The sequence below is a fragment of the Prosthecobacter vanneervenii genome (assembly GCF_014203095.1).
Taxonomy (GTDB): Bacteria; Verrucomicrobiota; Verrucomicrobiia; order Verrucomicrobiales; family Verrucomicrobiaceae; genus Prosthecobacter; species Prosthecobacter vanneervenii.
In genome coordinates this window covers 1-56,902 of sequence record NZ_JACHIG010000013.1, presented here as the reverse complement: position 1 = coordinate 56,902, position 56,902 = coordinate 1, and the positions used below count along the sequence as shown (strand labels likewise).

51 protein-coding genes (1 of these 51 cut by a window edge) are annotated in these 56,902 nt (G+C 61.3%); 13 read left to right on the top strand and 38 right to left on the bottom strand.

The window, feature by feature from the left end:
- Positions 1–214 carry the 3' portion of a type II toxin-antitoxin system RelE family toxin gene (locus HNQ65_RS22900; protein WP_184343454.1) on the top strand. It extends 44 nt beyond the left edge of the window, so 214 of the gene's 258 nt are visible here — the last part of the coding sequence; its start codon lies beyond the left edge, outside the window; its stop codon occupies positions 212–214.
- Between the two features lie 6 nt (positions 215–220).
- On the opposite strand, the gene HNQ65_RS22895 is transcribed toward HNQ65_RS22900, so the two are convergent.
- The 5 genes from HNQ65_RS22895 to HNQ65_RS22875 all read right to left on the bottom strand — a co-directional run bounded on the left by HNQ65_RS22895 (position 221) and on the right by HNQ65_RS22875 (position 4,159).
- Positions 221–1,492, bottom strand: coding sequence for a deoxyguanosinetriphosphate triphosphohydrolase family protein (locus HNQ65_RS22895; RefSeq protein WP_184343452.1), 1,272 nt, complete (start codon positions 1,490–1,492; stop codon positions 221–223).
- A gap of 54 nt (positions 1,493–1,546) precedes the next feature.
- A complete protein-coding gene (locus HNQ65_RS22890; protein WP_184343450.1) occupies positions 1,547–1,741 on the bottom strand; it encodes a hypothetical protein in 195 nt (64 codons plus the stop codon).
- A 42-nt stretch (positions 1,742–1,783) separates the two neighbouring features.
- Entirely contained in the window at positions 1,784–2,152 is a 369-nt protein-coding gene (locus HNQ65_RS22885; protein ID WP_184343448.1) for a CoA-binding protein, read from the bottom strand.
- A 325-nt stretch (positions 2,153–2,477) separates the two neighbouring features.
- Positions 2,478–2,828, bottom strand: coding sequence for a hypothetical protein (locus tag HNQ65_RS22880; protein ID WP_184343446.1), 351 nt, complete (start codon positions 2,826–2,828; stop codon positions 2,478–2,480).
- A 5-nt stretch (positions 2,829–2,833) separates the two neighbouring features.
- The gene (locus HNQ65_RS22875) at positions 2,834–4,159 is read right to left on the bottom strand and encodes a c-type cytochrome domain-containing protein (RefSeq protein ID WP_184343445.1); all 1,326 of its coding nucleotides are present in this window, start codon (positions 4,157–4,159) and stop codon (positions 2,834–2,836) included.
- Positions 4,160–4,241: 82 nt separating this feature from the next.
- Here HNQ65_RS22875 and HNQ65_RS22870 point away from each other — a divergent pair, with 82 nt between their 5' ends.
- The 5 genes from HNQ65_RS22870 (at position 4,242) to HNQ65_RS22850 (ending at position 8,964) form a co-directional block, all read left to right on the top strand.
- Entirely contained in the window at positions 4,242–5,018 is a 777-nt protein-coding gene (locus HNQ65_RS22870; RefSeq protein ID WP_184343443.1) for a creatininase family protein, read from the top strand.
- Positions 5,015–5,935, top strand: a complete 921-nt coding sequence (locus HNQ65_RS22865) for an ABC transporter permease (RefSeq protein ID WP_184343441.1) — start codon at positions 5,015–5,017, stop codon at positions 5,933–5,935. The genes HNQ65_RS22870 and HNQ65_RS22865 overlap by 4 nt, the downstream gene beginning before the upstream one ends.
- Positions 5,932–6,801 carry an ABC transporter permease gene (locus tag HNQ65_RS22860; RefSeq protein ID WP_184343439.1) on the top strand — a complete coding sequence of 290 codons (870 nt, stop codon included), beginning with the start codon at positions 5,932–5,934 and terminating at the stop codon, positions 6,799–6,801. Before HNQ65_RS22865 ends, HNQ65_RS22860 begins: the two co-directional genes overlap by 4 nt.
- A 75-nt stretch (positions 6,802–6,876) precedes the next feature.
- Positions 6,877–7,224 (top strand): hypothetical protein, encoded by a 348-nt coding sequence (locus tag HNQ65_RS22855; RefSeq protein ID WP_184343437.1) that lies wholly within the window; start codon positions 6,877–6,879, stop codon positions 7,222–7,224.
- 111 nt (positions 7,225–7,335) lie between these two features.
- On the top strand, positions 7,336–8,964 hold the full coding sequence (locus HNQ65_RS22850; RefSeq protein ID WP_184343435.1) for a peptide ABC transporter substrate-binding protein: 1,629 nt from the start codon (positions 7,336–7,338) through the stop codon (positions 8,962–8,964).
- A 368-nt stretch (positions 8,965–9,332) separates the two neighbouring features.
- Here the strand turns inward: HNQ65_RS22850 and HNQ65_RS22845 are convergent, their stop codons facing one another.
- From HNQ65_RS22845 to HNQ65_RS22735, 23 genes are all read right to left on the bottom strand, one after another.
- On the bottom strand, positions 9,333–11,165 hold the full coding sequence (locus HNQ65_RS22845) for a heparinase II/III domain-containing protein (RefSeq protein ID WP_184343433.1): 1,833 nt from the start codon (positions 11,163–11,165) through the stop codon (positions 9,333–9,335).
- Entirely contained in the window at positions 11,165–13,297 is a 2,133-nt protein-coding gene (locus HNQ65_RS22840) for a bi-domain-containing oxidoreductase (RefSeq protein ID WP_184343432.1), read from the bottom strand. The genes HNQ65_RS22845 and HNQ65_RS22840 overlap by 1 nt, the downstream gene beginning before the upstream one ends.
- A gap of 397 nt (positions 13,298–13,694) precedes the next feature.
- Positions 13,695–14,459 carry a WecB/TagA/CpsF family glycosyltransferase gene (locus tag HNQ65_RS22835; protein WP_184343430.1) on the bottom strand — a complete coding sequence of 255 codons (765 nt, stop codon included), beginning with the start codon at positions 14,457–14,459 and terminating at the stop codon, positions 13,695–13,697.
- A gap of 264 nt (positions 14,460–14,723) precedes the next feature.
- Positions 14,724–16,088 (bottom strand): phenylacetate--CoA ligase family protein, encoded by a 1,365-nt coding sequence (locus HNQ65_RS22830; protein WP_184343428.1) that lies wholly within the window; start codon positions 16,086–16,088, stop codon positions 14,724–14,726.
- 596 nt (positions 16,089–16,684) lie between these two features.
- Positions 16,685–17,443 (bottom strand): nickel pincer cofactor biosynthesis protein LarB, encoded by a 759-nt coding sequence (gene larB / locus HNQ65_RS22825; RefSeq protein ID WP_184343426.1) that lies wholly within the window; start codon positions 17,441–17,443, stop codon positions 16,685–16,687.
- Positions 17,440–18,240 (bottom strand): ATP-dependent sacrificial sulfur transferase LarE, encoded by an 801-nt coding sequence (larE, locus tag HNQ65_RS22820; RefSeq protein WP_184343424.1) that lies wholly within the window; start codon positions 18,238–18,240, stop codon positions 17,440–17,442. The genes larB and larE overlap by 4 nt, the downstream gene beginning before the upstream one ends.
- Positions 18,237–18,923 (bottom strand): exosortase-associated EpsI family protein, encoded by a 687-nt coding sequence (locus HNQ65_RS22815; RefSeq protein WP_281382142.1) that lies wholly within the window; start codon positions 18,921–18,923, stop codon positions 18,237–18,239. The genes larE and HNQ65_RS22815 overlap by 4 nt, the downstream gene beginning before the upstream one ends.
- Before the next feature lie 23 nt (positions 18,924–18,946).
- The gene (locus HNQ65_RS22810) at positions 18,947–19,912 is read right to left on the bottom strand and encodes an exosortase/archaeosortase family protein (RefSeq protein WP_184343420.1); all 966 of its coding nucleotides are present in this window, start codon (positions 19,910–19,912) and stop codon (positions 18,947–18,949) included.
- Positions 19,909–21,015, bottom strand: coding sequence for a glycosyltransferase family 4 protein (locus tag HNQ65_RS22805; RefSeq protein ID WP_184343418.1), 1,107 nt, complete (start codon positions 21,013–21,015; stop codon positions 19,909–19,911). The genes HNQ65_RS22810 and HNQ65_RS22805 overlap by 4 nt, the downstream gene beginning before the upstream one ends.
- On the bottom strand, positions 21,012–21,803 hold the full coding sequence (locus HNQ65_RS22800) for an FkbM family methyltransferase (RefSeq protein ID WP_184343416.1): 792 nt from the start codon (positions 21,801–21,803) through the stop codon (positions 21,012–21,014). Before HNQ65_RS22800 ends, HNQ65_RS22805 begins: the two co-directional genes overlap by 4 nt.
- A gap of 11 nt (positions 21,804–21,814) precedes the next feature.
- On the bottom strand, positions 21,815–23,020 hold the full coding sequence (locus HNQ65_RS22795) for a glycosyltransferase family 4 protein (protein ID WP_184343414.1): 1,206 nt from the start codon (positions 23,018–23,020) through the stop codon (positions 21,815–21,817).
- Positions 23,017–24,132, bottom strand: a complete 1,116-nt coding sequence (locus tag HNQ65_RS22790; RefSeq protein ID WP_184343412.1) for a glycosyltransferase family 4 protein — start codon at positions 24,130–24,132, stop codon at positions 23,017–23,019. The genes HNQ65_RS22795 and HNQ65_RS22790 overlap by 4 nt, the downstream gene beginning before the upstream one ends.
- Positions 24,129–24,833, bottom strand: a complete 705-nt coding sequence (locus tag HNQ65_RS22785) for a class I SAM-dependent methyltransferase (protein ID WP_184343410.1) — start codon at positions 24,831–24,833, stop codon at positions 24,129–24,131. Before HNQ65_RS22785 ends, HNQ65_RS22790 begins: the two co-directional genes overlap by 4 nt.
- 25 nt (positions 24,834–24,858) lie before the next feature.
- Entirely contained in the window at positions 24,859–25,902 is a 1,044-nt protein-coding gene (locus HNQ65_RS22780) for an acyltransferase family protein (protein ID WP_221306261.1), read from the bottom strand.
- Between the two features lie 616 nt (positions 25,903–26,518).
- On the bottom strand, positions 26,519–27,577 hold the full coding sequence (locus HNQ65_RS22775) for a glycosyltransferase family 4 protein (protein ID WP_184343406.1): 1,059 nt from the start codon (positions 27,575–27,577) through the stop codon (positions 26,519–26,521).
- A gap of 219 nt (positions 27,578–27,796) precedes the next feature.
- Positions 27,797–29,158, bottom strand: coding sequence for a flippase (locus HNQ65_RS22770; protein ID WP_184343404.1), 1,362 nt, complete (start codon positions 29,156–29,158; stop codon positions 27,797–27,799).
- 316 nt (positions 29,159–29,474) lie between these two features.
- Complete coding sequence (locus tag HNQ65_RS22765; protein ID WP_184343402.1) at positions 29,475–30,995, bottom strand: hypothetical protein; 1,521 nt, start codon at positions 30,993–30,995, stop codon at positions 29,475–29,477.
- Between the two features lie 1,133 nt (positions 30,996–32,128).
- A complete protein-coding gene (locus HNQ65_RS22760) occupies positions 32,129–32,632 on the bottom strand; it encodes a D-sedoheptulose 7-phosphate isomerase (RefSeq protein ID WP_408004807.1) in 504 nt (167 codons plus the stop codon).
- A gap of 71 nt (positions 32,633–32,703) precedes the next feature.
- Positions 32,704–33,702 carry a bifunctional heptose 7-phosphate kinase/heptose 1-phosphate adenyltransferase gene (locus HNQ65_RS22755; protein ID WP_184343398.1) on the bottom strand — a complete coding sequence of 333 codons (999 nt, stop codon included), beginning with the start codon at positions 33,700–33,702 and terminating at the stop codon, positions 32,704–32,706.
- A complete protein-coding gene (locus HNQ65_RS22750; RefSeq protein WP_184343396.1) occupies positions 33,702–34,769 on the bottom strand; it encodes a 3-deoxy-7-phosphoheptulonate synthase in 1,068 nt (355 codons plus the stop codon). Before HNQ65_RS22750 ends, HNQ65_RS22755 begins: the two co-directional genes overlap by 1 nt.
- 380 nt (positions 34,770–35,149) lie before the next feature.
- The gene (gene tsf, locus HNQ65_RS22745) at positions 35,150–35,746 is read right to left on the bottom strand and encodes a translation elongation factor Ts (RefSeq protein ID WP_184343394.1); all 597 of its coding nucleotides are present in this window, start codon (positions 35,744–35,746) and stop codon (positions 35,150–35,152) included.
- A gap of 21 nt (positions 35,747–35,767) precedes the next feature.
- Positions 35,768–36,460 carry a 30S ribosomal protein S2 gene (rpsB, locus tag HNQ65_RS22740; protein ID WP_184343392.1) on the bottom strand — a complete coding sequence of 231 codons (693 nt, stop codon included), beginning with the start codon at positions 36,458–36,460 and terminating at the stop codon, positions 35,768–35,770.
- Between the two features lie 185 nt (positions 36,461–36,645).
- Positions 36,646–37,512, bottom strand: a complete 867-nt coding sequence (locus tag HNQ65_RS22735) for an RluA family pseudouridine synthase (RefSeq protein WP_184343389.1) — start codon at positions 37,510–37,512, stop codon at positions 36,646–36,648.
- Positions 37,513–37,591: 79 nt separating this feature from the next.
- Here HNQ65_RS22735 and HNQ65_RS22730 point away from each other — a divergent pair, with 79 nt between their 5' ends.
- The gene (locus tag HNQ65_RS22730) at positions 37,592–38,167 is read left to right on the top strand and encodes a c-type cytochrome domain-containing protein (protein ID WP_184343387.1); all 576 of its coding nucleotides are present in this window, start codon (positions 37,592–37,594) and stop codon (positions 38,165–38,167) included.
- On the opposite strand, the gene HNQ65_RS22725 is transcribed toward HNQ65_RS22730, so the two are convergent.
- Positions 38,168–38,605: a YkgJ family cysteine cluster protein gene (locus tag HNQ65_RS22725; RefSeq protein WP_184343385.1), complete on the bottom strand. Its 438-nt coding sequence runs from the start codon at positions 38,603–38,605 to the stop codon at positions 38,168–38,170.
- 174 nt (positions 38,606–38,779) lie between these two features.
- Between HNQ65_RS22725 and HNQ65_RS22720 the strand changes: the two genes are divergently transcribed.
- The 3 genes from HNQ65_RS22720 to HNQ65_RS22710 are packed head-to-tail and all read left to right on the top strand — an operon-like array spanning position 38,780 to position 42,371.
- Complete coding sequence (locus HNQ65_RS22720; RefSeq protein ID WP_184343383.1) at positions 38,780–41,362, top strand: protein kinase domain-containing protein; 2,583 nt, start codon at positions 38,780–38,782, stop codon at positions 41,360–41,362.
- The gene (locus HNQ65_RS22715) at positions 41,359–41,784 is read left to right on the top strand and encodes a SufE family protein (RefSeq protein WP_184343381.1); all 426 of its coding nucleotides are present in this window, start codon (positions 41,359–41,361) and stop codon (positions 41,782–41,784) included. The genes HNQ65_RS22720 and HNQ65_RS22715 overlap by 4 nt, the downstream gene beginning before the upstream one ends.
- A 2-nt stretch (positions 41,785–41,786) precedes the next feature.
- Positions 41,787–42,371, top strand: coding sequence for a GNAT family N-acetyltransferase (locus tag HNQ65_RS22710; protein ID WP_184343379.1), 585 nt, complete (start codon positions 41,787–41,789; stop codon positions 42,369–42,371).
- Positions 42,372–42,640: 269 nt separating this feature from the next.
- Here the strand turns inward: HNQ65_RS22710 and HNQ65_RS22705 are convergent, their stop codons facing one another.
- From HNQ65_RS22705 to purM, 7 genes are all read right to left on the bottom strand, one after another.
- Complete coding sequence (locus HNQ65_RS22705) at positions 42,641–44,947, bottom strand: alpha/beta hydrolase family protein (RefSeq protein WP_184343377.1); 2,307 nt, start codon at positions 44,945–44,947, stop codon at positions 42,641–42,643.
- A 149-nt stretch (positions 44,948–45,096) separates the two neighbouring features.
- The gene (locus tag HNQ65_RS22700) at positions 45,097–46,044 is read right to left on the bottom strand and encodes an ROK family protein (protein WP_184343376.1); all 948 of its coding nucleotides are present in this window, start codon (positions 46,042–46,044) and stop codon (positions 45,097–45,099) included.
- Positions 46,041–46,964, bottom strand: coding sequence for a methylenetetrahydrofolate reductase [NAD(P)H] (gene metF, locus HNQ65_RS22695; RefSeq protein WP_184343374.1), 924 nt, complete (start codon positions 46,962–46,964; stop codon positions 46,041–46,043). The genes HNQ65_RS22700 and metF overlap by 4 nt, the downstream gene beginning before the upstream one ends.
- 23 nt (positions 46,965–46,987) lie before the next feature.
- Positions 46,988–48,280 (bottom strand): diaminopimelate decarboxylase, encoded by a 1,293-nt coding sequence (gene lysA, locus HNQ65_RS22690; RefSeq protein WP_184343372.1) that lies wholly within the window; start codon positions 48,278–48,280, stop codon positions 46,988–46,990.
- Between the two features lie 52 nt (positions 48,281–48,332).
- On the bottom strand, positions 48,333–49,598 hold the full coding sequence (locus HNQ65_RS22685; RefSeq protein ID WP_184343370.1) for a hypothetical protein: 1,266 nt from the start codon (positions 49,596–49,598) through the stop codon (positions 48,333–48,335).
- 144 nt (positions 49,599–49,742) lie between these two features.
- Positions 49,743–50,423, bottom strand: a complete 681-nt coding sequence (locus HNQ65_RS22680; protein ID WP_184343367.1) for an SGNH/GDSL hydrolase family protein — start codon at positions 50,421–50,423, stop codon at positions 49,743–49,745.
- Between the two features lie 32 nt (positions 50,424–50,455).
- Positions 50,456–51,457: a phosphoribosylformylglycinamidine cyclo-ligase gene (purM, locus tag HNQ65_RS22675; RefSeq protein WP_184343365.1), complete on the bottom strand. Its 1,002-nt coding sequence runs from the start codon at positions 51,455–51,457 to the stop codon at positions 50,456–50,458.
- 168 nt (positions 51,458–51,625) lie between these two features.
- Here purM and HNQ65_RS22670 point away from each other — a divergent pair, with 168 nt between their 5' ends.
- The gene (locus HNQ65_RS22670) at positions 51,626–53,002 is read left to right on the top strand and encodes a DUF1501 domain-containing protein (RefSeq protein ID WP_184343363.1); all 1,377 of its coding nucleotides are present in this window, start codon (positions 51,626–51,628) and stop codon (positions 53,000–53,002) included.
- 50 nt (positions 53,003–53,052) lie between these two features.
- Complete coding sequence (locus tag HNQ65_RS22665) at positions 53,053–53,757, top strand: 3-keto-disaccharide hydrolase (RefSeq protein WP_184343361.1); 705 nt, start codon at positions 53,053–53,055, stop codon at positions 53,755–53,757.
- A gap of 1 nt (position 53,758) precedes the next feature.
- On the opposite strand, the gene HNQ65_RS22660 is transcribed toward HNQ65_RS22665, so the two are convergent.
- On the bottom strand, positions 53,759–55,099 hold the full coding sequence (locus HNQ65_RS22660) for a hypothetical protein (RefSeq protein ID WP_184343359.1): 1,341 nt from the start codon (positions 55,097–55,099) through the stop codon (positions 53,759–53,761).
- 110 nt (positions 55,100–55,209) lie between these two features.
- On the opposite strand from HNQ65_RS22660, the gene HNQ65_RS22655 reads away from it, so the two are divergent.
- Positions 55,210–56,190, top strand: a complete 981-nt coding sequence (locus tag HNQ65_RS22655) for a hypothetical protein (RefSeq protein WP_184343357.1) — start codon at positions 55,210–55,212, stop codon at positions 56,188–56,190.
- A gap of 19 nt (positions 56,191–56,209) precedes the next feature.
- Here the strand turns inward: HNQ65_RS22655 and HNQ65_RS22650 are convergent, their stop codons facing one another.
- Positions 56,210–56,806: a hypothetical protein gene (locus tag HNQ65_RS22650; protein ID WP_184343355.1), complete on the bottom strand. Its 597-nt coding sequence runs from the start codon at positions 56,804–56,806 to the stop codon at positions 56,210–56,212.
- Positions 56,807–56,902 lie beyond the last annotated feature (96 nt).

Genomic DNA, 56,902 nt, shown 5'->3' with positions numbered 1-56,902 from the left:
CTATCTCGGCCTGTCTGCGACTATCAAGCAGCGCATTGAGACCAGAATCCGTGACCTGGGCAGCAGGTTGGAGAGCTACCCGCACATGCGCCTTCAAGGACGAAACGAGTTCAAACTCCGTGTCGGTGACTACCGCATCATCTACGAGTTCGATATTCCAAGAAATGAGATCTACCTGATCGCAATGGGCCACCGCCGCGAAGTCTATAAGTGACCAGGCTCACACGAAATCCGTGATCGACCCAAAGTCCGCGTCAAACAGCCTCCGGTACGTCCGGAACGCAAAATGGTCCGTCATGTTCGCGATCCAGTCGCACACCAGCCGCGCACGCGCCGGTGCATCCGCCGCAGTCTGAATCTCCTTCTCGATCGCTGCCGGCATCAGGTGCAGACCACGCGGCTGCACCGTGTCGATGTAGCGCTCCTTCATCACTCCAAACAGCCTCGTCAGAATAAAGTCCGCCTTGTGGTCCAGCTGCTGCAGCTGCGGGCTCAGGAAGACCAGCTCCAGCGCGATCTTCTTATGCAGGTCCGCCCTCCGGCGCTGCACCGGATCGATCTCCAGCGCATACTGGTGCCGCTTTGTGCTCTGGCTCAGAAAATTCGCCGCAGGCACCAGCTTCGTCGCCCGGATGCATTCGCCGATCAGCCGGTTCAGCCGCCCCTCCACGCGCCCCTCACGCACCGCTTTGCACAGAAACTCCACATCCGCCTGATCCGTCTCCGAGAGCTCCTGCTCCCCCGCCCAGCGCTCCAGCCGCTGCACATTGATGAATCCCGCATGAATCCCGTCCGCGATGTCATTCAGCGAGTAGGCCGTGTCATCTGCCCAGTCCATTACCTGGCACTCGATGCTTCGGAATTCGTTGCGCACCTTCCCCGGCGTCAGCTCCACCGGAAAGGCCTGCCCGCCTAGCGTAAAGTCCAGCCACCGCTCCTGCTCGTCATACAGGTAGTGGTTCTTCGCCTTCGCATCCTCCACAAACAGCGTCTTGTACTTCAGCACGCCATCCAGCAGCGCACGCGTCGGATTCATCCCGCTGCGCCCTTCGCTGAAAAGCGTCTGTGTCAGGATTCGCAGAGTCTGTGCATTCCCCTCAAAGCCGCCATACGGCGCCATCAGCTTGTGCAGCGTCCGCTCTCCGGCATGGCCAAACGGCGGATGCCCCAGGTCATGGCTCAGGCACGCGCTCTCCACCAGGTCGGAGTCAATGTAGCAGCCATCATCCAGAAACTCGCTCTGCTGCGTCAGCCACCCGCAGATGCTCCGCCCGATCTGTGCCACCTCGATGCTGTGCGTCAGTCGCGTCCTGTAAAAGTCATACTCACCGGACAGAAACACCTGCGTCTTGTTCTGCAGCCGACGGAAGGCGCTGCTGTGGATGATTCGGTCGCGATCGATCTGAAAGGCGCTCCGGTATTCCCCGGCATGCACCGGGCGTGAATCCAGGGTTTCGAGATCAAAGGTGGTGTAAAAACGGTTCGCTGGCATGCAGGTGGGTGCCGCGATGCTAGCAGGTCGTCGCAGGTGGGCAAGGCCGCTGCTTCAGCTCTTCCGGCGAAAGGCAAACTGCTCGGCGGAGAGTTGGTGGTCGCCACCATCTTCTCTCTCCCGGCGCTTGCCCCCGACAAAAGCAGGCTTGAACGGCAGGTGCTGCATCTTCTCGATCTCGTCCTCGCTCACACCCTTGGCCCGCAGTCGGCTGCGTTCCAGGATTCGATATTTATGGATCTCTAACATGGCATCTTTACGTGACTCAGACTGGCAGGTGCCTTGCAGCGTTCAAAACTGCCCCGTGTTCAGCAGCACCAGCGTGCACGCCTCCTCGCAGGCAATTCCGGCTTTTTGCAATGCATCTTCCAGTATCGCATTTTCCGCGCCAGGATTGAAAATCACTCGTTTCGGCTTCATCGCGATGATCTTTTCCTGCAGCCCCGACGAGATCGCCGCCCCCACATACATCGTCACCGTGTCCACCGGCCCCGTGACCAGCCCCGCATCCGTCACCACCGGTACACCCTCGATCTCCGCCAGCTTCGGATGCACCGGCACCACCTCATGCCCATGCTTCCTCAGCAGCAGCAGCGCACGATGACTGTACCGTTCAGGATTATCGCTCGCTCCAATAATGACAACTCTCTCTTGGCTCATAAGGTGATTGGTTTTTGACGGTTCAGATCCTCGCTGTCTCTGACACGACGAATAGACACACATTAATTACGATCATCCTGATACACCGAGATGCACGAATGGCTTCAGGCAAAAGGCGCTGATTCGCTCGCATCGCTACAAACAAGCATTTCAGCACCAAAGGTGCGACCTATCGAAGCCCAGGGCAAAGCGAGCCTAAGCGAGCGCCGCCCTGGGTTATCTGCGATCAAATCCGGAAAGCAAACCCAGCGCTCTCTCCACCTCACCGCATCCACCAGCAGCGTCTGCACGCCATCCCGCCGCAGCCCCCCCCTCTCCCACCCTCTCACTTCTGGTCCTCATCATCCAGATGAAACAGATGCAGCGCCCGATGCGCCGCCGGTGCCAGCATGATCCCCATCACCGAAATAAAAACCAGCCCGCTGAACAGCGCATAAAACGAAGCAAACAGCTTCGCCCCATCATTCGGCAGATCCCCCATCGGCCCCATCCCTCCCAAGATCATCGAGGCATTCAGCAGGCTGTCGATCCAGCTGAACCTCGCGATGTAGTGATACCCCAGAATCCCAATCCCCAGCGCCCCTCCGCACACGCCCATCCCCAGAAGGACATACTTGATCACCCGTCGTACAAAAACAAATCGACTGGCAAGAGGCTCGGTGCGCGACTCAAACATGGCTCCTACCATCCCGGCGAAGCCACAAATTGCAACACCGGCTCCGCCTTCTCCATCTCGTTGATCCTCACCCGCCCGTCATGGCAGCCAGAGATGATCCTCACGCCTTTCTCCGCACGCCGCACCAGCAGCACATTCACCCGATCCTCATGCCTCGAGACCTTGCCCTTCACCTTCCGCGCCTTCACATCCACGGAAAGAATGGCTCCATCACCGGCCGCAGTCACCAGGTTGTCACCTTCTGCAAATCCCATCGCCAGCACCTCATTCCGTCCGCCCGGTCTCAGCGTTCCATCTTTCTTCAAATCCCCATTGCCATCCCAGCGACGGATCTCCCCCTGCACATCCCCGCTCAGCGTGTCCTGGCTGTCGGCTGAAAAAACCACGCTCAGCACCGCGCTCTCATGCCCCGTGTAGGTCGCCTCGATCTGCCCGCTGCCTGCGTCAATCCGCTTCGCCGTGCGGTCCCGGCTCGCCGTCGCGATGTGTTTTCCATCCGCTGAAAACGCCATCCCCATGATCCAGTCCGCATGCGGCTCGATCTGCCATTTCAGCTTGCCGGATGGCAGCTCAAAGCAGCGCACCTGATTGTCCGCACCGCCGCACGCCAGCAGCTTCCCGTCCGGGCTCGCCACCATCGCCAGCACACAGTCACGCGCGCTCACCAGCCGTTTGCGCTCCTTCGGCTGCGCCGGATTCACCAGCCACACCTCGCCAGAGCGTCCGGGCACACCTCCGGCCACAGCCATCTGTCCCACCGCAGGCCAGGCCAGCGCCAGCACCCGTTCTGGCATGCCTCCCAGCCTTGCCTTCAGCTTCCCCGTTCCCGCCTCCCACACCAGCACTTCATGATACCCGCTCGTGCCTAGCTCATCCCCCGCAGGGTTCAGCGCTAGCGCGGTCACCGGCAGCGGCTGCGGATATTTCTCCGGTGTCTTCGCCTGCTGCTCCGGCACCACACTCCTCAGTGCAGCCTTCACGTCCGCCACATCCACCTTCGCACCACTCGCGATCCAGTCCCGGATCAGCTTCACCTCCTTCTCCGGCAGCGCATCCGCCTTCTTGGGCATGCGGTCGTCCTCATCATGCGTCGCGATCAGCCGGTACAGCTCGCTCTCCTCAGGCTTGCCCGCCTTCACCGGCGCAGCCTCACTATCGCCCGCCTTCAGCATCCGCTCCACCGTATCAAGCCGGTAGCCGCCCTTCGCCTTGTCCGCCCGGTGGCACTCCACGCATTGGTCGATCAAAAGAGGCGCGACCTGCCGCGAGAATGAAATCTCAGCAGCACCGGCGGACGCTATTAGGACGAGGAAAAAGCAGGCACGAAACATGGGGGTGGTAAGAAACGCCCCCTTCTGCCCGACTTTGTCGGACGTTGCATCTCCCGCCCGCCTCTTTTACTTCCCCCACACCATGAGCCCACGTCCCTGGATTATCGCTGAAACCAACTGGAAGCAGATCAAGACCACCCGCTACGAGGCCGCCGTGCTTCCCTGGGGCGCCACCGAGGCTCACAACTGGCACCTCCCCTACGGCACCGACTCCCTCCAAAACGACGCCATTGCCGCCGAGGCCGGACGCATCGCCTGGGAGGCCGGGGCCAAAGTCGGCATCCTCCCCAACATGCCCTTTGGTGTGCAGACCGGCCAGCTCGACATCCCCTTCTGCATCAACATGAACCCCACCACCCAGATGATGGTCCTCGAAGACGTCATCAGCAGTCTCGAAGGCGTGGGCATCATGAAATTCGTCATCCTCAACGGCCACGGCGGAAACGACTTCCGCCAGATGCTCCGCGAACTCCAGGCCCGCCACCCCAAGATGTTCCTCTCCACCGTCTCCTGGTTCAATGCGGTCAAAGGAGACGACATCTTCACCATCGTCGGAGATCACGCCGACGAGCGCGAGACCAGCCTCATGATGCACTTCCACCCTCACCTCGTTCTGCCAAAGTCCGAGTGGGGCCCCGGCACCGACAACCGCTGGAAGCTCAAGGCCATCAACGAAAAGTGGGCCTGGGCCCAGCGCGCCTGGACCAAGGCCACCAACGACACAGGCTCAGGCGATCCCCAGCACAGCACCGCCGAAAAAGGCAAACGCTACTACGAGGCCCTCGCCGCCAAAATCGCCTCCTACCTCGTCGAACTCTCCGCCGCAGACATCAGCTCCCTCTACGAGCAGCCCCAATGATCCGCTTCATCGTCAGCCGCTTCGTGCAGGGCATCATCGTGATCTTCGCGGTGATCACCATCACCTTCGCACTTTCCCAGATGGTGCCCGGCGGCGCGATTCGTACCGAGCGCAACATCACCGCCGAGGCACGCAAGGCCCAGGAGGAATACTACGGCCTCAACAAACCTTGGTATGTCCAGCTCGCTTTGCAGTTCAAACACTACGCCACACTCGATCTCCCGGAGTCCTATCACTACAAAGGCCGTGGGGTGGATGAGATCATCGCCTCCGGCTTCCCGGTCTCCGCAGCCGTCGGCGGCGCCGCACTGCTCATCGCCCTGGCAGTCGGCGTACCTCTCGGTGCACTCGCGGCGCTGCGGCCCAACACCATCGAAGACCGCACCAGCACCCTCGCCGCCACACTCGGCATCTGCACGCCCAGCATGGTGCTCGGCCCGCTCATCGCCATGCTCTTCGGCCTCCAGCTTCGTTGGTTCAATGCCTCCGGCTGGTTCGACTCCTCAGACTGGGTCCTTCCCGCGCTCACCCTCGGCATCATCTACAGCGCCTACATCGCCCGCCTCACTCGCGGCAGCCTGCGCGAAACCCTCGCTCAGGAATTCGTCCGCACCGCACGCGCCAAAGGTGCCAGCGAGTCCTCCGTGGTCTTCTTCCACGCCATGAAGCTCGCCAGTCTGCCCGTGCTCAATTTCCTCGGCCCCGCTGCCGCTGGTCTGCTCACCGGCTCCTTCATCGTTGAAACTGTCTTCCAGCTCCCCGGCCTCGGCCAGTTCTTCATCGCCGCAGCCACAAACGGCGACCACCAGCTCACCATCGCCATCTCCGTCTTCTACGCCGCCCTCATCGTCACGTTCAATTTCATCGTGGACATCCTCCAGGCCATGCTCAACCCCCGCATTCGCCTCCAGGCATGAGCATCACCGCACACCAGAGCATCTCACCCATGCGCGCCGCCTGGCGCAGGCTCATGCGCCAGCGCCTCAATGCCTGGGCCCTCGGCTTCCTCGCCGCGCTCATCGTCCTCTGCGTCGTCGGCCCCTGGCTCTCCCCCTACGATCAGGCTCAGCAAAACCTCGCTCTCAAGGCCACCTCTCCCACCGCCTCCCACTGGCTCGGCACCGATCCCCTCGGGCGCGACATGCTCACTCGCATCCTCCACGGCGGCCGCGTCTCGCTTGAGGTCGGCCTCCTCGCCACCGCCGTCGCCGCCGTCATCGGCGTCTTCTACGGCATGATCTCCGGCCTCGCCGGTGGCCGCACAGACTCGGCCATGATGCGCATCGTGGATATCCTCTACGCCTTCCCCTTCATCAATTTCGTCATCCTCCTCATGGTCATCGTCGGCCGCGAGTTCTGGCTCATCTTCGTCGCTATTGGTGCCGTCGAGTGGCTCACCATGGCCCGCGTCGTTCGCGGCCAGGTATTGGCATTAAAGAATCTCGAATTCGTCACTGCCGCACGCGCCAGCGGTGCAGGCTTCTGGCACATCGTGTGGAAGCACCTCCTGCCTAATGTCTCCGGTCAGGTCATCATCTACGCCAGCCTCACCGTCCCCGGCGTCATGCTCCTGGAGGCCGCGCTCAGCTTCCTCGGTCTCGGCATCCAGCCGCCGGACGCCAGTTGGGGCGTCCTCATCCGCGAAGGCTCCGGCTCCATGGAGGCCTACCCCTGGCTCCTCCTCTACCCCGGCCTCTTCTTCTCCACCACCCTCCTCGCCCTCAATCTCCTCGGCGACGGCCTCCGCGATGCCTTCGATCCCAAATCGATGTCACAGCATTAAAAAAATATTTTCACGCTTCATGAATACCCATGAAGCAGTCTCGTCTGAGATGATGGAAACCAATTCCATCCTCTCATGAAAACAATCGTTTCAGTCCTCGCTGCAGCCGCAGTTCTTGGCTTTGCAGCCCCCTCCACTGCCAAGGCCGACTTCCCAGGCCAGACCCGCATCGTGGGCTACACCGCATACGGCAGCCCCATCGTCTCGGTCTTCCAGGTGGTCGGTTATGACCACTGTGGCCGCCCCATCTATCAATGGGTCACTCAGGGGGCCCAGTATGGCTGCAACACCCCTCGCCCCGTGTACGTCCAGCCAGGCATCAATCTCAGCTTCGGCATCGGTGGCGGTAGTTGCAGCCCTGGCTATCGCAGCTACAACCCCGGCTACGGTTACGGCCATCACCATCACGGTTTTCACAGGTAGTAGCGTGAAGACCTGAGGCATGGCCTCCTGCTCGGCCCCGTCAGTGCACTGACGGGGCCGTTTTGTTGATGCCTCGTTGCACGATGCTCCCGCCTCGTGTCATGTTTCCACATGCGCTGGCTTTACCGTGCCCTCACTCTCCTCGCCTTCATCGGCGGCATCGCGTGGTTCCACCACGTCCGCACCCACCGCCCCACTCGGGTCGAGCTCGCCAACCGCGCCGGCATCCTCCTCCTCGGCAATGGCTCCGAGCCCGCCGCCCTCGATCCCCAGATCGTCAGCGGCCAGCCCGAGCACATGATTTTCCATGCGCTCTTCGAGGGCCTCATCGCTCCCGCCGCTGACCATCCCGACTCCGACGCCCCCGGCGCAGCCGCTTCCTGGACCTCCGAAAACTTCACCGTCTGGACCTTCAAGCTCCAGCCTCACGGAAAATGGAGCGACGGCACACCGCTCACCGCCGCCGATTTCTGCTACGCCTACCAGCGCATCCTCACCGCCCAGCTCGGAGCCGACTACGCCGGCATGCTCTACCCCATGCTCAATGCCGAGGAGTACCACACCGGCAAAATCAAAGACTTCTCCCAGGTCGGTGTCAAAGCCCTCGATCCCCTAACCCTGCAGATCACCCTCAAAGGCCCCACGCCTTATCTGCCCAGCATGCTCAAGCACTACTCTTGGTTCCCCGTGCCACGACATGTCATCGAAAAATTCGGCAAAATCTCCGACCGCAACACCCGCTGGACGCGCCCCGCCAACATGGTCACCAACGGCCCCTTCAAGCTCAAAAGTTGGGACGTCAATCAGGCCGTCTCCGTCGAGCGCAACCCCCACTACTGGGACGCCGCCACCGTCAAGCTCAACGGCATCGTCTTCCTCCCCATCTCCAGCGACACCACCGAGGAGCGCGCCTTCAATGACGGCCAGCTCCACGTCACGCTCACCATGCCTCTCTCCAAGATCCCCATCTATCGCGAGAGCAAATCACCCTTCTATCACAATGACCCGCTCCTCAGCGTGTACATGTACCGCTGCAACACCACCAAAAAACCCTTCGACAATCCCCTCGTCCGAAAAGCCCTCGCTCTCGCCATCGACCGCGAAAGCATCACTCGCAATATCCTCCGCGCAGGTCAGCAGCCCGCCACCGGCCTCACCCCGCCCGGCTGCAATCCCGACTACCGCGTCCCCAGCATCATGCGCTTCGATCCCGCCGAGGCACGCCGCCTCCTCGCCCAGGCAGGATTCCCCGATGGCAAAGGCTTCCCGCCCTTCGACATCCTTATCAATACCAGCGAGGCACACCGCTCCCTCGCCGAAGCCGTCCAGGCCATGTGGAAAGAGCACCTCCACATCCCCGCCGGTGTCCTCAATCAGGACTGGGGCGTTTACATCGAGTCCCAGCGCAAGCTCGACTACACCATCGCCCGCTTCGGCTGGGTCGGCGACTACCTCGACCCCTCCACCTTCCTCTCCATCTGGCAGACCGGCGATGGCAACAACAACACCGGCTGGAGCAGCCCCCGCTACGACGAGCTCATCCACCAGAGCTTCCTCGAAGGCAACGTCACCAAGCGCCTCCAGCTCCTCAACGAAGCCGAGACCATCCTCCTCAACGAAGCCCCCATGCTTCCCATCTACTGGTACACCCACTCCTACCTCATGCGCCCCGAAGTCAAAGGCCTCAAACCCTCCCTCCTCGAGCACCGCTGTTACAAAGCCATCGAGCTGAAGCCATAGGCCGCAGGCACAAAAAAAGGCGCGGGATATCATCCCGCGCCTCTCATCATCTTGCTATTGTCTTCGTCAGCCCTCGTTCGAGCTACCTCATCTTATAGCAATTAAAATAAAGATGTAACCGTCTCATCTTGGGCGGCAAACACTGCCCTCCCTCTCCCCGCCCCTGACACACACCAAGAAATAAACATCTCTTCGGGGAACCGGAGCGCAGCGGAGATGGACGGAGTCAAAGGACTGGGGTGAGGGGGCTCATGGCCATCCGAAACGTGAAAACACCACCTCGCTCACATCATTCGTCATTCACCCCTCGTCATTATTTCGTCATTCGGATTTACTCATTCGTCATTCCCACCATTTCCCCTCCCCCCTCACCCGCACTTCCGCCACACCGTCGTCATCGTCCCACGGAAAGTCACCCTCAGCGCCTGCGTCATCACCCGCTCACGAAAATGCGGCGATGCCTCGCACTCCACCACCTCGCAGCTCTCGATCCCATCTCCATTAAAGGTCACCCCCGCCGGAATCGCCTCCGCATGCCGGCACACAAAGCCCCTCGGCCGCTCCTGCTCCACACGCCATCCAGGCCCCAGTTGCCACGTGATCACATAGCTTTGCTCCGCCCCCACCTCATCGCAGATCTCCACCAGATCATGCGTCGCATGCACCGCACGCCTCACGCTTTCGCCTTCGCTTTCCAGGCTCATCACGCAGATTTCCTCATGCACCGCCAGCCCCGGCTTCTCATGATGATCCGCCCACAAAAACGCCCCCATCCGTCGCGGCGTCGCACGGCCTGACACCGGCACCGGTCCATTGTGCGCCTCCCACGCGGCCAGCTTCGCTCTCAGCGCCGCATTCCCGTAGTAGGCCCCCGTTCCCGGATCAATCACCAGCGCATGCTGCTCATACCACAGAGACACATGTAGCGCATCCAGATGCCCGTGCGACGCCATGCTGCCCAGGCCCAGCGCAGACGCATCGGCCCGCACCGTCCATCTTGCATCACGCCACAGCGCCTGCCCGCTCTCGTCATACGTCAGCCACTGGCCCCGCATCGCCGCCTTGATCCCCCTCGGTGGTTCCCCCAGCCAGAAGCGCAACGTCGCGCCCTCCGCCCGGTTCAGAAACCATCCGCGAAACTCCGCCGCCGCATTCATCCGCCTCAGCGTCAGCGGCAGCACCTGCGCATCATCCGAGTCTCCAAAGTCCCAGCTCTCCGGCGCTTCCACCGCATCCACAAAATACTGCGCCGCACGCGTCAGCCGCTCCATCACCTCCGGCTTGTATCCACCCGCCGCCAGTCCCGCATGCCAGCACATCTCCCACGCAAAAAGGTGGTAATGCAGCGCCTGCTCCAGATTGCCGCCATCCGTGGCGAACTGCCTCAAAATCTCCCCCTCCAGCAGCTCCTTCACCTCTTTCGCCGCACACGTCATCTTCTCCAGCCCCGGCCACCGCGCTGTCGCCATCACCAGCGCGCTCAGCTCGCCTATGAGATGATTGTTCGCCGATGACCCAAACGAGCGCCGCTTCCAGATCCACCACGCATGCGCAGGCACGATTCGCGCCGTCAGCGCATCTTGCCGCTGCACCAGTTCCCCGTCGCAGCACCCGCGCACGATCGCGTCAAACCAGCAGTAATTCATGAGCCTCAGCGCGGCCTCCAGCGGGCTCGTCCAGTTGATGCCTCGTCCCGGCGTGTTGCGCTCGCACCAGTCCTCCAGCCAGATCTGCGCCGTGCGGATCGCCTGCTCATCCCCGTTCAGCGCACTGTGCATCGCCAGTCGCGTCACCTCGTTCCAGCGGTTGATCTCCCAGATCGCCCTCGCATCCGCATCATGCTCCAGATGCCGGTGGTCCAGCTTGCGCGCGGGGATCTCCGGATCCACCACCACGCCCAGCGTGGCATCCCGGTGCCAGCACGGTGGCGCACCCACAGCCACGCTCTTCCAGCCAAACAGCTGCCACTCCCCGCTGATCAGCTTCTCCGCATCCGCCGCCAGCTGCTTGCCCAGCTCCGGCGGCACGCGTTCGCGCCACGGCAGCCTCGGCACCTCCAGGCAGCGCGCGTCCCACTTCTGGCCCGCCACCCGCCTCAGCTTCCCGGCCTCATTCCATCGGCCCAGCCGCTCCTTCACACGATGCACCACCTCCCCCGCGCTCATCGCGCGCAGCCGTTGCAGGTACCAGACAAGTGTCATCACAGTTCGATGCTCCTACCTTCGCGGATCGACTCCAGCACGGCAAACGTCAGCTTCATGCTTTGCCGCGCCTCCTCATACGGCAGCGGATGCACCGCCACGCCTTTCAGATACGCCAGCCACGCCGCCATTTCCTCCGCATGTCCCTTCGAGGCGTACTTCCTCACCGTCGTCTTCCGCTGTTTGAAAACCGAGAGCTTCATGAAGTTCTCACACTCCACCACCAGCCCGCTCGCAAACACCCGGAAAGTCTCTTTCGGATAGCTCACATCACCCTCCGCCGAGTACACCACCTGCGCCGCAGACCCGTCTGCATATTCGATCTGCGCCGTCACCGAGTCCGGCACCTTCGGCCGGCCCACCGTCTGCGCCGTCACCTTCACCGGCCGTCCCAGCACATGGCAGGCAAAGTCAAAGAAGTGGCACGCCTCCCCCAGCACACGTCCGCCGCTCTCCGCCACATTCGCATACCAGTGGTCCGGTGCCAGCACGCCCGCATTCACATGAAAGGCCAGCGTCTTCGGTCCTGACACCTTGCTCAGCACCTCCATCATCACCACCGTCGCAGGGGCAAAGCGTCGGTTGAATCCCACCATCACGCTCCCCTTCGACTCCACCACCGCAGCATCGATTTGTCCCAGCTCCTCCTGCGTCAGGCACAGCGGTTTTTCCACAAACACCTGCCTGCCCGCCTTCAGCGCCTTCAGCACCATCGCTGCGTGCAGATGATGCCGCGTCCCGATCATCACCGCCGCATCAGCAGTTCCGCCCTCCAGCACCTTCGCCGCATCCGTCTCCGCATGCGCAAAGCCAAACTTCTCCTTCACATGCCTTGCCGAGAGCCCCGTCGCATTCACGATCGTCCCCAGTGCCATCGGCCCCTTCACATGCGGCAGCAGCATCGTCCGTGCAAAGTTCCCCGCCCCGATCACATCCAGCCTCTCCACTCCGCTTTGCAGCCGCTCATTGGCACACTTCGGAAACTCAGCTTCATCCGGCCTGCACGCACGGGCGATTGAACCTCCGCCACCATACTCAATCACCACGCCCAGCTCGCTCTCCAGTTGGTCATACACACCCAGCACATCCTCAAACCCCACCCGCCTCGTCGTCACCGGCCTCAGATCCAGCTGTCCCGTGCGCATCAGCTCCAGGCACGCCTCAAAGTTCCGGTTCTCCGTCCACCGCACATGCCCGATCGGGTAGTCCTGCCCGCCCCACTCATACTGCAGGTCATATCGTCCCGGCCCATAGCTGCGCGAATACCGCACCTGAATGTCCTTCAGGTACGCCGTCTTCCACGAAAGCTCCGCGTCATAGATCCCCACGATCACCATCACGCCCCGGTCACGCAGGCACGCAATCGCGCTGTCCGCAGCGTCTCGTCCTTTCCCGCCCACGCACAGCAGCACCGCGTCCACGCCATGCCCGCACGTCCACGCGCGCACCTCATCCTCCAGCTTCGACTGCGCCGGATTCACCACCCGCTCCGCCCCCATATTCAGGGCAGTCTCCAGCCGCCCGGCCACAAAATCCGCGCTCATCACCCGCGCACCGGAGGCTTTGAGCAGGCTCGTCGCCAGCAGCCCCACCAGCCCCTGCCCCATCACCAGCACACGCTCACCCAGCCGTGCTCCACTTTGTCGCACCGCCTCCATCGAGATCGACGCCAGCGTCGTATACGCCCCCTGCCAGTCCTCCACCCCTTCCGGAATCGGAACCGCCAGCAGATCCGGCACCGCGATCATCTCCGCATGAAACGCACACTCCGCCCCGCCGCACGCCACCCGGTCCCCCACACGGAAGCGCGTGTTCAGCTCATCCACCGCCACCACCACGCCTGCGGCGGAATATCCCAGCGGCGTCGGCGACTCCAGCCGGTTGCGCACCTTCTCCATCGCCGCCTTCCAGCCCAGCGTCTTCGCCGTGTCGATCACCTTCTTCACCTGATCCGGCCGCGCCTTCGCCTTTTGCAGCAGCGACATCCGCGCCTGCTCCACCTTCATCCTCTCCGTCCCCGGAGAAATGACCGAGCACGTCGTCCTCACCAGAATTCCTCCCGGCGGTGCCACCGGCGCAGGTACCTCCTGCTGCTCCAGCCGTCCATCCTGATATTGGGCGAGTTGTTTCATTTTCGATCAATCGTTAAGCCACCCTAGCAAACTCACTTTCACACTCTCCGCAGCATTTATTCATCCACCCACAACCGCGCCCCCCATCCCCATTCATCAAAATTCGTGGATATTCGCGTTGAAAACATCCGCCACAGCGCCATCCCCGCCGCTGATCTCATCTTCCCCATCCAGTCACAGCGCCAAACTCGACCAGATGGCGTAGCCATCCCAGCCTGTAGCGAGGGGTTGAGCGAGGCGACACCCCTCGAACGCCAAGCATTCACGCTCATAAAGGCACTCGCATCGCGTAGCGATGCCAGCACTTACGTCCACTCCACTCTCCATCCTCACATTCACATCCCGCACAGCCAAACAAACATACGCCTCTTCCCCCCCACCAGCCGCTTCGCCCCCTTCACGAATGCGCCCGCCTCCATCTCTCGCCGAGAAACGCCAGCACAAACCGTGTGTTGTAAATCAGGTAACGTCCAAGCAGCCGCTTCGGCTCTTGAGACAGGCGGTACACCCAGGTTAGCCCACAGCGCTGCATCCATTTCGGCGCATAGCTCCGCAAGCCCGCCACCAGCGCAAACGCATCGCCCACCGCCAGAAAAACCCCGCGCTTAAACCGATGTCGGTTTTGCGCGATCCACGTCTCCTGCTTCACCCCTCCGAGAGCGATCCAGACAAAGTCAGCATCCGCCGCATTGATCTCGTCGATCAGCCGCGTCTCCGTCTCGTCATCCCAGCGCCCAAACGGCGGCGAAACCGCTCCCGCGATGCACACCTGCGGATTCAGCTCACGCGCTCGTTCCTCCAGCCTCTTCAGGCATTCTTTCGTGCCGCCAAAGAAATAGTGCTTCAGTCCCGCAGGAGCATGCCGCAGCACATGCTGCATAAAGTAGGGCCCGTACACACGCTCCTTGATGTCATGTCCATCCAGCTTCAAGCCCCACACCAGCGGCATTCCGTCTGGCAGCACCACATCAAAGCTTTTCAGCACTGCGGCAAAGTCAGCATTCGCCGCCGCCTCAGCCAGTAGGTGCGTGTTGGCCGCCGCCACCGCAGCCACGCCTCCGCATCGAGCCAGCGCCACCACATGGTTCAGCGCCTGTTCATAGTCGGTCACATCCAGCCGCGTTCCCAGCACAGTGCCATACATAGGTATAAAAGGATTCATCTTCTTTGATCTCAGCCCGCTGCCAGCTTGCTCACCAGCCACCTGCTCCTGCTAAATTTGTTTTTTCTCCACTTCATCCACCCTGCTCAGCGAGAGCATGAACACACATCTCCGGATGGCGTAGCCATCCCAGCCTGTAGCGAGGGGTTGAGCGTAGCGACACCCCTCGAACGCCAAGCATCCACGCTCACAAAGGCACTCGCATCGCGTAGCGATGCCAGCACTCACGTACCTGCCACTTCCTGCACGCACACGCTCCCTCATTCATCCTCCCATCAGCGTCACCAGCCACCTATGCTTCCCCGCCGGGGTCTTCTCCACCTCCTTCACCTCCCGCATCTCCAGCACAAAATCATCCCCCAGCTTCCGCATCAGCCCCGCATGCATCGCCCCCTCGGATTCTCGCTGCCACCGCGGCCCTGGCTGATACCGGCACTCCACCACGCCCGCGCGTTCCTGAAAAAACTGCACCGCCAGCAGCCCGTCAAAAATCCGGTCATGCATGTTGATCGCCGTCAGCGAAATCCGCCTTCCCGTCCCGCTCACCAGAAACTCATAATCCCGCCCCACCACCTCCGTCACCACCTCGTTCGTTACCTTCGCATAATCCCCCGTCCGATACCGCACCAGCGGCATCACGCGATTATGAAACGACGTCCCAATAATCTCCCGGTTCCCCTCCGCATCCGCTTCGCCAAACTCCACAAACCCATAAGTCGGCGAGAATTGCAGCTCGTTCGACTCCCGCCCCTGCGCCGCCAGCACGACGCGCTCGCTGTGCCCGTACCAGTGAAACACCCGCGCGCCAAAAAAGCCCTCCAGATAGCTCTGCGCTTCCGCACTCAGCTTCTCCGACCCACACAGCAGCGAAGTCAGCTCAAACCCAAGCCTCTGCCCCGTCTGCTCCAGCCCCCGAGCCAGCATCAGCGCCGCGCTGGGGTACGCATGCAGATGCTGCGGGCGGAATCGATTCAGCGCCTCCACATACTCAGGCAGCCGCTCCAGCGTCAGATGATACGACGATAAAATCAGCCAGTTCCGCGTCGCATCGTAATAGCTGATGTCCCCCGCCGACCGGCTCGAGGTCACCCCGCCTCGGATCACCGCCACCCGGTCCCCTGAGCGATACCCGCGTCTGGACCACTGCGCCTCCAGGTAGGCCTGCTCCTTCGGCCGGCTCACCCCCTTCTCCAGATAAAACCCCACCGGCACCCCGCTCGATCCACCCGTGGTGATATACAGCCTCCGCCCGGCATCACTCTCAGGATTCACCATCCGCTCCCGGTTCAAAAGGATGTCCTGCTTCGTCAGCAGCGGATAGTCCGCCAGTTGCTCCAGCGCCTCAAACTTCGCCGGATCCACTCCACACGCAGCAAACCGCTCCGCATAAAACGGCGCCTTCCCCGCAGCCATCAGCGACTCCCTCAAAGCCGCGATCTGATACCGCCTGATCGCCTCCGCATCCCACCCCTCCACCTCCCGCGCCTCACGCTGAAACCTCGCATACTCCGCACCATATCTCAGCGAAGCCGGAATCGCCCGATACACCCGCCCCACCAGCGACTTAATCACCTGCGGCGCTGCCTCATACATTTTGAGCAGCGGATAAAGCGCGTCTTCCAAGGACATGATCGTTAAGGACTACTTTTCAACAAGGATCAGACTCGCAAAACTTTGGCTCCGAAAGAGAAGGATTGTCTCGTAACCGCAAGTGTCGAGATTCATCCAATCAAGTGACGGTCAGCGATCCGCCGCAGCCTGCCGGCAACCAGGCAAGACAACCTCGCTCCGGGCTCCTGAAGGGAGCAAAGAAATTAGCCGGTGGTGAAGCGAAACCGCGAAGCGGTGCAGCGGAAACCACCGGACTCCGAAACAAACACAGTTCTCTTCAGGGGCGCATGCCGGAGGTATGCGAGAGATTTTCAGCCGCCCAGCAAGTTTCAGAAGGCCAGCGCATTCACACTTCTCATCGGGATAGGGTTCTCTTTCGCACAATCGCCCCGCATCCAGACCAGCCCCAAAGGGGCTGCGTAATTGAGCCCAGGGTCAGCCGAGCCTCAGCGAGGCAGACCCTGGGTATGTGCACACGAGACCCGGAAAAGCAAACCCACGACTTTCTTCACGCACCGAGTCCACCAGCAGCTTGTCCTTCGTAGCTTTAGCGAAGAATGGACGTCTGCCTCGCGCTCCGCCGCGCATTGGCTCCGCTGTCAGCCCGCGCCCCGCTACGCCTTCACCATCACATTCAGCATCCGTATCGCCGCCATCGCCGCGCCAAACCCATTGTCAATATTCACCACGCTCAACCCGCTCGCGCACGAGTTCAGCATGCCCAGCAGTGCCGCCACCCCCTGCAAATTCGCACCATAACCCACACTCGTCGGCACGGCGATCACCGGTGCCGCCACCAGCCCGCCCAGCACGCTCGGCAGCGCCCCCTCCATCCCCGCCACCGCGATCACGAGGCTCGCTGCCCGCACATCATCCAGCCTCGCCAGCAGCCGGTGCAGCCCCGCCACGCCCACATCCGTGATTCGTCTCACACTCACTCCCGCAAACTCCAGCGTCTGCGCCGCCTCCTCCGCCACCGGCACATCCGAAGTCCCTGCACACACCACCGCCACTGTCAGCGCTTTAAAATCACCGCTCATTCGTCCGATGCGGTACAGCCGCGACACACCATCATAGCTGCCCGTCGGAAACCGCTGCATCAGCATCTCGCCCGCCTCTGCATTCACTCGCGTCGCCAGCGCGCATCCATGCGCCGCCACCAGCGCGGCAAGCGCATCCGAGGTCTGCTCCAGCGTCTTTCCTTCCGCATACACGGCCTCGGGAAACCCCTGCCGTATCATCCGGTGCGTATCCGCCAGCACCTGCCCCGCCTCGGCAAAAGGCAGCACCCGCAGCCGCTCCAGCGCCTGCTCCGCGCTCAGCGTCCCCGCAGCCACCTGGCCCAGCAGCTCTCCCAGCTTCCCTTCGTTCATGCCGTCCGTCCTTTCAGCACTTCGTTCATGCTGCCAGACCTCAGCCCCGCCAGATCCAGCGTCACATACGTGTACCCCGTCGCACGCAGCGCATTCGTGATATCCTCCCTCTGTTGCAAAGCACGCATCAGATCTCCCTCCGGCACCTCCAGCCGTGCCACATCACCATGATGCCTCACCCGCAGCTCTCGAAACCCAAGGTCAAACAGCGCCGCCTCCGCCCGCTCGATCTGCGATAGCAGCCTCGGCGTCACACTCGTGCCATACGGTACGCGGGAGGCCAGACACGCTGCCGCTGGCTTGTCCCAGTTCGGCAGCCCCAGCGCCTTCGCCGCTTCTCTCACATCCTTCTTGCTGAAGCCCAGATCATGCAGCGGGCTCAGGATTTTCAGCTCCCGCGCCGCCGCTCTCCCCGGCCGCACATCCAGCGTGTCCTCCGCATTCATCCCGTCCAGCACATGCATGATGTCATGCTGCTCCGCATACTTCCGCAGCGCACGGTACACATGATCCTTGCAGAAGTAGCAGCGGCTCGGCGCATTCGCCTGATACGCCGGATCCTCCACCTCCAGCGTCGGCAGCATTTCCAGCCTCGCACCCATCGACTTCGCCAGCGCCACCGCCTCATCCTTCTCGCTCTGCGGCAGGCTGGGCGATACCGCCAGCAGCGCCACCACATTCTTTCTCCCCAGCGCATCCAGGCAGGCCTTCAGCACCAGCGTGCTGTCCACCCCTCCCGAGTAGGCCACAGCCACACGCCCCAGTGGGCGCAGATGATCGAGCAGCTTTTGAATCATGGTGCGTTCATCAAATCCTTCTGAATCCTCGGCGCAAGGCTGCGGATCAGCGAAAGAATCATTTTCACCGTCTCCTCGTCATCGCGCTTTCTCTCACCGCTCTGCTGTGGCGACAGGTTGTCCGTCACCCTCGCCATCACAGACGGGTACGCCCAGCGGTGGTTCACATTCCGCAGCACGCTGTCCTTCAGGCTGATCAGCTGCCTCTCCAGATTGCTCGGCGTGCTGATGTCATCCCCCACAAACCAGTACATATAGTGCGCCCTCAGCGGCAGCTTCGTCCGGTCGGGCATCAAAACTTCACGCTGAATGCTCAGGTCTTTCACCTTCAAGACCGCCCCCGAGTTCATCTTCACCTCACGCACCACCGCGCTGGTGATCGTCCACCCCTGCCCGTCCAGACACACTTCAGGCCGGTGAATGCTCCGCGTGTCATTCCCCGCGATCACCAGCGAGGCATGCGCCAGATCTGCGCCCCCTTGCCCCCTCCCTGGCGTGTGGTACGCCCGCTTCACGATGATCGTGTCAGCCGGCAGCAGTTCTCGCTCCCTCTCGCTCGCCTCCTCTTTGTCACCCACAAATTCCCCCGCCACCATCGGCAGCTCAGCCAGCACCCCGGCCGCGCCCTCTCCTTTCGGCTGCGGCGAAAACTGACACAGCAGGACCGTCATCCCGCACAGCATTAAAACGATGACCGCTCTCGTTGTCATATCACCTGCGCCGACACCTGACGTGAAACCGTTCGCGACCGCCCGCCTCTCATCCCGTCACAGCAGCGGTTCAGCAGCCATGAAACCGCCTGCAGCAGCATCAGCGCCACCAGAAACACCACGATGCCTGTCAGCTCATGAAACGTGGACACCTCCTTCTCCGCATCTCCGATCGCCCACTGCTGCCCAAACATCATCGCCGCAAAAATCAGCACCAAAATGCGCACCATGTTCGCCACGATCGCGATGGGCAGGATCGTGCTGAAAAGCACCGCCCGCCTCCACATCACCCGCTGTCGGAAATAGCTGAAAAGCACCCCCACCACCAGCAGCGCAAACAGCGACCTCATCCCCGAGCACGGCGCGGCGATCCCCACGCTGAAAAGCTGCCCTGCTTTCCTCCCCAGCTCCACATTCGGCATCGACTGCAGCGCCGTCCCCGCCACCAGCGACTCCACACCCACGCCGTTCAGTACAAAGCCCGTGGTCTTCACCATCATGAGCCTCATCTGGTAGCCCAGGCTCTCCTCCAGAAACGGCAGCGGCCACATGAAACCCAGCACCAGCCACGCAAACAACCTTCTCCTCGCTCGCTCCTTCCCCTCCAGCCACACCGCCGCTCCCGCCACCAACGTCATGATCCCCGCATAGCCGCAGTAAAACACATTCGCCCTGAACCCCGCAAAGTACAGAAACAGCCCAAACAAAATCAATCCCATCCCCCAGGCGCTGCTCTTCTCAGGCAGCCGCGCCGTTTCCTCCCGCCGCTGCCACAGCAGATAGCCCGCGATAAACGGCACCAGCGCCCCATGCTGCCACGTCGCATTCCGCCACTGCATCATGAGTTCTTGAAAAATCGTGCGCCGGAAAGGCCCGTACCCCGCCGCATACGGCTGCACCACCATCAGCAGCACCAGCCCGGCGGCCACGAGGCACCACGATATGACACCACGGCGCTTCATGCTCGTTTCAGTTGTTGGCGGTAAACTCCCATCACCGTCTCAAAGTGCCGCTTCCACGTCCACTCGTCCACGCGTTTGCGTCCCAGCTCACGGCGCTTCGCATGCTCCTCGTCATTTTCCAGCATCATCAAAAGCTGCCGTGCCGCCGACTCAGGCTGCCCTTCATCATAATACAGCGCCGCATCACCACCCGCCTCCGGGTTCGCCGTCAGCCGGTTCGTCACCACCGTGCACCCGGCCGCCATCGCCTCCGGAATCACAAACGTCAGCCCCTCCAGCGTCGAAGAAAAAATCAGCACTCGCGCCGCCTGATACGCCGCCACCAGATCCTCTCCAAAAATCGGCCCCAGCTCCACAAACCCATCCTCCCCAGTCACCGCCACGATCTCCCGCCTCAGCCCCTCCGGCAGTCGTTCCCCTGCTCGCACAAAGCAACAATGCCGCTGCTCAAACGCCCCGCGCATCCGCTCAAACATCCCCGGCAGAGACTCCAGGTTCTTACGCTTCACCGCGCTCCCCACCGACAAAATCACCCCCGGCATTCCCGCCAGCCTCCGCCTCACCGCATTGTCCTCCGCCACCTTCTTCTGAAAAGCCGCCGCATCCACTCCCGGCACCGCCACCGTCACCCTCTCCTGCTCGATCCCCAGCATCGTCCCCAGCTTCCTCCGCGTCTCTTCCGAAATCGAGATCACATGATCCGCCAGCCGCAGGTTCTGCACCGTGCGTCGAAACCTCTCCACCTGTGCCGCACTCAGCGCCCCCGGATCCTCCAGCGGCACCAGGTCAAACACCGTCACCACCTTCCGCGCACTTCGCGGCAGATGCCTCAGCAGATGCGCATAGCTATGATCCAGCACATGGCACAGCGGCGCGCGCACTCGTTTCGCCCGCAAAGGATACGCCACATACTTTTCAAACATCCGCTGCATCCTCGTTCCTTCCGCCGACTTCATCGGCGCTGCTCCTTTCAGCACACAACCGATCCTCACATCATCAGGCGGCGCTTCACACACCACCCTCTCCAGCTCGCGCCAGTATCGGTCCATGCTCGCCCATCCTTCCAGCGGCGATGCCGGCAGCCACATCACGTCAGCACTCATGTTTCCGGCTTCTCCCATGCTTCCACAATATGCAGATCTCCCTGCCGACTCTCCACGCATCGGAAGCCCGCCCCCTCCAGCGCCCTTCTCCCGCGCTCGATCATCTCCATCCCGATCAGCGGCGGATGCCACTCCAAAATGATCAGCCTCATCCCGCGCCACGCCTCTCCTTCACCCAAAATCACCTGCTGCTCCGCCCCCTCCACATCCATCACCAGCACATCAAACGGCCCCCGCTTCGCACACAGATCCTCCAGCGTGCAGCTCGCCACCATCTCCATCTTCCCGGCCTTCTCACCCTCCGCACGCGTGCTCGTCAGCAGTCCATGCGACACATCCAGCGCCACCGGATTCCCATCTCCGATCGCCGCATGCATCACCGAAAATCGCCCTCCGTTCCGCTCGCGGTTCCTCTCCAGAAACGGCACCAGCTCCGCATTCGCCTCCAGCACCACATGCCCCTCCGGCGCCGCCAGCCTGCGATTGATCGTCATCGACACAATCCCGAGACACCCGCCCAGCTCGCACACCCGGTCCTCCGCTCGGATCAGCTTCTGGCAAAATTCCCTCTCCGGCGCTTCGTAATCATCAAACCAATACGTCGCCAGCGAGCTCCAGCTCCGTCCTTCCAGCGGCACCTCAAACACCATACCACCCAGATGAAACCGTCGGCGGAAGATCAAAAACGCCAGCCCCAGCAGCGGATTCGCCCGCAGCGTCAGGCACAGCCCCAGCGCAGGCGGCAGCGCATCGCGCACAGCCCGTCGTAGCTTTTCAAAAAAAGACATAGCCTCCATCTTCAGCTCACGAGCCTCCTCTTCTTCAGGTTCTTCAGCAGAAAATCACTCCACGTCCGCCCCAGCGCCTCATGCGTGTAGTTCGCCAGCGTCCGCTGCCGCTGCGCCTCCGCCAGCCTCTCTCTGCCCTCATCATCACGCACCCACCGCGCCATCACATCCGCCAGCGCCTTCGCATCCGAATGCGCAAACACCGCCTCCTCCATCCCGATCACCTCCGGGATCGCCCCGCTCGCAGAGCCCAGCGTCGCCACACGCGCCGCCATCGCCTCGATCAGCACATGCCCAAACTGCTCCTCCCACACGCTCGGTCCCTCGTGCACCGGTTTGCTCGCCAGTACAAACAGGTCCAGGCTACGCATAAACTCCGCCACCTCACGGTGCGGCCTCGGCGCCAGCACATCCAGCCACCGCTTCTCCGCCCGCATCGCCTTCAGCTCATCATCCATCAGCCCGTGCCCCAGCAGCGCCAGCCGCACGTCACGCTCCGGCATCAGCGCACGCACCTCCTCCACCGCAGCCAGCAGCTCGCGGATTCCCTTTTCGGCATTCAGCCTTCCGCAAAACCCGACCAGAAATCCCTCTTTCGCTACACCCAGCTTCACCCGCAGTTCAGCCTTCTCAGCCGCAGTCGCCGGGCGAAAATCCGCACTCTCCACCCCCAGCTGCGCCGCCACCAGATTCATCTCCGCCTTCGCCCCATGCTTCAGCAGGATCGCACGGCACGCCTGGTTGCCCGAGATTGAAAAATCATGCGTGCATGCAGCCAGCCGGTAGATCACCGACAGCACACCGCCCTTCAGCCCGCACCGCTCGACGTTCTCCCACGTAAACTCACCAAACATCGCCCACGGCTGCATCATCCGCGTCATCGCCCACACCTGCCACCGGATCAGCCCCCACGGCTCGCTGTCCACCAGCACCACATCATACGCCTTCTCGCGCATCACCCGGCTCAGCCCTTCATGCACATACCGGGTGATGCCCGCGCGCCTCGGCCACACCGGCAGCCGCACCAGTTCATACCGCGGTTCATGATCCTCCTTCTCAAACACCGCCAGCGGCAGCCCAAAAAGCTTCGTCTCATTCAGCTCCCACGTCACACACGTCACTTCAAAATCATCCGCCAGCGGATTCAGCTTCCTCCGGTTAAAGGCGGTCGCATACATGTGCCCCACCATCAGCAGCCTCGGTTTTCCCGCACTCATGCCGCCGCCTCCTTCAGCATCTCATCCAGCCGCACCGCATACGTCTCGCTGTCGATCGCATGCTTCATCATCGCCTTCTGCGGCTTCCAGCTCCCATCTAAAAACTCCGCCAGCACATTCGCCGCTCCCTTTGCATCAAACGGGATCTGCCTTCCGTTCCCCCCTTCTTCCAGGATCATCTCCGCCCCATGATGCGGCGTCAGAAAAAGCGGTAGCCCGCATGCCGCCGCCTCCACCTCCACCAGCGCAAACGCCTCCGAATAGGAAGGAAACAGAAACGCATCCGCAGCCGCAAAGTAGCGCTCCACATCCGTCACCATCCCCGTGTAGCTGATCCACTCGCACTCTTCTCCCAGCTCCTTCTTCAGCGCCGCCAGCCGCGCAGGCGTTCCGCCCACCACCAGCAGCCGCGCTTCCGGGTGCTTCACACGCAGCTCCTTCATCGCTTCCACCGCCAGAAAAAATCCCTTCCGCCGGTAGTGCCCCGTGCTCGCAAAGACAAACACCCGCTGCGCCTCTTCATACCCCAGCCGCCTGCGCGTCTCACCTCGAAACGCATCCCTCACTCCCGCATGAAACCGCCTCGGATCATAGCTGTTTGGCAGCAGGCGCACATTCAGCGCAGCGTTCTCCTCGCGCAGATCATTCGCCACCGCCTCAGATACCGCCATCACCACCCGCGCCGTCGTCCGGCGGAAAAAGCGCCGCGCCACCCACAGCCCCAGCGCATTCACCGCACGTTCATACACATCGCGCATCGACTCCATCCCCAGCACCCGCTGCCGTCTCTCCCAGTCAAACGGGGAGAACTGCACCAGACACGCATCGCAGTTAGGCTCATACGGCGAGATGCTCATCACCACATCCGCCACCCGACCCAGTTGCCGGTGCCGCCTCTGCGCCCACCAGCCAAACACATGCAGCCCCAGCGCCGGCACATTCCCCACACGCGGCAGCTTCACCACTCGATCCACTGGCAGCCCTTCATCACATTCCCAGCACCACACCTCGATGCTCCATCCTCGCTGCACCAAAAACGGCAGCGCCAGCACCACCCCGCGCATCGACGGGCTGGAGACGCTCACATTCGGATCAATGATCAGCAGCTTCAATGCGTCCGCTCCTTGCGGAAAAGAGTCAGGATTCCAAACGGCGTTCCGGCCTTGCGCTCCGCCGCACTCAGGTGCGTCTCCACATCCGCCCACGCCACGGGCATAAACACACCGCGCATCGGCATCTTCCACGCCGCCAGCAGGCGGTCCGTTGTGCCTCGCACCAGAAAGTAGTCCGTATGCAGCGCCGTCATTCCATACGGCGCAAACAGCGCCGCCATCTCTTCCGCCGTGTAGCCTTCACGGCAGTGGTCATCATTCGGAAACGGCTCCGGCGGATGCGGCACCGTGATCACCGCATGCCCTCCCGGCTTCAATATCCGGCACAGCTCCGCCGCCGCCTTCTCATGCTCAGCGATGTGCTCGATCACCTGCGTGCTCATCACCAGGTCCACCGACTCATCCTCCAGCGGCACCTCCAGAAGCGAGCCCCGGATCAGCCTCGCCCTCGGCTCATCACCCAGGTTCTCCTCCAGCCTCGCAAAATTCTGCGCATCATACTCCAGCGCGATCACCTTCTGCGCAAAGCCCGCCTTCAGCGCCAGCCGCAGAAACTCTCCAGACCCCGCCCCTCCGTCAAACAACGTTCCTCCCGTCGGCACCTTCAAAAAAGCATCCCTCACCCTCGGCCACTCCACGCGATATCGCAGCGTGTTCGCAGTCAGAAGATAGCGTCGTAAAAATCGGCGTAGCAGTTTCATCGAATATGAGAAGCTCAGTTTAAATTCATACATGCACCATCACCGGCTCGGCCCCACCACCGCCCAGCCTTCGTCGCCAGCGCTGCACTGGCCCGTCCACAAGCCATAGCATCACGGCAGACACCACCAGCGTCCCCACCAGCGCCATCCCCGTGTCCATCAGCTTGTGCAGCGCCGTCGCATCCGCCGGCCTCAAATGATAAACCACGCTCCGGAACCACCAGTGAAACAGATACACCGGATACGCCAGATCCCCGATCCAGCGATCCAGCTTCGAGGACTTCACCCTCACGCTTCGCAGCACCAGCGGCAGAAACGCCACCCCGATCCCCATCATCAGCAGCGCCTGAGCACACCTCACTTCAGGTGGCGCGGCATCCGTCACATGCAGGCTGCTGAGCAGCGGCCTCACACTCGGCACGGCCACCAGCACCGCCACTACAAAAACTGGCCCCCACTGCAGCATACCAGCCCATGGCATCGGCGGCCTCATCCGCCACAGCATCCCCGCCAGGAAAAACCCCGCATGCGGCAGCACCGTGGCCGCGCTCAACGCCGTGCCTGTATGAAACATCCACGCACCAAGGGCCATCATCACACCCACCAGCCCCCACGCCGCCACACGAGGCAGCCTCCCAGCCAGCAGCGCCAGAAACGGTGCCAGCAGGTAAAACTGCATCTCCACATCCAGCGACCACTGCTGCGGCAGCACCAGCCCTGCGCTCGCACTTCCTGCGATCAATCCCTGCGCCGCCCACCACAGGAGTCCGCTGCTTGCCGGGGACGTCACCCCCAGCATCGCATCAATGAAAGCCTGCCCGCAGATCGCAATGATGAGCAGCGGCGCGATCCTCAGCCACCGGCTCACCACAAAGCCCGCATAGCGCCTCACCCCATCACCACCCTGCTGCTCCCACAGCCCCGCAATCCAGTACCCGCTCAGCGCAAAAAACGACGCCACCGCAGGTGCCCCAATCGCCAGCGCACTGAAGTGGCTGACAAAAACCACCATCGCCAGCAGCAGCCGCGTCACCCCAGGTCCAAGACCAGCTCTCAAGAAGGTCACCATGAATGCCAACTGTTTAACGCGATCTTCGCTCTCACCCTATACCACGATGCGTTGATAACTGTTCGATTCTCTTCCCGCCCAAGCACTCCTTGTTTCACCAACCCCAAAGGGGTTGCGTAATTGAGCCCAGGGTCAGCCAGCTTGTCCTCCGAAGCTCGTAGAGCGAAGGAGGAAGCCTCAGCGAGGCGACCCTGGGTCTGCAAGCCACCGACTGGGAAGCAAATCCAAGACCTTGTTCTCCCACCTCGTTCACCAGCAGCGTCTGCCTTGCGCTCCGCCGCACATCGCCCCCCGCTTTCAGAACGCGCTCCAATACGACTCCGCTCCCCCAAGTCTTCCGCAGCAAACTCTCCCTCTGAGACAGCCCCGTTTTCACAGATGGTGGTATTAGACTTGGCTTCACTCTTCTCAGCCCCAAAGGGGCGGCCTATCGCAGCCCAGGGCAAAGCGAGCCTCAGCGAGCGACGCCCTAGGTTCTCAACCAGCTGACAGGGAAGCAAACCCAAGACTTTCTCCGCTCGCCGCGCACTCCAGCAGCGACCTCAACGCACCGCCGCTGCCATAGCACCACTCCGCATGCCAACAATACAACGAGACTCTCAAAAACATCCCCCCATCATGCCATCAAAGCCGCGCACGCCACCGGATGTCCCAGCGCCGCATGAAAATGACTCACAAACTTCTCCGCCACCGCCTCGGCCCGGTGGCGCTCCAGATGCCCGCACAGCGCCGCATCTTCACAATCCGGCAGCGGCGCCTCCAGCAGCGGCCCCAGCACGCGCGCCAGATCCTCCGCATTTCCGTTTTCAAAATAGCTCGCGAAAGGCCCTCCCGCATCCTTCAGCCCGCCACCGGCAGACGCCACCACTCGGCACCCCGACGCCAGCCCTTCCAGCGCCACGATGCCAAACGGCTCCTGCCACGTGGACGGCACCACCAGGATCCTCGCGCGCCGCATCTCTTCAGCGATCTCCTCCGAGTTCCTCCCTCCCAGAAACGTCACCTTTTCCGCCAGCCCCAGGCTCGCAGCTTCCTGCCGCCACTCCGGCAGCAGGCTGGCTCCATCTTGCACTTCATCCCCCACCACACGCAGGTGCACCGCTCGCCCCTGCGCACTCAGGATGGCCAGCGCACGCAGCAGCACATCCAGCCCCTTCGCACGCACCAGCCTTCCCACAAACAGCACCTGATTCGGCCTCGCCTCCTCTTCTCCGGGCAGATGAAACACCGCCTCATCATACGGATTCCCGATCACGATCCCATGCCCGCCCCAGCTCTTTCGGATCACCTCGCTGCACGCCACCGGATGACTGCACGCCGCGATCCATCGCTGCATATTCCGGGAGAGCGACACCTGCGGCGTATCCGCAAAATGCGTCTGATGGCTGATGATGCACGGCCGCCTGAAAAGCATGAAGGGCCAGATCATCTTCAGGCTCACCTCCATTTGGAATACCACGTCACACCAGCGTGCCGCACTCAGCAGATCCGCCGTCGTCGGCATCCGGATCGTCGGGCAGTCAGCCTCGGGCGCATCGCTCCCATCTGCAGCCGTCCGCGTCAGCAGCCTCACCTCATGCCCCTGCCGCTGCCACGCATTCGCCAGCAGCCTCACGATCACCGGCACCCCGCCCTTCAGCGGAAAAAACAACCGCGATGTCATCGCAATCTTCATTCAATCACTCGCAGTCACACAGCACCCACTTCATCACTCGCAGCTCGCGGGCCAAAGGCCCGCAGGACTCAGCCCAGGGCGCAGCGTAGCAAGCCCTGGGTTTGCACATGTCATCCACATTCCTCCAAAAGGTCGCGCTCTGAAGGAGCGCAGGAAATTCCCCGCAGGCCCCATGACACCACGATTCATTGAAAAACGTCTGTTCACTCCATCGCCCCCTCAAATCTTCCCCGTTCCCCCAAACGCCCCCGCATCCCCGCGCCTCGGCAGCGGCATCAGCAGCGCGCCCAGCGCCACCAGCCCCACACCCCGCGTCGCAGGCACCAGCACCGGCACAATGGCATACGCACTCACCGCCGCCATCACGCTCGCCAGAGCCGCACCCGCAGCCCCCATTCTTGGGATCAGCACCAGGTTCAGCACCACATCCAGCACCAGCGCCACCACCAAAATCATGAGCAGCCACCGCAGCCTACGCTCAATCGTCAGCCGGCACTGCGTCACCGCCCCCAGCATCGCTGGCACCAGCAGAAACGCATGCACCGCCAGCACCGCCGCCGCAGGCTGGTACGCCGCACCAAACACAATCGCGATGATCCAGGTACTCATCCCGGAAATCCCCAGCGCCAGGCACCAGCCCGCACACACCGTCAGCCGCGTGCACGCCGCGCTCTGCCGCGCATACACAGCGGCATCCTCATGAAACGACCTCACCAGCACCGGGCTGAAAACCGTCACCATCATCCCGCTTAAAAACATCAGGCTCTCCGTAATCGAAGACGCCGCCGTGAAAAATCCCACCTCCCCCTCGCCCTTCAGCGCACGCAGCATGATCACATCAATGCGCGACATGAAAGTCACCAGACACGCCGCCACCAGCGCCGGCAGAGACTCCGCCAGCACCGCCCACCCGCTCCGCCAGTCAGCCTTCCACTTCCTCACGCTCCCGCCCTTCTTCAAATAGGCCCGCACAGACACCAGCGTCACGGTCGAAAAAGATAGCACATCCGCCCACGCAATCCGGATCACACTCCATCCCGAGAGGCTGCACAGCACCTGCCACAGCCGGTACACCAGCGTGCCCGCCGTGTTCGCCAGCGCCACCTCGCGTGTGTCCAGCTTAGCCTGAAACCACAGCGCCACAGGCGCAGGAAACATCAGGCACATCCTCAGCCCGATCACCGCCGCCGCCATCCGCAGAGGCAGGGGTCCTTGATCCACCCACATCAGGTAGCACACCAGCAGCAGCCAGCTCGCCGTTCCCGTCACCGCCAGCACACACGCCGTGCCTCCCAGAATGCCCGCTTCATTCTCCGGGTGGCTTTTCAGATGCCGGATAAAAACCGTCCCATCCACGCCCATCGACGCCACGCCAAACAACACCGCCAGCGCTTGCGCCTCCGCCAGCAGCCCAGTTTGAGTCGGCCCCAGTTGCCGCGCCACCAGCCCCGTCGCAGCCACGCCCAGCAGAATCACAAACACCTTCTGCGCCCCCAGCCACCCCAGGTTCGCCACCAGCCTCCGCAGCAGCGATCCCCCTCCCGCCTTCGCGGACTCAGTTACTGTGGCTGAAGCATCCATATCTACCAAAACTTCACTCAAAACAAAACATCATCTCGGCATCACATCACACCGCTCATCAGCTTGCCCCCAGCAGATGGCGTAGCCATCCCAGCCTGTAGCGAGGAGTTGAGCGCAGCGACACCCCTCGAATGCAAACCTCTCTGAACATATGAAGCCCCTCCCATCGCGTAACGATGCCAGCACTTGTCCCCCTGTCACACTCATCGCCATGCCCAAAAACAGACGCATCTCCCAAGCTGTCTCATATCACAACCACGCCCCCAATCCGCATTCGAGCTTCATCATTATTTCGTCATTCGGACTTACTCATTCGTCATTTAAACGGCCTTCTCCACCCAGGCTCCACCGCATCTGGCATCCCCCAGGGCATCACACGCGGTGCCACCTGTGCAGGCATCGCAGGCGCCTGAGTCGCCGCCGTCCCATGCCGCGCCAGGATCGCCACCGCATGCCCGGCCAGCGTCGCAAAGATCAGATTGATCGGCACCGTGTGGATGTTGCTGCCCCCCATCATTGTCAGCAGCAGATTGATCGTGAGGTTCGCCAAAATAAAGGCCAGCGTGCTCCGGTCCCGCTCATCCTTCACCTGGAAGACCATCGCATGCGTCTTCCTCACCGCCACCACCATCACCACGATGCATGCCAGCAGCCCCACCACGCCGTGGTTCATCAGCACGCTGTTGATCATGTCATGCGCATAGTCATCGTCATCAAAGGTCACCTCCTGCACATACCCCTGCTTCGTTCCAAACAAGCTGTAGCTCTCCGGCTTCATCAGGCGCGTCCAGCCCTTCAGACGGTCGGCAAACGTGCTCACTCGCACCACCTGCGCCGCCCACCCATGATCACCCGTGATTCGCCTCAGCACCGCATCCACCGGCTCCAGGCTGTTCAGCAGCACATTCGACAGCGAGATCAGCAGCACCGCACCGCAGACCGTCACCATATAAAAAGCCCGCGTGCTCGACCGGTGGGTGAAAAGCCTCCACACCACCAGCACGATCAGCGGCTGCAGCAGGCTCGTGCGCTGCGTGGACACCACCAGCCCGATAAAATAAATCCCGCTCCCGATCAGCCACCCCACCTTTCGCGTCCCCGGCTGAAACACCCGCCACAGCCCGTACGTCAGCAGCAGCGTCACCGCACCATACGCGGAAGCCGACCCCGCCAGTCCAAACACACGCGCGTTCTCCATGAAGAACTGCGCCGAAAACACCGGGGAAAGGTTCGTCCGCGCATACACATAGTCCATGTCGGCAAAACCATAAAAATACTGGTGCACCGCCACGAACACCCACGGAATCCCCAGCAGGTAGTGCAGGCGGCTGATCGCCAGACTCTCTCCCGGTTTCGGATACTGATACCCGATCACCCCCGCCAGCGCCAGATACAGCCCCCCGTTCACCGCCAGCTGCGCACGTCCGCTCAGCGGTCCTTCCGTCAGCATCAGCAGCCCTGAGATGAACAGGCTCAGCAGCCACACCATGATCACCGACTTGTGCGGTGCTCGTCCGTTGAGAAAAATCTTGTTCAGCGTCCCCGCAATGATCGCGCACACCACCGCCATGTTGATCGCCAGCACCTCGATCACTGTCTGCATGCTCGCCGTGCCGTACACCACCGCCAGCTTCTTGTAGAAGTCACCGTAAAAACACAAAACGCCCAGGATGAACAGCCCCGCCTTCGGCCTCACAAAGCTCGCCACCACCAGCCCGATCCCCATCCACTTCGCCGCAATCGCCAGCGGCCCCGTATACCCCATCATCACATCCACGATGGCATAAATCGCCGCCGCAAACGCAACCAAAATAGTAATGATAGGATTCGATCTCATGTCACAAAAGGCTTTTCTCCAGCATTAAGCCAGGCTGGCTCTGCACTCACAAACATGGGTAATGAGCACCCCAATCGATAGGCAACAGTTCCATCCGTCTTTGCCACCAACCTCTCATGCCATGTCGAGATGAAAACGCCCCTGAAGGCGGATTCACGAGCCGACGGAGGGGGATCATCTTGATCCCCCCACCTGCAGCGTGTTCGCAGATCTGCGAGAGCGCTGGGCAACGCATGAGCGTGTGAGATCGGGGTGATCACTTTAACTAACTTTCCTTCCGTCTTTGCCACCAACCTCTCATACCACAACCCATTGAAAACAGGTCTGTTCTCTTTTCGTCACTCAGCCCCTCTTTACGCCAACCCCAAAGGGGTTGCGTAATTGAGCCCAGGGTCAGCCGAGCCTCAGCGAGGCGACCCTGGTTCTGCAAGCCACCGGCTGGGAAGCAAACCCAAGACTTTCTACATCACACCGCGTTCACCAGCAGCGTCTGCCTTGCGCTCCGCCGCACATCGGCCCCCGCTTTCAGAACGCGCTTCAATACGACTCCGCCCCCCAAGTCTTCCGCAGCAAACTCTCCCTCTGAGACAGACCCGTTTTCAACAGATGGTGGTATCATACCATATCGAGATGAAACCGGACCTGAAGGCGGATCCACGAGCCGACGGAGGGGGATCATCTTGATCCCCCCACCCGCAGCGTGTTCGCGGATCTGCGAGAACGCCGGGCGATGCATGAGCGTGTAAGATTAGAATGCACTCTCCTCCAGAGCACTGGCGCGCGACATGAAGTGTCAGCATCCATAGATGGAGCCCGTTTTCAGCCGTGCCTGATATCACTTCACACCAGCCCCAAAGGGGCTGTGGACTCAGCCCAGGGCGAGCCGAGCCTTGGCGAGGCAGCCCTGGGTTAGATCACAGCCACTACGGAAAGCAAACCCAGCGCTCTCTTCATCACACCGCATCCTCCAGCAGCGTCCATCCGCCATGCCGCCACAGTCACCACGCGCACATGGACACACAAGACGCCTCCCAAAAAACGAGGCCCCTGAGACGCCTTGGTAACCACCGCTGCCTTTTGCCAGACTCATTTTCACAACCGCGCACGGTATCGCCCAAGGCTCCCCCAAAAACTCACTCCGCAGACACCTGCTCCACCACATCGCACAGCAGGTGCCCGATCAGCAGATGGCACTCCTGCACCCGCGCCGTGACACCCGACGGTGCCTTGAAACTCAGCGCCGCTTCAGCCGCACAGTCCGCGCCCTTCTCACCCGTGAAGGCGATCGTCACGCACCCGCGCTTGTTTGCCGCCTGCAGTCCCAGCAGCACATTCTTGCTCGTCCCGGAGGTGGAGATCCCGATCACCACATCCCCCGGCTGCGCCAGCGCTTCAATCTGCCGCGCAAACACCGTCTCATAGCCAAAGTCATTGCTGTGTGCCGTCAGCACCGAGGTGTCCGTCGTAAGCGCCAGCCCCGCCAGCGCCGGACGGTTGACGCGATATCGCACCACCAGCTCGGCAGCCAGGTGCTGCGCATCAGCCGCGCTGCCCCCATTCCCAAAGAAGAGGATCTTCTTGCCATCGCGCAGTGCCTTCAGCCAGGCTTCAGCCAGCGGCGCGATCTGCTCGCTCATTGCACTCAGTCGGCCGATGGCGTCCTGGTGCTCGCTGAGGTGGGTCTTGAAAAGAGAGGCGAAATCGGTGCTCATGGTTTGGATGCGAAGGCTGCCAGCAGTTCGTCAGGCGTCAATGTCGCGGTGCCCAGTTTGCCCACCACGATGCCGCTCGCATGATTGGCGATGTCCGCCGCATCCTGCAGCGAAAATCCAGCGGCCAGCGCCAGCGTCAGCAGCGCGATCGCCGTGTCACCTGCACCAGAGACATCATAGACCTCGCGTGCACGCGTCGGGATGTGGTGCGGCTCCTTGCCGCGCTCAAACAGCATCATGCCATGCTCGCCCAGCGTCACCAGCACGCTGGCCACATTCCATTTCTCCAGCAGCACACGCCCCACTTCCAGCAGCTCGGCGTTTTGCAGCGGCGGCCCCGGCAGCAGGTGATCCTCCAGCCCGGCGGCCGCAAAGGCCTCCAACCGGTTCGGCTTCACCAGCGACACCCCGGCCCACGGCAGCGGATTGCGCGGAGACGGATCCACTGTCACGATCAGCTTGTGCTCAGCCGCGATCTTCGCCACCAGCTCCATCAGCGCCGTGGTCACAAACCCTTTGCCGTAGTCTTCCAGAATGATCGCGTCCAGGTTCGGAGCCAGCTTGCGCAGCCGTTGCTCGATCTCCGCCAGCTCGCTGTCCGCCAGCGGCATCAGCTTCTCACGGTCCACACGCACGATCTGCTGCTGCCGTGCAGACACACGCGCCTTCGAGATCGTCGGCAGCGTCTCATGCACCAGCAGCGGTGCCGGGTCCACCCGGTCCTCGATCAGCAGCGTGCGCAGCTTGTCCGCCGCCATGTCCTTGCCCACACGGCCCATCAGATGCGTGTTCGGCGAAAACGGAGAAATGTTGCGCGCCACGTTGGCCGCACCACCAGGATAAAACTCCTCCTTCGTCACCTCCACGATCGGCACCGGAGCCTCCGGCGAAATCCGGCGCACATGCCCCCAGATGAAGTGGTCCAGCATCACATCGCCAATGACGAGAATGCGGCACTTCGCCAGGTTGCCGAGGCAGTTGCGGGTAAAGGTCATTATTTGCGGCTGCGACGTTCACGCACGGCGGAGGCCAGCTCCTCCAGCATGGCTTCCGTGGTCGCCCACGACACACAGGCGTCCGTGATGCTCTGCCCGTAGGTCAGCGGCTGTCCAGGCTTGGTGTCCTGGCGGCCTTCCACCAGATGGCTCTCGATCATCACGCCCGTGATCGCTTTGCTTCCACCGGAAATCTGCTCAGCCAGTGAGGCGGAGGCGATCGGCTGCTTGCGGTAGTCTTTCAGGCTGTTGCCATGGCTGCAGTCCACCATCACGCTCGCCGGCAGCCCACGTGCGGTCAGCTGGTCGGCCACTGTCTTGATGGAGGCGGCGTCAAAGTTCGTGCCGCCCTTGCCACCACGCAGAATCACATGGCAGGCGTTGTTGCCCTTCGTGTTCACGATGGCGGCCACGCCGTCCTTCGTCACAGACAGGAAGCAGTGCTGCCCCTTGGCTGCTTCGATCGCGTCCAGCGCCACCTGAATGCCGCCGTCCGTTCCGTTCTTGAATCCCACGGGCATCGAAAGCCCGGACGCCAGCTGGCGGTGCACCTGGCTCTCCGTCGTGCGCGCGCCGATCGCGCCCCACGCCACCACATCCGCAATGTACTGCGGCGTGATCACATCCAGAAACTCCGTTCCCGCAGGAATCCCGCGCTTCGTCAGCTTGATCAAAAGATCACGCGCACCACGCAGGCCCGCGTTGATGTCAAACGACCCGTCCAGATGCGGGTCATTGATGAAGCCCTTCCAGCCCACCGTCGTGCGCGGCTTCTCAAAATACACGCGCATCACGATCTCCAGGTCCTTGCCGTATTTCTCGCGGGCCTGCACGATGTGCTGCCCGTATTCCAGCGCAGACTTCGTGTCATGGATCGAGCACGGCCCCACCACCACCAGCAGGCGGTCATCCTTCAGCGTCAGAATCGCCTCCGCACGCTTGCGCGACTCTTCGACAAATGCGGACTCCAGTTCGCCCAGCCGAAACTCATGCATGAGCAGGGCTGGCTGGATGAGAGGAAGGATTTCAGCGACCCGAAGGTCATCAGTTGGATGCGACTGGCTCACGGCAAATAGGGGGCAAAAAAGCGGGCGCGCAGAATGGAGTCTTCTGGCCAGCTAGGAAACCGAAAGTTGAAGGAAGATGCGAAATACCACCTCGCGGCAAGCTGCCGCCATTGGTGCCTAGGACTCAGGCAACAGGACAGATCGCCGGAAAGCTGGAGCGAACGCTGGATCAGGCATGAGCGGCCAGGGGTGGGTTCCCACGCATAGCAAATATGCCAATTACAGAAATTTTACATTGGGCCAAATGCTTTGGCAAAGCTTAATATCAATTCACCCATTGCTGAATCCGACACAAAAAAGCGCCTTTTCGCCCGCTCCAAAAAACAAAAAAGGCGGCCGTTTCCGACCGCCTTTCATGTGATTTTCTAAAGCCAGATGGATTAGATGTCTTCACCCACGGCGTAACGCACAAAGCGGCGCACGACGAGGTTTTCACCCAATTCGGTAATCTTGCCCTTGATCAGGTTCGCGATGGTAAGATCAGGATCCTTGATGAAAGCCTGTTCCAGAAGGCAGTTGTCTGCGTAGAACTTCTCCATTTTGCCATCAACGATCTTGTCCACGATGTTCGCGGGCTTGCCCTTGACCAGCTCAGCGCCGATCTCGCGTTCCTTGGCGATGAGATCCGCTGGGATGTCTTCGCGCTGCAGATAGCGTGGGTTGGCTGCAGCAATGTGCAGGGAGATGTCCTTCACCAGCGCCTGGAAGTTCTCATTGCGGGCCACGAAGTCAGTTTCGCAGTTCACCTCAATAAGCACGCCAATGCGGCCAGCCATGTGGATGTAGGAGGCGATGATGCCTTCCTTCGTCTGGCGGTCGGCCTTCTTCTCGGCCTTGATGGTGCCGCTCTTGCGGAGGATGGTTTCTGCCTTCTCCAGGTCGCCACCGGCTTCCGTGAGGGCTTTTTTGCATTCCATCATGCCTGCGTTGGTCTTTTCACGCAGGGTCATGACGAGTTTAGCGGAGATTTCAGCCATGGTCAGTTTTGGGGATAAAAATTACTTTTTGGCTTCAGCGGTCGCCACAATGACGGGGTCGATCAGCTTCTGCAGGATGATGCGGATGGAGCGGATGGCGTCGTCGTTGGCGGCGATCGGGTAGTCGATGATGTTCGGATCGGCGTTCGTGTCCACCAGGGCCACGATCGGGATGTTCAGACGGCGGGCTTCGTGCACGGCGATGTGCTCACGGGCGGAGTCCACGATCACCACGGCGTCAGGAGTGCGGCCCATGTGGCGGATGCCACGAAGGTTGCGCTCCAGCTTGATGCGCTCGCGGTTCAGGCCGGCCAGCTCCTTCTTGGACATGAGCTTGAACTCGGGCTTGTTCTCGATGTCTTCGAGGTAGTTGAGACGGGCGATGCTCTTCTTGATCGTCTCCATGTTGGTGAGCGTGCCGCCCAGCCAGCGATGATTGACGTAGAACTGGCCGCAAGCTTCGGAGGCCTGCTTCACGGCTTCCTGGGCCTGGCGTTTGCAGCCCACGAAGAGGATCTTTTTGCCGCGGCGGGCGAGGTCGGCCAGGAAGTCGGCGGCCTTGTCGATCTGCTTGACGGTTTCCTCGATGTTGAGGATGTGAATCTGGTTCTTGGTGCCCATGATGAAGCTCTTCATCTTGGGGTTCCAGCGCTTGGTCTGATGTCCGAAGTGGACGCCGGCTTCGACGAGCTCGGCAAGGATCTGTGTTGACATGTAGTAGGGTATCTGACGCCAGTTCTTCCGCACGATTTGGTTCGCAAAACGCTCAGCCTGAGGCTGATCCGGTCAAACGGGCTAAGTGTTAAAACCCTTTGGCCTGACCAACGTGGCCCGGCAAAAGGGGCGCGATGTTACCGGCATAGCCTCGCACGGCAAGCGGTTTTTCTCCCTCAAAATCGTCACACCAGCTTGGCCAGAGGGTCTGGCAGAGGCAGCACGAAGTCCATTTTCTCCCCGGTCATGGGGTGTACAAAGTGGAGCTCGCTGGAGTGCAGGGCCAGGCGTTTGGCGGGGTCCGTGACGGCTCCGTAGGGCTTGTCTCCCACGATCGGGTGGCCCATGTCGGAGAGGTGGACGCGGATCTGGTGCCTGCGGCCGGTCTCCAGTTTCAGTTCCACCAAGGTGGTGTTCTGGGTGCGCTTCAGCACCTTGAAATGGGTGATAGCCTCGCGGGTGTCTTCATCCGGCGGCACACTGCGCACTCGCAGGGAAAATTCTTCATTCAGGTGGCAGCGTAGAGTGCCGGAGTCACGCTTGATAACCCCTTCAGCCACAGCGAGATAGGTTTTATCAAACTTGTGCCAGTTCTGCTGCAGGATGCGCTTGAAGGGCTCCGTCTTCGCAAAGACGATGAGCCCGGAAGTGTCACGGTCCAGGCGGTGCACGATCCAGACGCGGTTGCGCGCATCCGTTGCACGCACGTGGTCGGTCAGAGCAGCGTAGGCGGTGCGGCCTTTGCCAGAATCGGTGGCCACGGTCAGCCAGCCAGCGCCCTTGTCTAGCACGATGATGGCCTCGTCTTCATACACAATCTTGAGCCCGGCAGGCATGGGGGCGGCCTTCGTCCGAGGGGCTCGCTCCACCTTGATAGTCACTTTGTCCCCCGGCTCCAGCGGGTGGTCATGGCGGGTCACGGCACGTGAGTTGACCCGGACGCTGCCGTATTTCAGCCACTGCTTGATGCGCGTGCGCTTCACATCTGGCCAGCTTTCGAAAAGATATGGCAGGAGAGTGGTGGGGGCGTTGACGGTGCGGTTATCGGACATGGGATGACATGACACGGAAAAAAGATGCTGGCTAAGGAAAAGCGGGGTGGCACGTTGCAGATGGTCCCAAACGCGCGCCATGACCCAGCTTCGTCTCCCCTTGTACACCACCCTGCTTTTTGCAGCCTACTCCGCCCTGGCGGCGGACTTCAAGAAGGACATCCAGCCCATTCTGGAGCGCAACTGCTACGAATGCCACAGCGTGAAAACCGGGAAGAAAAAGGCAGGGTTTGTCTTCGACGACCTGGAAACCTTCAAACTGGACATCAAGGACAATGACGTGGCCCAGATCCGTCCTGGCAAACCTGCGGAAAGCCATTTCTTGGAAATCCTGGTCAACAACGGCAAGAACCACATGCCGCCCGATGAGCAGCTCTCCACCTCAGACATCAAAAAGATCACCGAATGGATCTCTGAAGGGGCCAGCTTTGACAAAGATGCGCCTAAAATGACGCCCGTGGCAGCCAAAAAATCTCTCCCGCCCATAATGAGCTGGACCAACATGGAGGGCAAAAAGATCAAGGCCGGCTTCGTGCGTCTGGACGGAGACAATGTGGTATTGCGCATGCCGCTGAACGCCGCCGAGGTGGCCTACCCGCTGGCCAAGCTCTCCGAGGAAAGCCAGAAACAGGCCCGTGACTGCGCGGCTCCCTGATCAAAAAGCAGCCAGAGCATCGCTGACGGCGGCCTCCAGCGGACGTGAGCCGCTGCCGCCGAGACGCTCGTCGAGGGCTTCCAGCCGCTGGATAAGGTCAGCTACGTGCTTGCGTGGGTACATGCCACCAGCTTCCGCGCAAAAGTGGGTGCGGCAGCCAAAGGGGCGATGTTTGTAGATGGTGCACCGTCCTTCTCTTCCCAGCAGCGGACAGGCTCCATCGGGGTGGGGTTTAAGTTCTTTGCGCCCACTGGCCCGCACCCCCTGGGCCGCATGCAGCGCCTCCCCACGAGTCAGCATGGGGGTGTGCCCGGCCAGACGGAAATGGCAGCAGCCGGTGCGCATCTCGCACTGACGAGGCAGCGGGCGAAGTTCCAGTTCGGCGTAAATGGCCTCTATTTCCTGGCGGAACTCCGGGACTGGTTTGCGGTTTTTCATGCGGTGCATGCCCAGCATGGCTTCAATGGGGGTTATGGCATGCGTTTTTTGCAAAGTGGCATTTGGATTTGAGATTTCTCATTCCGCCCCCATCGTACTCTTCTCCATTGCTGCACCAGTCCACTTTTGGCGGCATCAGGGTCAACCACCATCCTCTAGACAACAGAAGCACGCATGAGTCTGCCCGAAATCGCCGGACATGAATTGCAGGACTTGGTAGGCAGCGGACGGTGTGGAGCCGTGTATCGCGCAGTGGCATCCAATGGCAAAGCCTGCGCGGTCAAGGTCTTCAGCTCCATGGCGATCAATCGCAAGGCGCTGACCACCGCCTTCCGTGCCCTGCAGCAGATGCCCCACCACCGAGGCGTGCTCCCGGTGGAGAACTACAGCTTTGACCGGACGCCCTACTTCTGCGTCATGCCGTTGGTGGGCGTGATGACGAAGGACAGCCACGGCAGACGCCAGTGGCAGACGCCCACGCTGGAGTCTGCCTGCTCCGGCCTGCCGCCCGAACAGGCCTGGCGCCACATCTATGAGGTGGCCGATGCGCTTTCCTGGCTGCACAAGCACGGCATTCCCCACGGAAACCTGCGGCCCTCCAACATCCTGCTGGAGGACGATCCTGAGTCCTCGATCCGCCTGAGCGACATTGCCCAGGGCTGGGTGGGCGGTATTCATCATCTGGAGCTGACGGACCATTTTGTGCATCTCTGCCCCGAACAGGCGGAGAACCCAGACGGCGTCTTTGCCGGCTATGGGCCCTCTTGGGACGTTTACAGCTTTGGCGTGCTGGCTTACCGCCTGCTGAACGGCACCCTGCCACGCGGTGCTGAAATGTGGGAAACTGAGGTGGAGCGTGCGCGCCAGAAGGCAGCCTCAGGACTGGCCGTGCAGATTGACAGCAATGCCCTGCTGGCGGCCGTCAAGGCGCAGCCGAAAATCTACTGGCCACAGACAGCACAGTCCAAGTGGGAGGAGCGCCGCCGCAACATCATCGAACGCGCGCTGGACCTGAACCCTGCCGCACGCTGGGTGGACATGCGCGAGGTGGTGCGTGAGTTTGAGGTGCTGGAAAGCGACTACCTGCTGGAGGAATCCCGCGAGCAGACGGTGCGCGAGCGGCAGAAGCAGGCCAAGAGAGTGCTCACCTGGCAGACCGCCGCCATCTCCCTGCTGATCATTTTTGTGCTGTGCTTTTTGTATGCCTTCACGACCAAGCGTGAATTGCAGAAGGCAGAAAGCCAGATCGCCAGCATCAACAACGTGCACAAGATGGAGACGGACTCCCTGCACAGCCGCATTGATGAATTGGTTGGCGAACGCGACACCGCACGCAGTGCCAAGGTCGTGGCAGATCAAAATTTGCAGAACTCGCAGAATGCGGTGGATCAGTTCCTGACACAGCTGCTGCAGACCCCCACGGGGAATGAAATGGAAGCCAGCTTTCAGAAAGAGCAGCTCAATGATGCGCTGGCCTACTGCATGCGCGGCCTGCCTGCACTGGAGCAAAGCCCGGCCCTGGGCATCGAACGCCTGCGCGCCTATGGCAACATAGGCCAGTTGCATCTCAAGCTGCGCAACACCACGCAGGCCGTCACCTTTCTGACCAAAGCACGCGATCAAGCGGCCGAGCTGATCAGCAAAGGAGCGGTGGAGGCGTCACAAATAGCCCTCTTCCAACAGTGGCTGGGACGCTACAGCCTGCTGCTTTCGGACATCCGCGGCCGTGAAGGACGCCATGTGGAATCCCTGACTCTGCTCAAAGAAGCCACCGTCAATCTGGACAAGGGGCTGGCGGCCGATCCCAAAAACCGTCTGGCGCGCAACGAGTGCGCCCGTGCCTGGCTGGAGTATGGACTGCGCACCCTGCGCAATGGCGACGTGGCAGATTCCGAGCAGGCGCTGGCACGCGTTCCGGCGATTCTGGATGCCAAGCAGATCGGGCATGACCTGATCACCGACGAAAAATTCATCCTGGCCCGCGCCAAGTTTGCCAAGGGCATCAGCCAGCGTGATGCAGGGAAGGTGGAGGAGGCGCTGAATACGCTGATCGACTCTGTGAAGGACATGGGAGAGCTGGTGCTGGGCAGCAGCCCGCGCAACCAGGATCAGGCGCTGCTGCTGGCTGAGGCCTACACCGAACTGGCCGAACTGATCGGCCGCCACTTCAGCGGAGCGGACGCCAAGGAAGCGCACAACCAGGCTGTGCCGATCCTCCTGGAGCTCAACCGCCTGCTGCCTGAATGGGCGGAGGTAAAGTACCTGCTGGCCCGCAACTACGGCGCCCTGGCCTCACTGTCCCGTGACGCCGGGAATCCGGCAGAGGCCAGCAAGAAAAAGCAGGACGCCATCGAGCTGGTGAATGAGATCCTGGCCGACGACAAGGAGAACGTGCGCTACGGTTTCCTGCTGGCCAAGCTGCGCGGTGAGTACGCCGAACTGCTGGCGGACAGCAACAAGACGGCCGCCGCCATCCCAATTGCGAAGCAGGCGGTGGACTCGCTTGAAGCCCTGATCAAGGCTCAGCCGATGACAGACAAACTGACTCCTGAGCGCCGCATGTGGGCCAGTCAGCTGGCTCAGCTTTACGGTTCTCTGGGTCACACCAGCGAGAGCGCCGGCAAGAAGACCGAAGCCAAGGCCGCCTTTGCCAACGCCGTGGCCATCTGGGAAAAGCTGGCAGCCGCCATCGCCAATGATGAGGCCATCCAGACGGGGCTGAATTGGAGCAAGGGCCGTCTGGCAAAGCTGAAATGAGTCTTGTGGAAAAACAGCAGTCGCTGATCGACGACTTAAATTTCATTCCCGACCCGCACGAACGCCTGAACGCCGTGGTATCCCGTGGCACGGCGATGAAAATGAATGCGGCTTTCAAGATAGAAGCCAATCTCGTGCCGGGCTGTGTCTCGCGCGTGTGGCTGCATGGAGAGTGCGCAGAAGGCCTGACACGATTCACCTGCGATGCGGAATCTCCGATGGTCAAGGGCCTGGCCTCGCTGCTGTGCGATTTGTACAGTGGTGTGACTCCTGCTGAGGCAGTGACCGTGGAGCCGCGTGTCTGGGAAGCCTGTGGCTTCACCAAAATGATCTCCCCCACCCGCCTGAACGGACTGGCCAACATGAGGCTCAAAATTCGCGCGATGTCAGAACAGTTTTCCATCTCCCCCGTTTCTCACTGATCATGCTTCGTCTGCAAAACTTCCACGGCGCCGAACTGGCTCCGCACATTGATGCTCTGGGTGCGCTGCGCATCGCGGTTTTTCATGAGTATCCGTATCTTTACATCGGCAATCTGGAAAATGAGCGGGATTACCTGGGCACGTATGTGAGATCAGCGGGCAGCCTCGTGGTGCTGGTGTTTGATGGGGAAAAGGTGGTGGGTGCCACCACGTGCCTGCCGATGCCAGATGAGGGTCCGGAATTCAAAGCCCCGTTTGTTGAGGGTGGCTATGACATCTCCACAATCTGTTATTTCGGCGAATCGATCCTGCTGCCGGAATATCGCGGCCAAGGCATCGGCAAGGAGTTCTTTGTGCGTCGTGAGGCGCATGCCAGAGCGCTGGGTCTGAAGCTCAGCACCTTCTGCGCCGTGGACCGCCCGGAGACGCACCCGCTGCGTCCGCAGGGATATCGACCGCTGGATGAATTCTGGCGCAGCCAGGGGTACGTGCGGCATCCAGAGTTGCAGGCCACGTTTGTATGGAAGGAAATCGGGGAAGATGAGGAGTCTCCGAAGACGCTGACGTATTGGACGAAGAAGCTGTAGCCAGACGGGAGCGAGCGCTGGATTCTGCGCATTCGAAGGGTGGCTTGGAACGCAGCGAGCTTGCGAGCCGCACAGAGGACTGTGCGGACCACTATGGGGGCGTTAGACCAGTCCTCGAAAAGCCTGTCACCTTGCCCGAGCGGCGGAGCGGCCCCATTGGCTGCGTTGGTCGCTTGCCTGTTATTTTTAAATAGCAGGCGGCGCTCCCGCCTTGCCACTGGGACCGCTGCGCTCGCCGGTTCAATCGGACATTCTTTTCGAGAACAGGTCTAGCGCTTGGGCCAGTTGAGCTGTTTGTGCAGGAACTCGAAGGTGCCCTGGCCGTTGATGGTATGGCCGCCGTTGAAGAACTCGATCTCGGTGCGGTCCTCCTGGCCAAACTGGGCGTAGAGCCAGCGTGTCTTGGCGTACTCGTAGGCCACCCAGGGGTCGATGGAGACGCCGTCGTGGTGACCGCGCTCGACCATGAAGGGTCGGGGGAACATCAGGTAGGTGAGCTCGGCGTAGCTGAAGGTGCTGCCCATGTTGAAGTAGGGCATCTCCCACTCGTCGGTGAACATGAAGCTGTGCTTGTCCTCGGTGGTGGCCACCTTGCGGGTCCAGTCGTTGAAATCGCCGGAGCAGATGGAAAGACAGTAGCCGTCCAGCAGCGGAGGAATACGGACGGCAGATTCTCCGCCGTAGCTCAGACCGTAGAAACCGACGCGTTTTTCATCCACCTGCGGCAGCGAGGCGAGCCAGTTCAGCCACTGCTCGTGATGCCGCAACATGACGGAGAACATGGAGGCTTTCACAGTATTGCCCTTGCGGGAGAGGGTGCGGTATTGATCCTCAACCTTGTAGAGATTGTGCGGCGCGAGGGTGATGAAGCCGCGTTCCGCCAGATGCGCAGCAAAGTCATGGTAAGCAGGTTTGTCTCCCTCGATGACATCTGACGGCACGCCATTGCGGCCATGCTGGCAGACGACGACGGGGCGCTTCTCTCCGGGCTGCAGATCTTTGGGAAGCAGGAGCACGCCCCAGGCGAAGCCTTCGCCGCCGACATCCAGCACGACCTCGTAACCTGTCCACTTGGGCTTGTCGTAGATCTTGCGCGTGCGGGGCTTGGGGGTGGGCAGCGGTGAGTCGATGCGACCAATGACGTCATCCCAGAAAGTTTTGCGGAACTCTTTGGAAGCTGTGATGAATTTGTCCGGCTTTTTGTCGGCAAACTGGGCGTAGGTCCAGGCTTCGTTGCGGAACTCGGGCATGATCTTGTAGAGATAGAACTCATTGCGGACCTGGTCGGAGCCGCGAAGAAGACGCTGCACATGGGCCTCAAGCTCCTTCATCTGCGCGAGCTGGCGCACGGCGGGCAGATAAGTCTGGCGCAGGTTTTGCGGCAGTTCCTTGGAGAGGGCCATGTTTGCGTCGGTCTTAAGGAGTTTGGCCAGGGCGTTGGCGGCAGCGGCATCGCTGCGCACAAGCGAACGACGCTGCAGGCTGGCGGGCACGAGGGAGTCGATGCGCAGGTATTCCTCCTCAACTTCGTCGAATTCAGGCGTGCTGAGCCTGCCTGGTGCGGCCTGGCTTTTCTTGCCCTTGGGCTCGGGAGGGCCGTCCACATCCGGCTCATCCGTGTAATGAATGACGAGGCCGCGAGGAGCGATGAGAGAGGCGATCTCAGCGTCGCCGAACTCGGCGAGCAGGCCCCAGACATTGCGGTAGAGAGGTTCGCGCCAGGTACGCTGGCGGGATTTGAAGTAACCGCTGACCAATGCGGCGTCGATGCGGGTATCCACCGCAGCCGCATACATGGCGATGAGGCCGCCCTCGCCATAACCGGCCACGCCAATCTGGTCGTGACGGTGAATGTTCACCCAGTCCACAAGCGCGAGCACCTTCTGCACTTCGTAACCGATGATGTGGCGGCCCATCATATAGGCCTGGCGATGAATCCACTCACGATGCGGCATGTTCGTCATGAGGATGGCCGGATTGCCGGAGCCAGCGTCGCTGCGGTTGATCAAAACGGGCACGATGACGGCGAAGCCGTTTTCCACAAAGCGGCGGGCGATCTGGGCCTCTGCGGGCACGCCGCCAGCAAGACCGGCGATCTGCTCGGGCGTCTGATCTGCATCCGGGATGGCGATGATGTAACCACGAGGCTTGCCCTTGGGCTCCAGCAGCAGGCCTTCGCCAGAAACCTGCTCCAGCACCGGCCAGCGCACCTGATAGACGCGGTAGGTCTTGGTCTTGCCGACGAGGGCAAGATTGGTCTCGTCGCCGTAGCGTTCCAGCGCCACGGGAACGCGCTTGTCCTTGAGACCGATGATGTGCCGGAAGTGCTCGCGGTTTTCACGGATGGACTCGACGTAAGCTTGCGGGGAAGAGACGTTGCGATGCCAGTGCTTTGCACGGGTTTTCACCGAATCGGTGATGAGCTGATCCATGTCTTCCAACGCCGCCGCATGCATCTGCTCGGAGATGTCCCCGTCTTTGATCAGCGGCTGGGTGTCCGGCAGTGTTTCCGACTGCTGGGCCAGAGTAGGCAAAGCCATTACCAGCAAAGCGGCTGAAAGGAGCGGCAGTTTCATGGGAATAAATCAACTCTGGTCGCGAGCGTCTTGCAAGCAACACAGAAATCCATACGCCGCCGACAACACGGCAGGTTTGCCGCCTAATCAAACAGGGTCAGAATGCCCCAAGAAGGCAAGCAGAGCTCGCCTGCAAGACAGCGCTCAGATCAAACACCGACAGGAGCGGCTGCGCCGTTGTTGTGACGGTCCAGCTCGTACTTGCCAAGCGCGAGAGCGCCGAGCAGTCCGGAGCGGGCACCGAGGCCGGGGGAGACGATGAAGTCATCGATGCCGCGATCAAGCTCCGGCACTCGGAGGTAGCCGTTGTTGAGCTTGGTGAGACGGCCACGCACGAGCGGAAGAATGTGCTCCTGGCTCATGACACCGCCGCCGAGGATGATGCGTTTGGGACAGAGGCTGAGGGTAAGATTCATGAGCGCATGCGCCATGACGTCCGCCACCTCCTCCCAGGCGGGGTGGTCCGGGGGCAGGGAGTCGGCTTTGACACCCCAGCGTGAGGCCAGTGAAGTGCCGCTGATGTAGCCTTCGACGCAGCTCTTGTGAAAAGGGCAGTGGCAGGCGTGCTGGATGGCGGAGGAATTTTGAGGAGGGGGAACCAGCAGATGGCCGATCTCCGGATGGAGCAGTCCGTGGAGGAGCTGACCATTCATCAACACGCCGCCGCCGACGCCGGTGCCGACCGTGATATAAACGAGGGGATCCATCCCCTGCCCTGCGCCCCAGAGGTACTCTCCGAGAACGGCGGCATTCACGTCGGTGTCCCAGGCAATTGGCACGTGGTAGCGGTCGTGCAGCATGGGCACGACATTGGTGAACTGCCAGCCGGGCTTGGGCGTGGAGGTGATGTAGCCGTAGGTCTCGCTGTTTCTGTCCAAGTCGATGGGGCCGAAGGAACCGATGCCGATGGCGGCAATGGGGCCGTGCTTGGACTTGGCCATGGAGAGAAAGCGCGTGACGCCCGCCATAGTTTCCTCCGGGGTGGTGGTGGCGATGCGGGTGACATCACGAATGTCGTGAGGGCCGGTGCCTACGGCGCAGACGAACTTGGTGCCGCCGGCCTCGATGGCGGCAATGAGAGGAAGTTCTTCGCTCATGAATGCGGCCGCACGGCGGCGGAGTCACGGATGCCGAGACTGGAGTAGATCTCGCGCGTGGCGTGCGATTTGTTGAGAGTGTAGAAATGGATGCCATCCACGCCGTGATCGAGGAGATCGCGGCACTGCTCGGTGGCATAGTGGATCCCGACTTTCTGCACGGCGGCCTCGTCATTGCCACAGCGCTGGATGGCGCGGAGGAGCTTGGCGGGGTAGCGGGCACCGGCGGCCAGCTCGGCCATGCGGCGCATGCCGGAGGCACTGGTGATGGGCATGATGCCAGCGATGATGGGGATATTGATCCCGGCCAGGTGGCAGCGCTCGCGGAAGTCGTAGAAGTCGTGGTTGTCGAAAAAGAGCTGGGTGCAGATGTAGTCCGCACCGGCATCCACCTTGGCCTTGAGGTAGTCCATCTCCAGGACGCGATTAGGCGTGGCAGGATGGCCTTCTGGGAAGCCCGCCACACCGATGCCGAAGCCGCGCTTGTCCGGATGTGCGCCGCTGTCGTTGAACTTCTTGATGAAGGCGACGAGGTCGGCGGCGTGCTGGAAGGCATCCTTGGAGCGGTCGTAACCGGCAAGGTTTTTGGGCGGATCGCCACCGAGGGCGAGGATGTTGCTGACGCCGGCCTGGGCGTAGCGCTCCAGGATGGCGGCGATGTCGGCCTCGCTATGGCAGACGCAGGTGAGATGCGGCACGGCATCGAGGCTGGTGGTGGTGTTGATACGCACCACCAGATCGTGGGTGAGCTCGCGGGTGGAACCGCCTGCGCCGTAGGTAACGCTGACAAAGGAGGGCTTGAAGGCCTCCAACTCGCCGATGGTCTGATAAAGCGCCTCAAAAGCCTCGGCGGTCTTCGGCGGGAAGAACTCAAACGAGAGGGTGGGGCGCTGGGACTGAAGAATATCGGCGATGTGCATGGAGGTCTAGAATTCCCTATTAATCAAGCCAGGTGCTCGCCTTTGAGGACGTCTTCGAGGGTCTGGCGCTCGCGGACGACGGTGGCCTTGTCTCCATCCACGAGGATTTCGGCAGGCATGGGGCGGGTGTTGTAGTTGGAGGCCATGGTGAAGCCGTAGGCTCCAGCGCTGAGAACGGCAAGGTATTCGCCCGCTTTGACGAGCGGGATTTCGCGATTCTGCGCCAGGAAGTCGCCAGATTCACAGATGGGGCCGACGACATCGACCTTTTCCACGGTGGCGTCTGCAGGCTGCTTGAGCGGGACGATCTGGTGCCAGCCTTCATAGAGGGTGGGGCGGATGAGGTCGTTCATGCCGGCATCGACGATCTTGAAGACCTTGGCGGCACCGCGCTTTTCATAGAGCACCTTGGTGAGCATGACGCCGGCATTGCCGACCATGAAGCGGCCGGGCTCGCAGAGGATGCGCAGGCCGAGAGGCTCCAGGTGAGGCACCACCGCTTCGGCGTAGGCCTGAACGGTGAGGGGGTGGACTTCGGCGTTTTCCTGCCACCAGGCAGCGTCGCCAGAGTCGAGGCTCTGCTTGTAGTTGATGCCAATGCCGCCGCCGATGCTGAAGAACTCGATGCCGTATTTGGCCTTCACCTCAGTGACGAGGGGGATGACCTTCTGCACGGCCTCGAGGAAGGGAGCCACATTGGTGAGCTGGGAGCCAATGTGCATCTGAAGGCCTTTGATGACCAGATGGGGACAGCTGGCTGCAGCACGGGCGTAAACGTCGAGGATCTGGTCGAAGTCGATGCCGAATTTGTTTTCGCTCTTGCCAGTGGTGATCTTGGCGTGGGTCTTGGCGTCAACGTTGGGATTCACACGGACGGCCACGGGGGCCTTCATGCCGAGTTCTCCGGCGACCTGATTGATGTAGTGCAGCTCGGCCTCGGACTCGGCATTGAAGCAGTAGATGCCCTGCTTGAGGGCGTACTCGATCTCGTCGCGGGTTTTGCCCACGCCTGCGAAGGTGCATTTGGCGGGATCGCCACCGGCCTTGATCACGCGATAGAGCTCGCCTGCGGAGACGATGTCGAAACCGCCGCCGAGCTTGGCGATGGTGCTGAGCACGGCGATGTTGGAATTGGCCTTCACCGCATAGCAGATGAGGTGGTTCAGCTTTGCCAGAGATGCGTCCAGACGGGTGAAATGGCCGGTGATGGTGGCCTTTGAATAGACGTAGAGCGGCGTGCCGTGTTTCTCGGCGAGGGATTGAAGCGGGACGTTTTCGGCAAAAAGCTGGCCTTGGTGGTAGCGGAAACTATGCATAAGCGGGCCGCGTAGATAGGCGGGATTCAGGCCTGCGCAACCCTCCTCAGGTTCATCCGGGGTGCATTTCCACGAGTTTTCTGCCGGAGGAGAGCATGTCCACCAGCCACTGGCGCATGGCCTTGAAGCCGCGAATGAGGGCGCCGTCCATGACCTCCTGGCAACCAAAATGGCGGGCGATCATGTCCTCCAGCCCGCGATAGCGTGGCAGCAGGATGAGAGCGCTGCGGGTGGAAGCCGAGGCGGAGTCCTCCCGGTGGGCCAGCGAAGGATGGAGCAGACCTTTGCAGATGACGCTGGGGCTCTCCGCCAGCAGGGGGATCTGCCGCTCTGGCAGCAGCAGCCACGGATGGTAGCTGAAGACCAGACTGCCTGAGGTATCGTGCTTGAGACGGCCTGCGGTGCGTCCTGGCACGCCCTGTGTGCGACGGGCGAGGAAGCCACGGACGCCGACTTTGAGATCGGCCGGCTCAGCGCGTCTGCCGAGCAGGAAGTCGGATCCCATCAGGGTGCCGAACCAGGTGAGGCGGAATGACCAGCCTGCGACGAGAAAGCCGATGAAGATCAGCAGCAGGGACACAGCGGCCCCGGCGTAGGGATGAATGAAGGTGGCACCTGCCACGAGGGCCATGAGGCCGAGTTTGATGAGCTTGAGCCCGGCATCGACGATGCCAAAGGGGGAGAGGGCGATGAGCACATTGATGGCATGTGCGCTAAGCCAGACCACCGCAAAGGCCACGAGGGAGACGGGAATGGTGATCCAGGGGGTGTGCACGGTGAGATCGACCCAACTGGCAAGAGGGATGACGGCGAGACCTGAGTCTGCGAGGCCGCTCACAGCCTGGGGCTGAGCTTGATTGAAGTGGGCCATGGCGAGGGCGACGAGCGGCACAAAACCGGCGCTGGCGACGAGGGCGCTGAGCTTGTTTTCAAAGAGCTCGGCGAAATCGAGCGGCTTTTTGACGAGCGGCGGTGCGGCGGCCCCGAGAAAGTCCTTCAAGAAGCAGACGGCGAGCAGCGCCAAACCTGTGCCCCATACACCGGGGTGGCAGTACCAAGGAAGACGATGACGCAGGTGCGGCTCTGTTTTGTAATAGGTCCATGCTCCAACAACGCTGACGCCGGTGAGCGGGCTGATGGCCACGCCGGTGATCTCGGAAATGCCCTGGGACACGCTGACACCGGGGAGGAGCATGGACTCCTTGAGCTGGGTGGCAGGGGTGTTGCTGGTAGATGGATCCGCTGCGTGGAGCGGCGCAAGGCTCACCAAAGCGATGAGCGCCATGACGAAGACTCGGTGCAGTGGCGGGGTATTCATGGCGAGCGCGCAGGTTAGAGCACGGTCAAGATGCACATGAATCTCGCAGAGGCATGGCACAATCGGAGGCGGTCTTTGTAACGAGCTCAAGGACGCTCGAAAGCGCCGGAGGACCGCGCACTCCAGGACGCTGGCGCGGCAGCGTTACTTGCCGAGCGCCTTGGTGATTTCTGCGGCGACCTGCTTGGCGAGGTAGTCGCTGCCGGCGGCGGTGTAGTGCACGTCGCGGGGATTCTGCATAGTGGCGAGCTGGGGCGTGATCCAGGCGTTCAGGTCGTCGATGGCGATGCCATTTTCTGCCATGACACGGGCGGCGATGTCGTTGTATTCCTTCACCTGACCGAACTTGCGGGGCGGATTGAGCTCGCCCTCGGGGATGGGAGTGGTGGTGGCCCAGATGAGCTTTGCGCCCGTGGCTTTCATGGTGGCGACGAGGCTGCGGAGATTGGCCTCATAGGCGGCGGGCTCGACCTGGCGCTTGCCATCGGGCATGTATTTGAGGTCGTGGATGCCCCAGTTGAAGTGGATGACGTCCCATTTGCCGGTGCCGAGCCATTTGGCGATGCTGGCGACGCCGTTTTTGGTGGGGCCGCCATTCGTGGGAATGCGATGGACGTTGGCTTTGCCCTCCAGGAGCTTGCGCACAGGCAAGGTGTAGCCCATGGAGATGGAGTCTCCGATGAGGAGGACGCGCGGCAATCCTGCAACATCCTGGATGGGTGCCAGGGATGGATTGGGCGGCGGCTTGGGCTTGGGTGGCTGCTGCGCGGTGGCGCTGAGAAGGCCGATGAAAAGAAAGGAAAGAGCAGGAAGGAGGCGGTGCATGCCTCCTTTCACTGCTCAAATCAGCCAATCTTTCAGACGATCTCGACGCGGACTTCGGCGCTGGTGTCCATCTCGCCAATGATTTTGGCGTTCTGGCCGCAGGCGAGGGCTTTGTCGGCATCTGCCGGGGAGACGATGGCGACCCAGCCGAGGCCCATGTTGAAGGTGTCGATGGCGTCTTTTGGGTCGGCGTGGCGGAGAACCTTCTGGACGACGTCGTTCTGCCAGAAGGGGATGCGGAGATTGGCACCGAGGCCACGCTTGAGGAACATGCGGCCGAGGTTTTCCGGCAGACCACCACCGGTGATGTGGGCCATGGCCCGGGGGCGGATGCCTGCGGCTTTGAGAGCGGCGGGCTGCTCATGATAGAGCAGCGTGGGCAGGAGCAGCGTGCGCATTTCGTCTTCGCTGAACTGAAGCTTTTCCTTCTCAATGATGCGGCGGACAAGGCTGAAGCCGTTGGCGTGGAACCCCGCGCTGGGCCAGCCGATGAGCACATCGCCAGCGGCGATGGTGCCGGGATCGAGCAGGTCTTCCTTTTCGCAGGCGCCGATGGCGAAGCCGCTGAGCTCGACCATGCCCTCGGGCACCATGCCGGGCATCTCGGCGGTCTCACCGCCAGCGAGGATGCAATTGCAGGCCTCCAGGTATTCGGTCATGCCAGCGATGATGCGGGTGATCTGCGTCTTCTGGATCTTGGGGATGCCCACGTAGTCGAGGAACATGATGGGGTCCGCGCCGGTGGTGAGCACGTCATTCACGTTCATAGCGACGAGGTCTTTGCCGGCGGCTTCGAGCTGGTCGTGCTTGAGCAGGAGCTCGATCTTGGTGCCGACACCGTCACAGCCGGTGAGAATGATGGGGTGCTTGTAGGCGCTGAGGTCGTAGGCGGCGGCGAACAGGCCGAAGGGATTTGCCAGCTTCCGCTTCTGCTGGGTGCGCTTCACCAGCACGCCGATGTCATCGACCAGCGATGCTGCTTCGTGAATATCGACGCCGGCTTGTTTGTAGGTATGTGCGGAGGAACTGCTCATGGGAAAATGGTGGCCGGTTGCCTAGCCCGAAAGCCGGGGCGGCTCAAACGGAAACTTGGCTGGAGGGGCGGAGGGGGGCCGCCCCTGCCCTGCGGGATCGATTTGGGCGGCCTAAGCAAGGCCGCCCATCTAGCAGCGTAGGTTATCAGGGTTCCCGCCCATACGCGTATGAAAACCAGCCGTTCCACCCCCACGAGCATTTCACAGGCTTTCAGTCCGGCCGGCGGCGATTTGCTGCGCATCGGCTCGACCCGGCGCGGCTTTTTGCAGACGGGACTCGCGGGGCTGGCGGGCATTTCACTGCCAGCGCTCTTCCAGCAGAAGGCCCTGGCCGCGGCCACGGGACAGGCGACGCGAAAGACCAATGTGGTGCTTTTCTGGCTCTCCGGCGGGCCGAGCCACATCGACATGTGGGACCCAAAACCTGAAGCACCGAGCGAAATTCGCGGGCCATTCGGGCATATCCGCACCAAAGTTCCGGGCATTCATGTGTGCGAACATCTGCCGCTGACGGCAAAAATCATGGACCGGCTGACGCTGGTGCGTTCGGTGGACTGCAGTGCGAGCGATCACACGCCGATCACCATGCAGGCGTGCAATCCCCTGGCTCGGCGCACCAATGATGGCCGTGACGGCGGGGGCTATCCGTCCATGGGGTCAATCGCCGCAAAGTTTCGCGGAGCCAATGCACCGGGCATTCCGGGATATGTGGCGCTGGCGGATTCGCTGCCCGCCGACATCTGGGGGGCTGGCCACATGGGCAATGCCTTCAACCCTGTGAGCGGCAAGGATTTGTCGGGCAGGCTCAAACTGGTGGAAGGTCTCAGCATCGAACGGCTCGGCAGCCGTCGTGATCTAGCTGAGCAAATGGACCAGTGGAAACGCGGCATTGGTGCGAATGAGTCCGTCGCATCGGCTGACCACTTTACGCAGCAGGCTTATGAAGTGCTAATGGAAGGAAGCGCCCAGCGTGCGCTGAATCTGGAGGAAGAATCTGCTGCGATGCGAGACAGATACGGACGCGACAGCCTCGGGGAAAAAGCGCTGCTCGCCCGCAGGCTCATTGAGGCGGGGTCAACGTTTGTCACCGTCAGCGGCGCCTGGGGCTACTTTGATCATCATGGCGATGAAGTGAAGTGGGGAGGCATCAAAAAAGGCCTCACTCCGCTGCTGCCCAGCGTGGATCGCACGCTACACGCGATTGTCACGGATCTCGAAGACCGCGGGCTGCTGGACAGCACCCTGATCCTCATGATGGGCGAATTTGGGCGCAGTCCGGTGATCAACAAGAATGCAGGACGCGACCACTGGCCGCGTGTGATGTCGATGGTAATGGCAGGAGGCGGGCTGCGCCATGGACAGGTGATCGGCAGCACGGACAAGCATGGTGGAGAAATCGAAACCCGCCGTGTCGCCCCCGGAGACCTGGCCGCGACGGTCTTTCACCATCTGGGGATCGCGCAAAATACGAACTGGATTGATCCACAGGGCCGGCCGAGACCCATCGTGGCCGAAGGTGGCAGGGTGATGACAGAGCTGTTGTGAGATGCTTCAGAATCGCAACCATTGCTCTGCAGGTTCGTAAGACTACTGCCATGAAACACCTTATCCTCCAACTTCTCCTGGGTACCAGCCTGATCGCGGAAGACGTACCGCTATGGCGCGAACTCTTTAACGGGAAGGACCTGAGCGGCTGGGTGGATGTGAATACGAGCCCGGAGACTTGGAGCGTGAAAGATGGGATGCTGGTGTGCAAAGGGCTGCCGATCGGCGTGATGCGCAGCGAAAAGCAGTATGAGAATTTTATTTTGCACATCGAATGGATGCACATGGAGGCGGGAGGGAATTCCGGCGTGTTTGTCTGGAGCGAAGGAACAGCGGCACCGGGCAAAGAACTGCCGAAAGGAATGGAGGTACAGATGTTGGAGCTGGAATGGCCGAAGCTGCACCCCGGAAAGGACGGGCAGCCGAACCACCCGGGCTATGTGTCTGGCGAACTCTTTGGTGCGAACGGGCTGGAGGGCGTACCGGACAATCCGCGCGGGAAGCGCAGCATGTCGTGGGAGATGCGCTGCAAGGGCAAGGGCGAATGGAACACGTATGACGTGGTGTGCGTGGACGGGACGGTGAAGCTGTCGATCAACGGAAAGTTTGTGAACGGCATCAGCCAGTCAACAGTGCGCAAAGGGTATCTGTGCCTGGAGTCGGAAGGAGCGGAGATTCATTTTCGCAACATCCGAATCTTGGAACTGCCGGGCGGCAGAGTGACGCCGGAGCAGACGGCTCCGGTGGTGAAATAGGCTATTTCGTCTGCTGCATCAGCTCTCCGACTTTGCTGGAGATCAAGTCCTCCACTGTCTCGGTGTAAGGCGCGCGGTGGCCGTATTCGAACATGCCGGTGATGCCCTCGTAGCCGCCCTCCCTGAGGACGCGGTGGCTGGGGACGTAGCTGGTGAGGTCGTTGTTGTAGCCGCAGACCCAAGTGGTGTTCCAGCCGTAAGCGGCTTTGAATTTGAGGGAGTAGTCCACCACGGTCTCGCCAGTGAGGGCGATGAACTGGAAGCCGGAGCCGAAGCGCCAGACCTGGATGGGATATGGCACGCGGTCCGGCGGTGAGCCGAGGGTTTCATACTGGCGGATGAAGTGCTCGAACTCGCGCCTGGGCATGCCGGTGAGGTTGGGGAGGCGCTGTTTGAGTTCATCGAGCGGAATGCCGGGCTGGAGCTGAAGCTCTGTCCGGCCCATGGCGGCGTGGATGGGGCCGGTGAGAGGAGTCATCTTGCCAGTGAGCACCTGGCGCACGGCCTCGGCGAGAATGCTGCCATACATGCGGGCGAGTTCGGTGGCCTCCATGTCCCTGCCGCGAATGCGAGGGAGCGGATTGGCATCGCCGCCGCAGTTTTGTACAAACAGGGCGATAGAACCGGGGAATGATTTTTCCAACTCAAGCTGAGCGAAGCCTGCGTAGTCGCCATTGATGCTGAGGCCGCCGAGAGCGGTGGTGTGGCAGGAGTAGCCGAAGAGGATGGCTTTGAGATCGTTGCCAGATTTCACGGTGATGACGGGCACGTCCTGATCGACCTGCCCACCTAAGGCGCGGCTCTCAGGACCGCGTGAGCGGCGGCGGTTCACGGCGACACCGGCAAGGCCCTGATCAAAGGCGAGCTCTGCGGGTGCGAGGTTGGCGATGGCGGCGCCGATGACCTCTGCATACTTCGCATAAACAAGGGCGGTGTAGCGGTCCTTCACCATCGCTTCTTCTGGCGTGAGCTCGTAATAGAGCCAGAGCACATCCTCGGTGATGGGGCAGGAGTGATTATGAGAGGCGTTGAGGATCAGGCGCTCGCGCGGAATGCCGTGTTTTTCGAGCGCTGCCTTGGCGATGATGGCGACCATTTTGTCGCTCAGGCCGACGAGGTCGGCGGTGACGAGGACGGATGTCGCTCCAGAGTCATCTTTAAGCGCGAGGGCCTTCAGCCATATGGAATGCTCCACGCGCTGGGACATGCGTGTCTTGCCACCATAGCCAGCGAGAGGGACAGGTTCTGTGGGCGTGATGTCGGCTTTCGCTGCACCGGCCTGCCAGGCAGCTGAAAGATGAAGAGGAAGCAGGAGGAGAAGTGCGAGGCAGAGGCATTTCATGTGTTAGGATACGCAGTTAAGGTGGTGAAATTAACTGTCTTCCAGCAGCACCCAGGGATGCTCCCGAGCCCACACTTTGACATCGTGAGACCTTCGTCCACTCTCAGTGCATGGTCATTCCATACTACTGGGCGGAATCGCGCCTGCAGCATAAGACACCCTTGCGCCAAATCACCGTACGCCGGTGGGGATGGTCTGACATCAGCCAGGAAGATGCCCAGCAACTAGCGGACCAGCGTGTGCAGGAGGCGATGACTTGCATCGAGTCGGGAGAGAAGCTGCGGAGACGAGAGCCAAAAGAAGCCTATGACAGCGCAGATGGCGTACCCATACGTGAAGAAGTGGTGTCGCGGCACGAAAATGTGGTAATCACGCGCAACAGCTATGGGGCTCTGTGTTTGAACACCCCTGATGTTTTCTTTGCCGATGTTGACGCATCCCCGAAAGGAATGCTGCACATGAGCATGCGCGGATGTCTGGCAATGATCGTTACCAGCGTAGTAACCGGCATTTTGACAAAGTCGGCGATGGCGGGATTCAGCCTGGCCATCGGACTGCCCTGGCTGGTCTCATCGGTCATGAAGCAGATCAACAAGCGAAGGCTGCCCAAAGCGGAGGCACAGGCCAAAAAGGAGGCAATGACTGCCATTCAGGCTTTTTCCTCCGTCCATCCAGCATGGCATCTGCGAGTGTATGAAACCCCTGCCGGATACCGCCTGCTGGCCATACATGATCTTTTTGACCCAGCGGGAGAGACAGCCAGAAAAGCGCTGGAAGCACTGAATGCCGACAAGAGGTTCGCCCGGCTGTGTGCGGTGCAGGGTTGCTTCCGCGCACGTGTGAGCCCGAAGTACTGGCGAATGAAATACAAGGTGCCTCTGAGCCTGCCCAAATCCAAATGGCCCTTCCCTGCAGAACATGTGCATCTACGAAAGCAATGGATTGAGGCCTATGACCAGCATGCGCCCCGATTTGCCTCGTGCCGGTTTATCACAGCTCTTGGAAGCAGCGTTGTCAGCGCTGAAGCAGATGCAGTGCGGGTCGTGCATGATGCGTATTGCAGAGCGCAATCAGATCTACCACTGGCGTAGCGACCTCCGAATTTTCGTCTCACGGAGGCATGATTTTGAATGCTTCGTACATGAAGAAGGCGAGCCCGGCGTAGCCGGGATGCGGAGTGTAGGCATCGTCCACAGCTTTGAGGGCTGACATCATCTGTGCTTCGGTCATTCCGTAGAAGCCTTCCATCATGGGGCCGATATTGGCCATCTTGGCACCGACGAAGACTTTGGCCTTGGTGGTGTCTGCGTAGGCGATGGTTTTGGCGACGAGGGAGACGATGCCGTTTTTTCCTTCGGCGGTGTCGCGGTAGCTCATGATGGCGACGTGATCGACGCAGTCGAGCAAGTGCTTGGCGGCGTCTTTGGCAGCGCCCTGGAAGGTGACGGGGTAGGCGGGCTTTCCTTCGGGCGTGGTTTTGTCGAGCCAGAAGACGATGTCCACGCCGTAGATCAAACCGGGCTCCGCTGAGTGAGCCCGGGAAACGGCTTTGTGATTGACCTCCACAAACTGGGTGAGGAGATCGCACTTTTGAGCGAGGTCGGCTTTCTTCCACTGGGGCAGGCCGTGGGGCTCGATGTCGAGATGCACGCCGTCAAAGTGCGCGTCCGAAGGTCCTTCGCGATTGAAGGCGAGGATGCCCTCCATGCTAGGTCGTGTTTGAAAACCTGTCGATTGGCAAATTGGGTGCATCGAGGCAAGAAGACATGTCGATGAAAACCCAACGCTTTGCATGGTGGGAGC

What these genes read in the sequence shown, in the direction of transcription:
- HNQ65_RS22795 (WP_184343414.1), bottom strand. Translation starts at nt 23,020, where the DNA reads ATGAGTGCGGGAAAACCGAGGCTGCTGATGGTGGGGCACATGTATGCG.
- HNQ65_RS22705 (WP_184343377.1), bottom strand. Translation starts at nt 44,947, where the DNA reads ATGAAACTGCCGCTCCTTTCAGCCGCTTTGCTGGTAATGGCTTTGCCT.
- HNQ65_RS22765 (WP_184343402.1), bottom strand. Translation starts at nt 30,995, where the DNA reads ATGAGATCGAATCCTATCATTACTATTTTGGTTGCGTTTGCGGCGGCG.
- HNQ65_RS22725 (WP_184343385.1), bottom strand. Translation starts at nt 38,605, where the DNA reads ATGAAAAACCGCAAACCAGTCCCGGAGTTCCGCCAGGAAATAGAGGCC.
- HNQ65_RS22665 (WP_184343361.1), top strand. Translation starts at nt 53,053, where the DNA reads ATGAAACACCTTATCCTCCAACTTCTCCTGGGTACCAGCCTGATCGCG.
- HNQ65_RS22775 (WP_184343406.1), bottom strand. Translation starts at nt 27,577, where the DNA reads ATGAAGATTGCGATGACATCGCGGTTGTTTTTTCCGCTGAAGGGCGGG.
- HNQ65_RS22685 (WP_184343370.1), bottom strand. Translation starts at nt 49,598, where the DNA reads ATGAATACCCCGCCACTGCACCGAGTCTTCGTCATGGCGCTCATCGCT.
- HNQ65_RS22810 (WP_184343420.1), bottom strand. Translation starts at nt 19,912, where the DNA reads ATGAAGCGCCGTGGTGTCATATCGTGGTGCCTCGTGGCCGCCGGGCTG.
- HNQ65_RS22805 (WP_184343418.1), bottom strand. Translation starts at nt 21,015, where the DNA reads ATGAGTGCTGACGTGATGTGGCTGCCGGCATCGCCGCTGGAAGGATGG.
- HNQ65_RS22735 (WP_184343389.1), bottom strand. Translation starts at nt 37,512, where the DNA reads ATGTCCGATAACCGCACCGTCAACGCCCCCACCACTCTCCTGCCATAT.
- HNQ65_RS22885 (WP_184343448.1), bottom strand. Translation starts at nt 2,152, where the DNA reads ATGAGCCAAGAGAGAGTTGTCATTATTGGAGCGAGCGATAATCCTGAA.
- HNQ65_RS22845 (WP_184343433.1), bottom strand. Translation starts at nt 11,165, where the DNA reads ATGACACTTGTCTGGTACCTGCAACGGCTGCGCGCGATGAGCGCGGGG.
- HNQ65_RS22710 (WP_184343379.1), top strand. Translation starts at nt 41,787, where the DNA reads ATGCTTCGTCTGCAAAACTTCCACGGCGCCGAACTGGCTCCGCACATT.
- HNQ65_RS22650 (WP_184343355.1), bottom strand. Translation starts at nt 56,806, where the DNA reads ATGGAGGGCATCCTCGCCTTCAATCGCGAAGGACCTTCGGACGCGCAC.
- HNQ65_RS22865 (WP_184343441.1), top strand. Translation starts at nt 5,015, where the DNA reads ATGATCCGCTTCATCGTCAGCCGCTTCGTGCAGGGCATCATCGTGATC.
- HNQ65_RS22815 (WP_281382142.1), bottom strand. Translation starts at nt 18,923, where the DNA reads ATGCTGTGCGGGATGACGGTCCTGCTGTGTCAGTTTTCGCCGCAGCCG.
- HNQ65_RS22720 (WP_184343383.1), top strand. Translation starts at nt 38,780, where the DNA reads ATGAGTCTGCCCGAAATCGCCGGACATGAATTGCAGGACTTGGTAGGC.
- HNQ65_RS22785 (WP_184343410.1), bottom strand. Translation starts at nt 24,833, where the DNA reads ATGAAACTGCTACGCCGATTTTTACGACGCTATCTTCTGACTGCGAAC.
- HNQ65_RS22715 (WP_184343381.1), top strand. Translation starts at nt 41,359, where the DNA reads ATGAGTCTTGTGGAAAAACAGCAGTCGCTGATCGACGACTTAAATTTC.
- HNQ65_RS22780 (WP_221306261.1), bottom strand. Translation starts at nt 25,902, where the DNA reads ATGGTGACCTTCTTGAGAGCTGGTCTTGGACCTGGGGTGACGCGGCTG.
- HNQ65_RS22830 (WP_184343428.1), bottom strand. Translation starts at nt 16,088, where the DNA reads ATGTCCTTGGAAGACGCGCTTTATCCGCTGCTCAAAATGTATGAGGCA.
- HNQ65_RS22875 (WP_184343445.1), bottom strand. Translation starts at nt 4,159, where the DNA reads ATGTTTCGTGCCTGCTTTTTCCTCGTCCTAATAGCGTCCGCCGGTGCT.
- HNQ65_RS22895 (WP_184343452.1), bottom strand. Translation starts at nt 1,492, where the DNA reads ATGCCAGCGAACCGTTTTTACACCACCTTTGATCTCGAAACCCTGGAT.
- larE (WP_184343424.1), bottom strand. Translation starts at nt 18,240, where the DNA reads ATGATTCAAAAGCTGCTCGATCATCTGCGCCCACTGGGGCGTGTGGCT.
- HNQ65_RS22870 (WP_184343443.1), top strand. Translation starts at nt 4,242, where the DNA reads ATGAGCCCACGTCCCTGGATTATCGCTGAAACCAACTGGAAGCAGATC.
- HNQ65_RS22680 (WP_184343367.1), bottom strand. Translation starts at nt 50,423, where the DNA reads ATGCACCGCCTCCTTCCTGCTCTTTCCTTTCTTTTCATCGGCCTTCTC.
- HNQ65_RS22755 (WP_184343398.1), bottom strand. Translation starts at nt 33,702, where the DNA reads ATGACCTTTACCCGCAACTGCCTCGGCAACCTGGCGAAGTGCCGCATT.
- HNQ65_RS22660 (WP_184343359.1), bottom strand. Translation starts at nt 55,099, where the DNA reads ATGAAATGCCTCTGCCTCGCACTTCTCCTCCTGCTTCCTCTTCATCTT.
- tsf (WP_184343394.1), bottom strand. Translation starts at nt 35,746, where the DNA reads ATGGCTGAAATCTCCGCTAAACTCGTCATGACCCTGCGTGAAAAGACC.
- HNQ65_RS22840 (WP_184343432.1), bottom strand. Translation starts at nt 13,297, where the DNA reads ATGAAACAACTCGCCCAATATCAGGATGGACGGCTGGAGCAGCAGGAG.
- HNQ65_RS22770 (WP_184343404.1), bottom strand. Translation starts at nt 29,158, where the DNA reads ATGGATGCTTCAGCCACAGTAACTGAGTCCGCGAAGGCGGGAGGGGGA.
- HNQ65_RS22760 (WP_408004807.1), bottom strand. Translation starts at nt 32,632, where the DNA reads ATGAGCGAGCAGATCGCGCCGCTGGCTGAAGCCTGGCTGAAGGCACTG.
- HNQ65_RS22850 (WP_184343435.1), top strand. Translation starts at nt 7,336, where the DNA reads ATGCGCTGGCTTTACCGTGCCCTCACTCTCCTCGCCTTCATCGGCGGC.
- HNQ65_RS22835 (WP_184343430.1), bottom strand. Translation starts at nt 14,459, where the DNA reads ATGAATCCTTTTATACCTATGTATGGCACTGTGCTGGGAACGCGGCTG.
- HNQ65_RS22655 (WP_184343357.1), top strand. Translation starts at nt 55,210, where the DNA reads ATGGTCATTCCATACTACTGGGCGGAATCGCGCCTGCAGCATAAGACA.
- HNQ65_RS22890 (WP_184343450.1), bottom strand. Translation starts at nt 1,741, where the DNA reads ATGTTAGAGATCCATAAATATCGAATCCTGGAACGCAGCCGACTGCGG.
- HNQ65_RS22855 (WP_184343437.1), top strand. Translation starts at nt 6,877, where the DNA reads ATGAAAACAATCGTTTCAGTCCTCGCTGCAGCCGCAGTTCTTGGCTTT.
- HNQ65_RS22700 (WP_184343376.1), bottom strand. Translation starts at nt 46,044, where the DNA reads ATGAGCGAAGAACTTCCTCTCATTGCCGCCATCGAGGCCGGCGGCACC.
- purM (WP_184343365.1), bottom strand. Translation starts at nt 51,457, where the DNA reads ATGAGCAGTTCCTCCGCACATACCTACAAACAAGCCGGCGTCGATATT.
- larB (WP_184343426.1), bottom strand. Translation starts at nt 17,443, where the DNA reads ATGAACGAAGGGAAGCTGGGAGAGCTGCTGGGCCAGGTGGCTGCGGGG.
- HNQ65_RS22880 (WP_184343446.1), bottom strand. Translation starts at nt 2,828, where the DNA reads ATGTTTGAGTCGCGCACCGAGCCTCTTGCCAGTCGATTTGTTTTTGTA.
- HNQ65_RS22800 (WP_184343416.1), bottom strand. Translation starts at nt 21,803, where the DNA reads ATGTCTTTTTTTGAAAAGCTACGACGGGCTGTGCGCGATGCGCTGCCG.
- lysA (WP_184343372.1), bottom strand. Translation starts at nt 48,280, where the DNA reads ATGCATAGTTTCCGCTACCACCAAGGCCAGCTTTTTGCCGAAAACGTC.
- HNQ65_RS22730 (WP_184343387.1), top strand. Translation starts at nt 37,592, where the DNA reads ATGACCCAGCTTCGTCTCCCCTTGTACACCACCCTGCTTTTTGCAGCC.
- rpsB (WP_184343392.1), bottom strand. Translation starts at nt 36,460, where the DNA reads ATGTCAACACAGATCCTTGCCGAGCTCGTCGAAGCCGGCGTCCACTTC.
- HNQ65_RS22860 (WP_184343439.1), top strand. Translation starts at nt 5,932, where the DNA reads ATGAGCATCACCGCACACCAGAGCATCTCACCCATGCGCGCCGCCTGG.
- metF (WP_184343374.1), bottom strand. Translation starts at nt 46,964, where the DNA reads ATGCACATCGCCGATATTCTTCAGTCCCAGCGCCCCACCCTCTCGTTT.
- HNQ65_RS22670 (WP_184343363.1), top strand. Translation starts at nt 51,626, where the DNA reads ATGAAAACCAGCCGTTCCACCCCCACGAGCATTTCACAGGCTTTCAGT.